This is a genomic window from Clostridium chromiireducens (assembly GCF_002029255.1).
In the GTDB taxonomy this organism is placed as follows: Bacteria; Bacillota; Clostridia; order Clostridiales; family Clostridiaceae; genus Clostridium; species Clostridium chromiireducens.
Map to the genome: position 1 here is coordinate 1 of NZ_MZGT01000018.1, position 57671 is coordinate 57671.

Consider the following 57671-nt stretch of genomic DNA (forward strand, 5'->3'; position numbering starts at 1 on the left):
ATTATATATACTGAAAACTTATTTTAATTAACTATAAACCTTCCCTATATTTAAAATATTATTATTATCAAATATCTTTTTTATACTTTTCATATATTCAATATTAATTTTTTCAGTAACTTTCTTATAATATTCACTTTTATTTAATCCTATACCATGTTCACCAGACGGTACTCCTCTAAGTTCATAGCTTTTTTTATATAATTCCTCTGCTAACGCATGAGATTTTTTCTTCCACTCAGTTTCTTCCAAGCCATTTCTTATTATACTAACATGAGTGTTTCCATCTCCAGCATGTCCAAAATAAATAACCTGAAGCCCATGTTTTTCACCACATTTATTTGTAAATTCAACAAACTCTGACGTCTTACTTATAGGCACTACTATATCTATTGGTACTTGTTCATTAAATTCCATAACAGAACTAGCTAGAGCGCCCCTTATTTGCCAAGTATCTATTGCTTCTGTATCACTTAATACTTTGTAATCTAATGCTCCACTGCTTAGCGCTGCTTTTTTTGCTTTTGTATAATTTGTAATTATTTCTGTTTCTTCTCCATCGAACGTAAGTATCAGATAAGCATTCCCTCTGTTTGAAGGCAATTTCAACCCTAAGAATCTTTCTGAATTCTCTACTATGTTTTTTTCCATAAATTCTATAGCAGTAGGATTGGCATCTGACTTTATTATGTTAATTACTGAATTTACTCCCTCTTCTAAATTATCAAATGATATAAGTATATTAACCGTATTCTTAGGCTTTGGTATAAGCTTTAACGTAGCTTTGGTTATAATACCTATAGTTCCTTCTGATCCTATAATTAAATCCTTTAAATCTAATCCAGAACTGTTCTTAATAGTTCTACTTCCAACTTTTATAAGCTCACCATTTCCTGTGACTACTTCTAATTCACGTACATAATCACGAGTCACTCCATATTTTACAGCTCTCATTCCCCCAGCATTTGTACTAATATTGCCACCAATTGTCGATGCTTTTTCACCTGGGTCGGGTGGGTAAAATAATCCTCTTTCCTCAACATAAGCTTGAATATCTTTTAATAATACTCCTGGTTCCACAGTAATATCAAAATTTTCTTCATCTAATTCTAGTACTTTATTCATTTTTGACACATCTAATATAATACCTCTGTTATTTGGTATTGTTGCTCCTGTAAGTCCAGTTCCTGCCCCTCTTGGTGTAATCGGAATTGATTTTTCGTTAGCAAATTTTATAATCTCAATAATTTCTGAAGTATTCTCTGCAAATACTAAGACATCTGCTTTTCCATACTCTAAATTTAACCCATCAGTTAAATATTCTTTTTCTATTTCATCTCCAAAAACAATTCTTGCTTCATCACCAATTATTTCTTTTAATTTTGTATATTCCATTGTTTTGCCCCCTTAATGTTTAAAATCTTAGAAAAATAACTAGATATAAGACAAATTTCATTAATAGAGTTTACCTCCTTTAAATCTCATTCGAACTTATATCTAGTACTTTCCTACATTTTAAGATACCTATAAAATATCTATCTTCTCGATAACTTAGTAGCCAGAGCATCTCCAATCAATTGAATAGCTTGCACTAAAATTAATAATATTAGAACTGTTACAATCATAACCCCAGTTTCATATCTATAGTATCCATATCTAATAGCTAGGTCACCTATACCTCCGCCACCAACTATTCCTGCCATAGCTGAATAGCCTATTAAACTTACTAAATTTACTGTGATGGCTCTTATTAAACTCGGAAATGCTTCTACTATTAGTACATCAAATAAAATGAGATATAAACTAGCACCAGATGAAATTGCTGCCTCAATTACTCCCTTATCAACTTCGCTAAATGCACCTTCGGATAACCTTGCAAAAAAAGCTATTGCTGCAATTGTTATAGGAACGGTTGCGGCTTCTGGACCAATATTTGTACCAACTATTATCTTAGTAAGCGGCAGTAATAATACTAGCAGTATAACAAAAGGAAGTGAACGTATTACATTAATAATAAATCCTGCAATTGAGTTTAATAATTTGTTTTTGAAAAACAAGTTGCTTGAAGTTAAATATAATATAAGACCTAAAGCCCCTCCAATTATTAATGAAATAATCATTGCTGTTCCAATCATCTTTCCAGAATCCAAGACAGCTTGACCAAGTTCATTTTTTAATATTTCAATTGTTGAATCCATAAATTAAATCACCTCCAGATATTCATTTACTATTCTTTCTGTCCTTATAACATTTTCTTTAATATACATCTTTGCTCTTGCTATTTCATCCTTATCTCCTGTTATATTGATAATTAATATCCCTATTGGTTTTCCGTCAATATAATCTATTTTTCCGTGAATAATGCTAATATCAACATCAAAATTCTTAGCCGCTTCTGAAATTATTGGTTTTAAGCTATTATCTCCCTTATAGTAAACCTTAATAATTTCACCTTTGCTTACAGAATCTAAAACTTCTTTTGGTAATACTAAATTGGAGTTTCTGTTAATTAATGATTTAGTCACTTCATGTTTAGGATCTGAGAAAATTGAATAAACGTCATTAACTTCTACTATTTCACCATTACTCATTACAGCAACTCTATTAAATAGTTTCTTTGCTACTTCCATTTCATGAGTTATAAATACTATTGTAATCCCTGTATTATCTTTTATATCTTTCAAAAGTTTTAATATTTCTTCTGTGTTTTCTAAATCCAAAGCTGAGGTTGCCTCATCGCAAAGCAGTATTTCCGGATTATTTGCAATAGCTCTTGCAATACCTACTCTTTGTTTCTGTCCTCCACTTAAATTGGAAGGAAATACATCAACTTTATCCTTTAAATTTACAAGTTCTAAAAGTTCATATATCCTATCTTTTCTTTTTTCTTTAGGATAATTATTAACTTTAAGAACAAATTCAATATTTTCATAAATTGTTTTACCACTTATTAAATTAAAATGTTGGAATATCATACCTATCTTAAGCCTTGTTTGTCTAAGCTCTGATCTTTTTAATGTAGTAATATCCTCTCCATTAATAAATACTTGTCCAGATGAAGGTTTTTGCAATAAATTTATCACTCTTACCAAAGTACTTTTGCCAGCCCCACTTAAACCAACAATTCCAAATACTTCACCCTTATTAATAGTTAAATTTACATCCTTTACCGCATGAATTAAACTTCCTTTTGACTTAAATTCAATATTTATATTTTTTAATTCAATCATTGTTTTCACCACCTCTATATTAACATTCAACTTAAAAGTATATAATTTCATGTGTTTATAGTCAGTATTATTTCCACCAGTCTGGTTTACTGAAATCTTTGAATTTACCATTTTCAATTGCATCTTTAAATTCTTTAGATTCTACAGCTTCTTTTAAATCTTTCCCAAGATCTTTATCTAAGTCTTCTGTTCTTACTGCAATTACATTTTTATAATTTTCAGCTAGTTTTTCAACAGTTAATGCTTTAGAATAGTCAAGTTTAGATGCAAATGCAAAATTACCTGGCACTACCGCTGCATCAACACTTTCTATACTTCTCGCAAGCTGTGCTCCCTCAATTGGTGTAAACTTAATATTTTTTGGATTTTCCGCAACATCTTTTTCAGTTGCTTTTGTTTCATCAATATTATCCTTTAATTTAATTACCCCATTTGCTTTTAATAGTCTTAATGCTCTAGCTAAATTAGACGCATCATTTGGTATTGCTATTTTAGCCCCATCTTTCAACTGGTCTAGCGAAGTTAATGTATTTGAAAATACACCCATACCTAAAGTTGGAACAACAATTACAGGTGAAATCTTCAGATTATTATCTGCACTAAATTTCTTTAAGTATTCAGTATGTTGAAATAGGTTTGCATCAATTTCCTTATTATCCAAAGCTTTATCTGGTTGAATATAATCACTAAATTCTTTAGTTGTAACTGTATATCCTTTAGGTTTCAATGCTGATGCTAACGCTTCTTTAACCATATCGCCATAAGGTCCTGGGCATACTCCGACTAGAATATTCTTATTTCCTTCTTTATTATCTGTTTTTGCTGTTTCTTTGCTACTGCTGCATCCAACTATGCTTGCTCCTATTGTTCCTAATACTATTAATGCCGCTAGTTTTTTAATAATTTTCATTTTTATTCCCCCTATATTTTACTGATATTATATTAAATTTCCAATGTAATTTTTGTTAGAATTTATCATTGGTTTAAATACTATATTAATTAATTAAAATTACATATTTTTCACTATCTATACTCTTTCAATTTCTCAAGTCTCTTAAGTGCTTCTTTTAATGTTTCTTCTTTCTTTGCAAAATGGAATCTTATATAATTACTTACATTTCCTCTAAAAAAGCTTGATCCTGGTACTGCTGCTACTCCTATTTCTTGTGCTAACCATTCACAAAATTTATAATCATCGTCATATCCAAATTCAGATATATCGACCATAACATAATAGGCTCCTTGAGGTTCATAATACTTAAGCCCTATTTCATCTAACCCATCTAAGAATAACTTTCTTTTTTTCTCATAAGTATTATTTAGTTCTTCATAATACTCATCTCTAAATTCTAAACCTTTAATGGCTGCTTCTTGAAGTGGTGATGCAGCTCCTACTGTTAAAAAATCATGTACCTTTTTACAATTCTCTATTACTTCTTTACTTGCAATTATGTATCCAAGCCTCCATCCTGTTATTGAATAAGTCTTTGACAATGAACTGCAAGAAATTGTTCTTTCAAACATACCTTCAAGTGCCGCTAAATAAGTATGTTTGTAAGGTTTAAATATTATGTGCTCATAAACCTCATCGGTAATAACAAAAGTATCATACTCTTTTGCCAGACTTCCTATATATAATAGCTCTTCTTTAGTAAAAACCTTCCCTGTAGGATTTGATGGATTACAAAGAATTAGCGCCTTTGGATTCTGCTTAAATGCACTTCTTAGTTCTTCTTTATCAAAATTAAAAGCTGGCGGTTTTAATTCAACATATATAGGCTCAGCTCCTGATAAAATAGTATCCGCAGTATAGTTTTCATAAAATGGTGAAAATACTATCACCTTGTCTCCTGGATTACAAACACTCATCATTGCACACATCATTGCTTCTGTACTTCCACATGTCACAAGGACGTTCTCATCTGGATTAATATGAATTCCCATAAACTTCTCTTGCTTTAAAGCAAGTTTTTCTCTAAAGTTTTGAGCACCCCAAGTTACTGAATATTGATGAGGTCCTTTATTTGCAACTTCCTTTAATCCTTCAAGTATTGCCTTTGGAGGATCAAAATCTGGGAACCCTTGAGAAAGATTTATTGATCCATATTTATTTGCTATTCTTGTCATTTTTCTAATTACAGATTCAGAAAACCAGTCTAATCTGTTACTTAATTTCGGCATGTCTTTAACCCCCTAATTTAACTTAGTATCTAAATAATTCTTATCAAAATACTCATATATATTATTAAAGAATAATTCTTTATCTTACATTTAATAATAAAATAAAGAATTATAAAAACTTACTTTAAAAAATAAAAGCACTAGAGATCAAACTCTAGTGCGTCATTGCATAAAAATTCTCCCTCTTATCTATCAGCTAAAGCTGCAGGAATTAGCACCGAATCTTCATAAAAATTTTATTAAATCGGTTGCTGGGTTTCACAGGGCCAGTCCCTCCACCACTCTTGATAAGTTATTTGTTTTTCCTTATTTCCTATAGGTGTAGTATACATTGGTTTTTTTGCATTGTCAATACTTTATTTTTATTTACTAATATTAATTTTCTAATGTTCTCATCAAGCAAAAATAGATATATGCTCTTCTACACTAGATATTTGTCATTCAAATATTTTTCAGCACTTCGTAGAGTTTTCAAATTAGAGAGTTCTAGTAATTTATTCTTAAGGTTTAAATTCCCATAGGCATATCTATTGCATAGAAATTTTAAATATGTTATCATAACTTCACGGCTGAAAAATATATACTTTTCTAATAATTTTCCTGCCAAATTATAAGTTAGTAATACCTTGTAACATCTTGGTTTGGACTAGCTTAAATCTGTACATGTGTTTATTATTTGTGCAGTTTAACCACCATGTATGGATTTATTAATTCTGAAATATTCGTTAAGCTCTTATTTTGAACCTACACTTAAACTACGGGAGCTCAATTATTTAGATGAGACAATGTACTTTCTTATGAGTCCTTGCACGGCATTGAAGGCGATTTAAACATCTGTGAGGGCACCCACCTATCGAAGGATAGGGATCAAAATTAGAGTACCGCTATTTTGGATAATATATAAGACATTCTATGCCAATGCTTAGTTATTAAGCATTGGTTTTCTTATATACAAAACATTACGTTTAAGCTGCTTAAATTATCTTACTCCCGTGTATTTCAGTTGCTCCTGTATATGCAAGAAGAAAATCTCTATTATCTGTATTAACACCCTTGCCAGGCATTATTGAGATTCTTCCATTGGCATAATTAATCAATTCTATTATAGTATCCTTTCCAGATATAGCATCTTCAGCACCACCTTTTGTAAGTATTCTATCTATTTTAAGATCTACTAATTCATCAATAGCAGTATACTTATCCTCTATTTCATCAAATGCCATATGAAAAGTTATACTTAGTGGTTTTGCTAGGCTAATCAACTCTTTTATAATATCCTTATCTATTTTTGATTCTTTAATTGCTCCAATTACAACTCCATGTACTCCAAGATCCTTACACATTTGTATATCATATTTCATTATTTCTATCTCGTCTTTTATATATGTAAAATTGCCTCCTCGTGGCCTTATAATCACCATTATAGGAATATCTAATTTTTCTAATGTTTTCCTAATTGTACCATAGCTTGGTGTCGTTCCCCCTTCCATCAAGTTATCACAAAGTTCAATTCTATCTGCTCCTCTTTTTGCAGCCGAAATCGCTTCTTCATAATTTCCAACACAAGCTTCAAATATAGCCATAATTATTACCTCCAGTATTTTTAAATTACAACTTCAACTTTAATTTAAGTACCTTGACTATGTTTAGGTTGATTTTTATTGTTATATTTAGCGTTTTAAACCTAAACAATTTAATTTTTATCTTTTACTTTATATAATCATATAATTTTTAAAAAGCAAAAGCCAGATAAAATTATATAAAATAATCTGACTTTCATTTTGTGTTTTAGTTTTTTAATATTTTGAATATACAAATATAGCTTCTATATCCGCATTTATTATATTTTCTCCAGCCTCAATTGGTGTAGAAGCATTTGAGCTTTTAAGAGTCATTACTGCAGGCATTATTTCCTCCTCGTTCTGTTCATTTATCTCTATCGGTATTATATCTAGATTTACATTAAGTTCATTTGCAATAACTCTAGCCTTATTTTGAGCATCTTCAACTGCTCTCCTTAAAGCCTCATAATATTGTGCTGTTTCATCTGAAATTGTAAAAATAATACCATTCACAGAATTAGCACCATTACTTACAGCTGTATCAATTATTTGACCCACGGAATTAATATCACTAATTGCAACTTCAAGGTTAGTGCTTACTTCATATACTCTGAATATCTGTTGACCATTAATATAATCATAATCAGGTCTAATGTTATAATTTCGAGTTTGTATATTCCTTTGGGGCACCCCTACAGCTCTTATACTATTGATAACTTGCTGCATAGTTTGAGCATTTTCCTGTTGTGCAACTTCCAATTGCTTATCTTCTGTTGTAACGCCAACTATAACCTCAGCTCCATCTGGTCTTACACTTACAGTCCCTTTACCAATGACTCTTAATTTATTGTTTCCCCTAGTACCATCTTGATTTCTTAAGCTATGATTATCATTATTTCTTATTTGATTCATAAGATTTATCCTTTAAAGTATTTATAACTATTCTATAATATGATATATTACGATAATTGTAGATAAGAATCAATCTTCAACATACAAGATTCCTCACAAATTTATTAATACTTTTTCATATTTGATAATCCTTTTGGGGATAAATAAATTCACTAATTCATAATAATTTTTTTAGTTAATACTACGTTTTTTCTCTTAGTGAATGTTAACTATTACGAACTAATTGTCAACCGATAATAATTTGGAAGGTTGACAATATTGCAAATAAATTATATACTAATTTTAAATTAATTTTACGTTAGATTTTTGGGGGAATGAAAATGAAGAAATTAGCTGATGAAATTATAGCTGGAAGACGATTAAATAGAAATGATAATTTAGATTTTTTATTGACTGCTGATTTAAAAGAACTTTGCGAAGGCTCTGATAAAATTCGTAAAGAATTATGTGGTGACAAAGTTGACCTTTGTACAATTATTAACGGACGTAGCGGCAGGTGCAGTGAAAATTGCAAGTTTTGTGCCCAATCAACCCACCATAAGGCAGAGGTTAAAGAGTATAATTTTTTAGATCCAGAAATAATTTTAGAAGATTGTAAAAAGAATGAGAAAAATGGCGTACATAGATACTCTATTGTTACAGCTGGAAGGGCATTGACCGGTGAAGATTTTCAAAAAGCCGTACAATCCTATGAAATGATGAATAAAGAGTGTTCAATTAATTTATGTGCATCTCATGGCTTTTTAACGGAAGAAGAGTTTATGAAATTAAAAGAAGCTGGAGTTTCAATGTATCATGCAAACATCGAGACTTCTAAAAATAACTTTCATAATATATGCACTACTCATTCATACGAAGATAAAATTAAAGAAATAAAACTTGCTCAAAAGGTAGGTTTAAAAGTTTGCTCAGGTGGAATTATAGGAATGGGCGAAACTTGGAAAGACAGAATTGATATGGCCATAAGTTTATCAGAACTTAATGTAATTTCAATACCGATAAACGTACTAATGCCTATTAAAGGCACACCATTTGAAAACTTAGAAAGAATTCCTGAAGAAGATATACTAAGAACAATCGCAATTTTTCGATACATAAATCCAACTGCTTATATTCGTATGGCGGCTGGTAGAACTTATTTTACAGATGGAGGTACAAAAATTTTCCGTTCAGGAGCCAATGCCACAATTACAGGAGATATGTTAACAACTGTAGGAAACAATACATTTCAAGATAAAATAATGCTTACAAATCTAGGCTTTGATATAAAAAGATAGAAATACACATTATTAAAATCATTAATAAACTATATACAAAGGAGATAATAAATATGGAAAATATAAACAAACCCAATACGCGTCAGCTAACTTTAATTGGAGTAATGAGTGCAGTTACTTGTATCCTAGGTCCACTTTCACTCCCTATTGGCCTTGTGCCAATTTCTTTAACTAATTTAGCAATCTATTTTTCAGTATACATATTGGGAAGGAGAAGAGGAACAATTAGTTATACGGTTTACCTTCTCTTAGGTCTTATTGGACTTCCAGTATTTTCAGGATTTTCTGGTGGATTGCCTAAATTAGCTGGTCCTACAGGTGGATACTTAATTGGATTCATTTTTATGGCATTTATTAGCGGGCTATTTATTGATAAATTTTCTAATAAAATTTATATGGGCTTTTTAGGAATGGTAATAGGTACTACTGTTACATACTTATTTGGAACAGCTTGGTTATCATATGTAGCGCATATGACATTCAACAAAGCTCTAGCAGTTGGCGTACTCCCTTTTATCCCTGGTGATTTAATAAAAATTATAATTGCATCACTTGTTGGACCGCAAATTAGAAAAAGGCTTATGAGTGCTGGATTGTATTAAATTATATAGATAAAGAGTTATATTATTTTAAATCTTAATATAACTCTTTATTTTTTATCTTTAATAATACCAGGATTTTAAAGTTCTTCTGCTATTATTCAACTTGTGATAAAAAAATTCAATTTTCCAACTCAACATTACCCAATATAATTATTTTATTGTAATTAGACTTTATGCAAAAAACAGCCAAATTAATGACTGTTTTTTATGATTTGATCAAAATATATGCATGTTTTAATATTCATCGAAATTATAAATTTTGTTACAATTATATTTTCCACATGTATTGTATCGTTGTTAGATTATTATCTGTATATTATCATTCCAGTGACATATCCTAATAACCCTGAACATGCAATTGCTAATATTTTTAATACTGGAATTTCAATTTTAATTTCCATAATTGTCAATCCTCTGTCTTTCTATATCTATAGTTTAATAATTTAATTATAGCATGTTCAATTATCATTTTCCACTAAGATGATTGCTTTCTTCACTAAAAACGAGCCATTTTGACTTTACATTTATATTATTAATAATTTATATCTAGTTAATTATTTTGACATAATACTGCCATAATTCTATTTTATAATGGTATTGTAAAGTAGTTAATGCATTATTATTTACCCCTTATTTAAATATATTTACAGTTTTAAAAAGCAACCTGTTCCCCTAAGCAGGTTGCTTTTTTCTTACATATGTCATTATAAACACACTGGATATATATTTTTTATCTATAAACCTTTATATAATAATCTTTAAAGTTTTCTTCCCATAATCACACCCATAGCGGACGCCATCATTAATCCTCTAGTCCAACCACTTGAATCCCCTAAACAATGCAATCCTTTTATATTGGTTTCGAAGTTTTCATCTAGCTTAATTCTATTACTATAGAATTTGATCTCTGGACCATATAATAATGTTTCTCTACTAGCAAAACCTGGAACAACCGTATCCATTGCTTGTATAAAGTTTAAAATGTTTGTCATTGTTCTATATGGCATAGCTGATGTTAAATCTCCTGCTTCTGCATCTGGTAACGTATGTCTAACATTAGATTCAAATAATTCTTTTTCCCATGTTCTCTTGCCATCTAGTATATCTCCATATCGTTGAACTAATATTTTGCCGTTTCCTAACATATTAACAAGCTCTGCAACCTTTTGACCATACTCAATTGGTTCATTAAAAGGAGCTGAAAAATTATGAGAACTTAATATTGCCAAATTTGTATTATCAGATTTTTTATCCTTATATGAATGACCATTAACTATTGCTAGATTATTATCATAATTTTCTTGACTCACAAAACCACCTGGATTTTGACAGAACGTTCTAACCTTATCTTTAAATGGTGCTGGATGACCTATAAGTTTAGATTCATAAAGTACATTATTTACACTTTCCATTACTTCATTTCTAAGCTCAACTCTTACACCGATATCAACTGGACCTGCACAGTGGTTTATCTTGTGCTCAATGCACATATCCTTTAACCAATCAGCTCCTTTTCTTCCTGTTGCTACAACTACTTTATTTGAACGTACTTCCTCATCTTTACTCTTAGTCAATGAATCTGATATTAAAACACCGTACACTTCAGAATCTTTTATCAAAAGATTTTTAACTGTTGTATCAAATTTAATATCAACACTATTTTCTAGTAGATGATTTTGAATTTTCAAATATATCTCTTGAGCTTTTTCAGTTCCTAAATGTCTTATTGGACAATCTACTAATTTTAATCCACCTTGAATAGCTTTTCTTCTTATTTCCTTAACAGCTTCGTTGTTCCCAACACCTTCAACCTTAGTATCTGCACCAAAGTCTAGGTAAATTGAATCTGCATAATTTATGTATTCTTGTACTAACTCAACACCTGCAAGTTCTGGTAAATCTCCACCTACTTCGTAGCTTAATGATAATTTCCCATCTGAAAATGCTCCTGCGCCTGAAAACCCTGTAGTAATATGACAGTAAGGTTTACATGACACACACTTTTTAGTTTTATCTTTGGGGCAATGCCTTTTATCAATACTTTTACCTGATTCAATCAAAAGTATTTTTGCTTGTGGCTTTTGTTTCTTTAACTCGTACGCAGTAAATATTCCTGCCGGACCAGCACCTACTATTATTACATCATAATTCATTCTTATCTCTCCTTGACATTAAATATAATTCTTTAGCAGACACTTATAGCCCTATAGCAATTTACGGCAGCTTGGTAGAAACACTCAACCCATATCGTTGAATTTATACAAGTGAATATTATTTAGTTTTTTTTATCAATAGTTCTTTTTACTAGGTAATTTTAGCTTATATATAAATAAAAATCAAGAAAAAAGTAAAAATAATCTTATTTTTTTTAACAAACACGAACATTAATCATATTTACTAGCGTGTTAAATACAAAAATCATTTTACGGCTTATATCTATAAATATTATGATTCTAATAAAAACAATCATCTTTTCCTTTGTTATATTACAATAATTGAGTTTATTATTCTTAAAATAATAAGAGGTACTTATATAAAAAGCACCTCTCCTATATAAATCTTATCTAATAAAATTTGTGAATATCTTGTTTTCTTTCTCTGGTTCTTTAACTTCTCCCTTCCCAAAATCAATTAGTTTCATAAGCCAAGCCATATTCTTTCCAAGGACTCTCATAATTTGTTTTCCCTCTTCATCCTCTTTAACATCACCTGGAGCTGTTCCATGAATTACATTCCAATAGTTTGAAGTTGGCATAAGCATTTCAGAATAATTAATATAATTATTTAGTTGTTCAAAAGTTGGAACTCCGCCTGAACGTCTGACAGCTACAACCGAAGCTCCAACCTTATGTCTTAACATAGAATTATTTACACTTGTAACATAAAATGCCCTATCTAAAAATGCCTTCATTGTAGCTCCTAATGATGAATAATGAACCGGAGAGCCCAATATTATACCATCAGCCTCTTTCATCTTCTGAATCCATTCATTTACTCCGTCATTAATTACACACTTTTCATTTTGATTTTTTACACAACCATTGCAAGCTAAACATCCTCTTATTATCTTATTACCAACATGAATAATTTCAACTTCTATACCTTCCTTTTTTAACTCTTCTGTAACCATTTTTATTCCGTGAAATGTATTCCCTTCTTTTTTAGGGCTTCCATTAAATGCAACTACTTTCATTTTCCCACCTAACCTTTTCATCTTATTTTGTTTCATAGCATGTACTATTGTCACTATGTACAGTATATTAGGAAGAATTGCTAGTAACAAGTAGGCACTTTAAAGTTAGAAGCTTACTTTAAAGTTAGAATTATGATTTTAACAACTATATATATTTTTTTGTTTAGTATTCTATTTTAAATTTCTTATATTTATAATATAATTGACTATAAAATATTTAATAATGTAGGTGATGATATTTTGATAGAACATAAAGGTAAGTCGTACATATGTGCGTTAGATTTGGGCTTCGAAACTATAAGGGGAAAATGGAAAGCTGTAATACTATGCCATTTATCTGATGGCCCTAAAAGATTTTTGGAATTACAAAGAATTACTTGCGGCGTCAGTCAAAAGGTATTAAATGAATCGTTAAAGCAACTTGAAAGTGATGAAATAATCTCTAAGCAAATATACGCTGAAATACCTCCAAAAGTTGAATACTTTCTTACCGAAAAGGGTAAGGAACTTGTTCCTGCCTTAAAAATAATTGAAAAATGGTCTAAAAACCAGTTTTCACACTTATTGAATGAATAAAATAACCATGAAAATCTACAATTAAGGTTTTCATGGTTTTCTATTTTATTCAATGTTATACTTTGGTTCTGAAAAATAATATCCTTGAGAATAATCTATATTTAATTCTTTTATTTTATTATATATCTCCTCATCAGATACAAACTCAGCAACAGTTTCTATTCCTAGTTCCTTAGCAAATGTAACAATGGTTTTTGTAACTAACTCTGCTGATTTATCTTTATGAATATTTTTTATTATAGAACCATCTATTTTTATATAATCTACATTTAGCTTCATAAGATAGCTAAAATTTGAATACCCTGTTCCAAAATCATCAATAGCAATCTTAGAACCATATTTTTTTATTTCCCTTATAAATTCTGTTACTTCGTTAAAATTCTCAATTCCTTCTGACTCCACTATTTCGAATACGACTTTTTTAGGGTCATTTGCTTTTTCAAGTTTGTCAATAATCAACGTTCTAATTTCACTATTTATGATATCTTGAAAAAGAAGATTTATAGATATTTCATAATTAGTTTTATTTAAAACCTCAAAGGTTTTTTCTAACATTATAACAGTCAACTCTTTATAAAGTCCTGATTTTTTAGCAATATCCAGGAAAAAATAAGGCGATATAATCTTCCCATTTTTTTTATCTATCATTCTTATTAAAGCTTCAAATTTTTCAATTGTTCCTGAGCTATTATTTACTATTGGTTGAAAAAATGGAACAATCCTATCCTCTGATATAGCATCCCTTATTCTTTTAGTCCATATTATATTTTCTTTAATCCCCTCATATATATTTAATTCTTCTTTATATTCTTGAAAAAAATTTCTGTTTTTCTTTGCATAATTTAATGCCATTTCAGCTTTTTCAAATAACGATTCTTCCTCTAAAGCAACCCCCATTGTAACGGTTATAAATATTTTAACTTCTTCGTAGAATAAGCACTTATTATTTATTATATGTTGCAATAACTTTATCTTTTCAATAAATTCTTCTTTTACTCCTTCATTATTTGCTATAGCGAATATATCTGAGTTTATTCTATATCCTTTAAGATTATTTTGAGTGCAATATAAATTAATTAATTCAGAAAATGATTTCAATACTTCATCTCCTATTGTGTTTCCATAAAAATCATTTATATCATTAAATGATTTTATATCAATTATTACAAGCTTATTATTTTTTCCCACTGATAAATCTTTAATTAATTTATTTCTATTTTCTAATCCAGTTAATGTATCTATAAAATATTGTTTTTCTAATTCTTCCGTCTTTTCTTTAATCTTTTCTTCAAGCTTTAAATTCAACTCATTTAGTTCTTCTCCTGCAGTTTTAATAAGATTATATAGTGCTGAATCTTCACTAGTATAATACCCATATTCATCATAAATTCCATTATCTATTTTAATTCTTGCATCCATATCTTCTGAAAGTATTAGTATTGTCATTGTTTCCGAACAGAAAATATTAGTATTATTTACTTTATTAAATTCACCGAAAGTGTAAAATCCACTTACTGATAAAATATCAGAACTAACTGGTACTATCTCCTTTGCACCCATTTCTTTAAGCAAGTTTTTCCTCGAGTCACAAGAGTATATAAATATAGCCTCTCCAGGACAATCTTTAATTTTTTCATACATATCTCTTGCCCCTTGTAATATTTCTCTATAATCACCATACCCCATTCTAACCTTTTCGCCTAGAGCTATTTTAGATGACATAATTATTTCTTCATCACCAACACATTTTAAAACATGTACACTAATGTATCTATTTTCTCTTTTTATCATCAATGGGAATTTAGCTCCCATTCGAGAAATTTCTTCGTTTATCCTTGTGCCTAAGTACGTACTATAGAAATCTTTTGCAGATCCATGATCTATTTTTTTTAGAATATTTTCTTGAACTGATGTTATTTCATGTTCTTTTCCTATAGGGATACAATTTGAACTACTCTTATTATTTACATATAAATTTTTATTTTCTAAAACTGCTGCCACAACTGTATTTTTTACCACACCATTTTCAGTAAAGATATATGTTTCATCATTAGAGTTACATTTTCCTGCAATTCCACCTGCAACTGTAACTTGTTCATTTACAGAGTTTATTCCTCTTAAAAAATCTCCACCATTAATATTAGTATCACCAAAAGATATTATGACTTTTGCATCAGGAAAGTTTAATTGACGAGATATTTCTATCCCTTTCTGATAATCCACTAATTTTTCATTTATTGAGATTGTTTTAATTAATGTTTTTTCAAATACAGTTATTGCAATTAGACATTCATTCTCAAATATATTACCATCAAGTATTTCTCCTGAGGAAGTAGCACCAATTATTTTGCATTTCGGAATTAGTAATTTTAGATTCTTGATTAAATCTTCTATAAATTCCTTCTTTCCTATTCCAGAAAACACTTGTACTAATATGTTATCATATTTTGCTATGGCGTTATCATCAATATAGGATTTTAGCGTTTCATAACCATTATATTTAGTATTAAATGTTTTCATATCTCACCTCAAGAGTTTTCTAAATATTTCTTACGTGTTCCTCCAATTATAACATTTTTTAAAAACTTAATCATTATTTTCTGCATAATTATATAAAAACTTCATTTATAAGCAAGAATATCGTAATATGATTCCCGATAAATATCTGAGTAATAATATATTCTTTTCACATTGTCTATAATTCTTATTTTTTGTATAAAAATAGTCACTAAAATCCACATTTTAAGATTTTAATGACCTATTATTTTAATATCATATTTTTTAGTATTTACTAAAATTTTATTGGTTCATGAGTTTATTTTTTCCTACAGGTAATAATAACCCTGACTTAGTTAATATTGGTTTTATAGCATTATAAATAATATTTACTAATATTATAGATATCACTGCATTAATAAAAGTAGCAAATACGCTAAACTTAGCCAATATAGCAGCAACTTGCTGAGGTTGTCCAAGAATATATTGCTTGTAGAAATATCCAACAATCGGATCAAAAACAACATTAAAAGCCAATCCTCCAATTGAGGCAATAATGGTCCACTTTGCCACATACTTTTTGTCATTACTTTCATCTATCTTGGCATATTTATGAGCAATTAATCCTGTTATCAAACCTATACATAATTTCAAAACAAAAGTTTTTGGTGCTCCAATAGCATATGTTGGATCTAGTAAGTCAGATATTGTCATACCTATAGCCCCCGCTAATCCTCCATACCATCCTCCAAGAAGTAAAGCCGCTAATACACAGAAAGCATTTCCAATGTGTAATGAAACTGCATCTCCACCAACCGGTATTTTTATAGAAAGAAAAGTAAATGATACAAAACACAGTGCTGCAAGTATCCCTGTTTGTATTAGTTTAACAATTCTAGAGTTCTTATTTTCCATACAATTCCCCCCTTTTGCATTATTTTGTTTTTATATGGAAATAATGTAATGATTATATCATCTTAAGATTATTATATCAATTGTATGGGTACATATAAAAAAACATCCAAAATTGAATGTTTCTTATACTTTACTATATATTAATCCAGAAGATAATTAGAGGTATTGATAGAAAATTTGTACATATCATATATTTTGAGTTATTTTTTCAAATAGCTCTTCTATTTTAATTTTATTGTAGTATTCTAAATAATTATTGTAGTTACCTATCTGATTCTCTTCGTTTTTATTTTGAAAGTGATTAATACTAAAGGCAACAAATCCATCAACGTAGCAATATACTTCAGACATTTGTTTAAGGATTTTTTTTAGATCTACTGGAATATTTCCTTTTTCTGTTGAATCAAATGTTTCTATATCTGCATAAAGAGTTATGCCTAAAGCATCTGTGGCCTGTTTAGTATAATAAAATAATGCTGAAACATTCTCAAAAGTATTATACCCTACACCTATGCTATCTTGTAGCGATACTATATCAATACTCGTATCCACTAAGACATTTTGTATTATTTTCTTCCACAATCCTACAGATCCAATTTTAAACCTGTTAGAGCTGAAAAAAGGTGCTATCATTATACTAAAGTTCTTGCTTTTGCTTTTAATTTCTTCTGTTATACTTTTATAAAATAAATTTAGATTCATCTGTTGTGATTTTGTCGTTATGAAGAACTCAGAAAATTCATAAGGTATGTACCATCCCCCAAACGCTTTATGGTCTCCGTATTTTTCAAATATTTCATTCACTATCTTTTTATTTATATCAGCTTCCTCACTCAACCATTTAAAATCATACCAACCTTTTTCCCACCAATCTTCACTTTCCCCAAGGCCAACTCTTACCTTAATCCCGATATACTCTGCTGCATCTAGTGCAGATTTAATCATGTCATTCTCACTTGAAACAAAACCTTCAAGCATAGTATTATAAACAGCCTCTTTATTTTTTGTATCTACAATACTTTGAAGTATTATCTCTTCAATTCCAACATTTTGCAACATTCTTAGTTCCTCTATCCATCTCTCTAAACTAAAGTCTTTTGCATACCATTTTTGAATAAATGAACTCTTAAATAATGGTTTATTATTATGTCTTGCACCTATGGTAACTTTAATTTCATCTTTTACTTTACGTCTAAATATCTTTTTGAGCATTGTAATAAGATTTACTATACAAATTACAAATATTATCAAAAACTTGTTCATAACTCCCTCACCAGCCTATATATTTAATATGATAATTTACTCGAAAGATAAAAGTATAAATCTTTTTTAAATTTCTTTCTCTTATCTTTAATAATATATTATCCAGAATAAAAGTTTAGTATAGTAATTATTTTATCATTAAATTAAGAATATATTACAACATAGAAATCAGTGAATAATGAGTTTCCTTTCTGATTATGAGTACTATCCAGAAGGGGTATAAATTACCACGTTAATTAATATTGCACCCATACAATGAATATGTTATTATAACTTCACGGCAACAAATTAGCTGCCATGAACAAGAAGTTATCGTGCTAGATGGGGAGCCAGCGGTGCCCTGTAACCTGCAATCCGCTATAGCAGGATTGAATTCTCACTTTAGACTTTAATCTGTTTGGTCTGACTGATTAAAGTGGTACTGAGAATTGGGTCCCATGCAACAGAAACTCATGAACTCCGTCAGATCCGGAAGGAAGCAGCGGTAAGTGATAATTTCTGAGTGCCGTGGATAAACCTAGTTTGAGCTACTAGATCTGTAGCGCAAGTAGATTAATTGTCAACATTGAGTGCACGATTATATTTGATTTTAAATTCTGAGATACTCGTTAAGCTCTTATTTTGAACCTACATTTATTTTTTTGGAGTTCAGTATTTAGATGAAGAAATATACCTACAAATGAGTCCCTTGTTGGGTTTTGAAGGCGATTGAGGCATCTGTGAGGACACCCACCTATCTGGAGATAGGCGTCAAAATCAGAGTACCGATATTTCGGATTTTTATTTGAAATTATATGCCAATGCTTAGTATTATAGCATTGGCATTTATTTATAACAAACTATAATTTTTTATTATTCCAACAAACAAAGTTGACTTTCATTTAAACAATATATACTTCCTTTTGCTAATCCAGTTTTAAGCAATACGCAAGTCATTTCATTCTCATAACTATCTATTTTTCCTAAATCTCCAACTTGAATTGCTCTGCTTTCATCAATAGTATCGATTGATATAACTTTAACTGTTTTTCCTTCATCTTCTTTTGTCATATTCCTACGAACCTCCTTAGAATTAATTTCTAAATATTAAGTAGAAATTTAATCTATTGGTATATATCATTGAAACATAGTTAAAATCGCTTACATTATAATCTATGTAATGGTTAATAATGTTGTGCATTTTTTGAAACATATTATCTTATAATAAAAAGAGTCCTTTAATAATAAATTTTAATAATGTAAAGTCATAAAATCATTTTTTGAATATAAAACATCCCTTAGTATCATCTTCTATTCTCAAAATCAAAAAAGGTGATTCTTATTTCTATTCAAGAATCACCATATAATCGAACATACAATTTAAAAATACTTTTTTTAAAGTATTTTTTAGCAAATAATGCAAGCACTAAATTTATTTACTTAATAATTTAAGAAGTTATACTACCTTTTGCCATCTGATATAATTGCCGCCATTATTAAGGCTAAATCATTCTTCTGCTCATTATCTCTTATAAAATTCAACTCTTCATCATTAACTATAATTATAGTTATAAATTCCTTATTCTCTTCATTTTTCACCTTAAAATTTTTTATATCTTCTCTTGGTATTTTATTTGTATATAATACTTCAGGCAACCCTCCCCAAGCCGCATATTCAATAGCTTGGATATATAAATTATCAGGAGTAAGGCTTAATTTAAAATCATTCACTACTCCACCTGCTATCCCTCCTGTAATCACATTTGTAAGAATATTTCCCATCTTTGTAGCAATCTTAATATTCCTATAAGAATTAATCGAACATAATACTTCCTCATCATTTAATATACTTGCCATAATTATATCCTCCCAATGATATATAAATCTAAAGTCCTCAATTTTATTTATCAACTTAATTAATAATCTACTTATTAATTATAGCATATATTTCCAAACGTAATTCTTAATAATTTTTAAGAATTTTTACTATGCTACAATTCCTCTAGAAGTTGTCTAATAAAAATAATTCTAATTATCTATTTCTACCTCTGATATAGTTTTGTTTATATTAAATACTGCTCCTGTCTCATTAACATAAATCTCCTTTCCTATCTTAGCTTTTTTTGAAGCTGCTCCAGTTAAACAAATTGAACCATTCTTAGGTAATTTAATATTGATATCCCCAATCTTTCCGTCAATATCATATTTATAGCTATTTTCAAGCTGCATTAAATTCATTTTAACTTCCCCAGTAATAGAGTCAACACTTCCTTCTTTTAATATTCCCTTATATGAAAAATCTCCAATGTTTGAGTGAACTTTTAAAGTATTATAATCTCCTTCTAAACTAACATCTCCAACACTACTTATTATTTCTAGAGATGTAATACTTTCAGGAATATTTATAATGGTTTCAACAAAATTTGAGTTTATAATTGATGAGTCATCTTTGATAGGACCAATTTGTATAGTATTATTCTCATAGGAACACTGAATATCATTTAATGCCTCTTGTAATTTATCTTCGTTTTTTCCACCAACAATTTTTTTCATACTTATTTTAATTTCACTAGTATTACTTTTTTTTATATTTAAATTATTACTTTTACTATTAATTGATAGTTTATCATTTGTTATTTTATAGTTGTACTCATTATTCTCCTCTTTACTGTATGGAGTTGTTTCCTCAAAAAATTTGATATTATTCTCATGGCTATATGGATCAGTTACATTATTGCATGAAGTCAATGTAAAAGAAGTTATAATAATTATGATAATTGCTGAGATTGACTTATTACTCACGATTTTTCTCCTTTATTCATTGGATTTACAAAACAATTATACCACAATTTGTAAGTTTAATTAATATGATTTTTAAATACTATTCTTAGACACATCATTCCTATTACTTAATACTTTCTCTTTTATACATCAAAAAAGTATCACAATTATCTAATATTCCTAATCTATTTTATCCACTATTTAAAATAGATAAGCAAAAAAGATAGTCATGTCATTATAACTATCTTTTTCATTAAATCTTTATTAATTGTAAATGCACCAAGTATTTACTCAGTGCATCTACTTTTATTTATTTTCTAAAGTCCTTGTTCGTAGCTTTCAATCATCCTTTTTACCATTTCTCCACCAACGCTACCATTTTGTCTTGAAGATAGGTTTCCTTTATCTGCGCTTTCATAGTTACTTAATCCTATTTCTGAAGCAACCTCAGTTTTTAATCTGTTTAATCCTTGCTTTGCTTCTGGTACTAATGTTCTGTTTCTTCCACTATTTCTTGAAGCCATATCAATCTACCTCCTTTAATAATTTATTTTGCCTAGCAGTAATATATTAACCACTATACAAAATTATAATCTATAAATTTGTTAACAAATGTAGTACATATATCTTGCATTATTAAATTTTACCGTATATCAATAATGAATAATTTGCAGTAAATATAAATATTATTAATTAGGTTCTATTAATTAAGGTAATTGACTACTCTTATAAATAGTATGTTTAATAATGCACATTTCACAATTATTTATACAAATAATAACAATAAAATAAAATTGATTTATTTTAGGAATATTTTAAATAAAAAAATTATTATGGTATGATTTCGGGGGGATACAATGCAAAAAAATATGCAAGCAGAAAAGATTTTTAATGATATAAATTATGATAATTATATTGTTCAGTACCAAGGTGATATCCTATCAGAAGTTTCTAAGATCCCAGATTATTATGTAACAATAATCAATGAAAGTTTTGCTCTTGTATCTGTAAAAAAAGATGTCGAAATAAATATGGGTGATGAACCTTATATTCAATCTATATCTTATGTTGTTCCAGCCGAGTTTTATACCCTACAGCAAGTTTCGCCTTTCGAAGCATCTCAGGCTGGTTTTTTGCAGGCAGGTTCTCCGCTAAACTTAACTGGTACAGGAGTTAATGTAGCAATAATTGATTCAGGCATAGATTATTTAAACGAAGAATTTATGGATACAAATGGCTTGACAAGAATTGAAAGCATTTGGGATCAAACTTTAATAACCACAAACCCAATTCCAAATGATCCTGTACCTTTTGGAATTGTTTATGATAGAAATCAGATAAATGATGCTATAAGAGCATCTAGAGAAGGAAGTTCCCCTTATAATATTGTTCCTAGTCAAGATGAAATCGGTCATGGAACAAATATGGCTGGAATCATAGGTTCAGCAGGGAAAAATCCAAATCTAAGAGGTGTATCTCCTGATTGTAATTTTGTAATAGTTAAGTTAATAAGAGATTATTCATTTGAATTGCAATTTCCTGATACTACTGTTCCAGTATATAATATAACAGCCATAATCGCAGCTTTTCAATATTTATATGAATATTCACTTACTTCAAATAAGCCGTTAGTTATATATTTCCCACTAGGTAGCACCTTAGGTAATCATAAAGGCGAAGGTGTCTTAGAAGATTTTATTGCATTTATTTCTAGTAATGGCGGCATAGCTGTTGTTACTGGAACCGGCAATCAAAGAGATGCAGGAGGCCATGCCTCTGGTACAATAGTTCCAATTGCTGGAGTTCAAGGACTTGGTGCTGGAGTTATTGAACTTGAAGTATCACCAGAGCAAAAAAATTTATGGGGCGTTCAAATTTGGGCAAGTTTACCCGATGTAGTCTCACTAGAGATAGTATCACCTTCAGGTGAAAGCACAGGCACTATACCTCTTATATTAAATTATACAACTGATCATACTTTTATTTTTGAGAAAACCAATATTAGAGTTAACTACTATTTTCCTGAAGAAATTACAGGTGATGAGTTAATTAGAATTAGATTTTATAACCTACAACCTGGAATATGGCGTCTTAGAGTTCAAGCAAACTATTTATTAAGAGGCAGATTTGATGCTTGGTTGCCTCAGCGAGGTATAACTGTTGGAAGCACCCAATTTAGCTTTCCTGATCCCTTTGGCACCATAACTAATCCTGGCAATTCAATTTATGCAATAACTATAGCGGCCTATAATCAAAATAACAATAATCTTGTTGATTATTCGGGTATGTCTTTTTTAGAATCCTATATTGATAGAATAGATGTTGCAGCAGGTGGGGTAAACGCATTAACAGTAGCGCCTGGAAATAAGACTGCCATTGTTAATGGCACTAGTGTAGCTGCTGCGGTTGTTTCTGGAGTTTGTGCTATGCTGTTTCAATGGGGAATAGTAAATGGAAATGAACCAAATATGTATGCACAAACCATTAAATCTTACCTAGCTAGAGGTGCAATAGCTAGAAGTGGAGACATTACACCAAATCCATTTTGGGGGTATGGAATTTTAAATGTTCCAAAGATATTTGAAAGTATGTCTTAATCAAATTCATCATATAACTTTAAATAGTAAAATAGGTCGAATAATAAATTTACTTATTATAAAATAAAACATCTATCCTAAAATAGATGTTTTTTCCTTGCATTTATATATTTATACTCTTAAAATATATTTTTAATCCTAGTCTTGCTCTTTTCATTACGTGTAAATATCGGAAAATTCAATATTAATATTTTCCACATTAGATTGATTTGTAGAATCGCTTTTAGCTTTTACTTCATAATTCTCAGAAATAACTTTAGCTGGAAGAGAAATTATAAACTCTGTGCCTTCCCCATACTTACTTTTTACCTCAATTGTTCCTTCATGCATCTCAACTAAGGCTTTTACTATTGATAATCCTATCCCGCTTCCTTCATGGCTTCTATTTAACAATGGGTCTATTTGTTTAAATCTTTGGAAAAGTTGTGATAATTTCTCTTCCTTAATTCCTCGTCCTGTGTCTTTTACTGAAATGATAACATGGTCATTTTCATCGTAAATGGCAACAATAATTTCATCTCCCGATTTAGTAAATTTAGTAGCATTAGAAATTAAATTTAACAAAATTCTCTCAAGCTTTTCCGCATCAAAAGCCATAATTTTTTCTTCTTCATCTGTATCGAATATAATCGTTCTTGACATTGATCGTACATATTCAGCAGTTGATTGAGTTATTTCTTCAGCAACTTCTACTATATTTTCATTTCTTAACTCTAGTTTCATAAAACCTGAATCTATCTTTGTCATATCAATTAAATTATTTACTAATCTTAATAATCTATAGCAGTTCTGTTTTATGCTACTTGTATAATTTCTTATTTTTTCAGTATTTAGATCTTCACCTTTACTTGTAAATACATTAAATAATTGAGCAGTAGAAAAGATAATATTCAAAGGGGTTCTTAATTCATGAGACATATTAGCAATAAATTCTGTTTTTAACTTATCATATTGCAATGTTTCTTCTAAAAGCCTTTGATTTTCTGACAACATATTATTAAAACTATTTGCAAGTATTCCTATTTCATCCCTGCTATCTATGTCACATCGAACTGTCAAATCACCTTTTCCAACCCTCTCCATACAAGATTTCAACTTATTGATTGGACTAACTAATGTATTTGTCAAAAATAACGCAATGATTCCTCCAAAAAGAATTATTATTAAAGCAGTAATTATTGTTGTTGTCAAAATCGACTTGGATGCTGAATTTAATTCATCATAGTCAGCTGTAGTAACTATATACCAATGCCAGGCTTCGAAATATTTATAATAGCCAACCTTCTTAACTCCATTATAAGTATATTCAATTGCTCCCTCCTTTGCATCATGCATCTTTTTGACAAAATCATAATCACTTACATTCTTTCCGCCTTCATATGGATGAATTATTACATTACCTTCAGAATCTAATATATACGCATATCCGGTCTTCCCCAATTTAATGCTACTAAGCGTTTTCTCTAAGTAATCATTAATAATTTTATTTCCTAAACCTATTGCCCCTATTATTTTCTTATCTTTATCTAACAAAGGCTTCATTCTTGTCACATATCCTGTATCTTCTATTACAATATCACCAGTATATTCCTCACCACTAATTATCTTTTTATAAGCCGTTGAATCACTTGTAATGTATGTCCCTATCACTCTTTTGTTACCCTTGAAAATTGTACTAGAAACCCGTATAAGTTTATTATCATGTAACAAAAAAATAGTTGTAGCTGTTCCCGTTGACTGTTTAAGTTTATCAACTATCGTATTATCTAAAGATAATCTTTGTTTTCCAGAATATAAAACCGGTAAATTAAACTCTCCAACTTTTATATTTTCATTATAATTCACCCTTAAATCTGTTAAATCATTTAACATTGTTTCTGCAAAGTTTAAATCACCATAGGATTTTTCTGTGAGCAGATCATTTCTAACACTCAAAGTTGTAATAATTGATTCTGTTAAGCGTTGACTTTTTTCATTAACTTCATTTAAGATGGCCTTGTTCGATTTCTGCGCAATTAAAGATCCAATCACACTTACCGAAAAAACAATTAAAATCAAATAGCTTATCATAAGCTTATATTTTATTCTCATTTTAAAACACTTCTCCTTTGTCAATGATATCCTTGATATTTTATATTAATGACATCATTAACATTTTAACCCATATCTTTTATTTAGTACATATTCGACTAATTATACCATAATAACGATATTTTTTCATTGTTTATATTAAATTAAGTAAAGAAGATTTAATTTGTTTATTATAAAAATAAATCTAAGCTATGAACTCTTGATTGCAAATAAATAAGTGAAAGCGTTAATCAATATATTTGAATTAACACTTTCATCTAGCCAATTCCATCCTCTTATATATTAGATTCTACTTGACTTCTTCCCCAATTATATAGTTCATATAGCAATGGCAATAAACTTTTTCCTTTATTAGTCAACTCATATTCAACTCTTAATGGCATCTCATTATACTGATTTCTAATAATTAATTGATCTTTCTCAAGTTCACGTAGGGAATTAGAAAGCATTGTATTTGTTATTCCTGGAATTTCCCTCTTTAATTCATTGAAGCGTACTACATCATTTTTTAACAATTTCACTAATATGCGTAACTTCCACTTTCCTCCTATAACTTCAAGGGTATATTTTACTGGACATTCTGTGTTCCCTTCATAGTTTTCATTATTGCACGATCTAAGTTCGTCTAAATACTGTTCTAATTCTTGCTTCGTCGCCATTTCAATTCCTCCATGGTATGAAAAATAATACTTAATCATTAAATTCTGAGTACTTGCCCCACAAAAAATAAGTAAGTATAATAATTATACCAAGTTTAATAATTTGAGTAAATGCTTATGAAAAGGAGATTTTAACAATGGAATTAATGAAAGCTATTGCGATGCGTAAATCTACAAGAAGTTATAAACCTGAACAAATAAGTGATGAATCTTTAGATATAATACTAAAGGCTGGTTGTGCTGCCCCAGTGGGAATGGGTGCCTATAATTCAATGCATATGACTGTGATACAAAATTCTGATTTATTAGAAAAGTTTACTAATGAAGCAAGAAAAACATTCAAAAATCCTAATATGAATCCATTTTATGGTGCACCTACCCTTGTCGTTGTTTCTGGAAAACAAAATGAAAAAGCTCCTGCTGTTGAAGTTGCTAATGCAGCATGCATAGTTGAAAACATGGCACTAGCCGCTACTGATTTTGGTCTTGGTAGTGTATATTTACTAGGATTTTTATTTGCTATTTCTGCTAATACTGAATTATTAAAGAAACTTAATCTGCCAGATGGTTTTGTACCTGCTGCCGCTCTAGCAATTGGCTATCCTACTGAACCATTAACAAAAGTAAAAGAATTAAAACAAACAATTGAAGTTAATGTAATTAAATAATTATAGATTTCACATTGAAATAAAATTACACACATGTCTTATATTTTTAGGCAAATTATATGTTTAAATAAATAACTGATTAAAAAATATGATAATTTATTTATTACATGTTAAAACAATCAGACTTTCTATGAATGGCATTAAACTATTTTTTAGAAAGTCTTTAATTATTTTATCTCTTCATTCCACTTGAATATAATCCAGCAGTAAAACTACTTAAAAATAGATGAAAAGCCTCTTTTATAATTTTAGCACTTTCTAAATCATTAGTTAACTTTAACACCTCAATTGCAGCTTCAATAGTGCATAAGTTTCCATCTTCTATGCCTCTTCGCAAAGTATACTCTGATTTATAATTAGGATTTAAAGTAATCTTAGGAATATCTTTTATGTAATCACTTTTCCTTAATATTTTTTTAGCTTCTTTCCATGTACCATCAAGAATAATAAACGCTGGAGTCCTATTAGAAATTCTACATTCAAAGTTTTCATTTTGTATATTTTCATTTTCTTCCGGAAAAACAAGATATACATCATAAAGTTCATCCTCTATGTTTTTAATTAACTCTGTAGGACTTATTGTTCTTTCCCATAGAATTATCTCCGTAGATTCCGGGTTAACTAATTTTAAAATTCTAGCAGTATTCGAAGGCCTATAGAACTCCTTCTCTGTTGAAAGTATCCATATTTTAGCTTTTGTTTTAACTTCAGGGACTATATTGCAAACACAATTTATTTTAGGAAGCCCGCATTTATTGCAGCTTTCATGCAATTTTGTTACTTGTTTCACTTTATAATTAGAATTCATCTTTCCTCCTATAACATTTTGTCAATTATTATATACTTTTTATAAACTAAGATTTATTTAGTATGTAGCTATTTTAATCAAACAATATTATAGCAACTCTAGCAAATCCTTTCAATTAATAAAAATGCAATAGATTACCATCTCCTTGTTATTATGACTCGTTTTTACTATTCAAAACAAACATATACTACCTGGTTTAGCCAAGTTTCTTATCAGCCGTTATTTACCAGCTATAAAAGATATTCAATAAAGATTCACTTTATTTTTTAAATTTCGAATAATATTATTTTTTTTTAGAATATAAAGAAAGCTAGACAGTAACAATATAAGTAGTATGAATAATAATCTATTTAAAAAAGGAGGATTTTATTATATGGTTAAACCATTATTTTTAGCTCATGGTTCTCCAATGATGGCGATTGAAGAAGATGATTATACTGAATTTTTAAATAAACTTGGAACTAAATTTAATCCAAAAGCTATTGTTATCTTTACTTCACATTGGGACAATGAAACACTTACTATTTCATCAATTGATTCTGTTTACGATACAATGTACGACTTCTATGGATTTCCAGAGGAACTTTATCAAATTAAATATCCTGCAAAAGGATCTACTGAGATCGCATCAAAAGTTGAAGAAAAATTGACTAATCAAGGAATAAAAGTTAATAAAGATATATCTAGAGGATTGGATCATGGCGCTTGGACTATTTTAAAGCATCTTTATCCTAAAGCTGATGTTCCTATTGTTCAAGTTTCAATAAATTCTAATTTATCAATTCAGGAACAAATTAAAATTGGGGATGCTCTTAAAACTTTCGGTAATGATGATATTTTAGTTATTGGAAGTGGAAATACAGTTCATAATTTAAGATTGGTTGATTTTGATGCAGTAAGCATTGATTCCTGGGCTGAAGAATTTGATGATTGGTTAATTAATAGAATAAAAGAAAATGATTTTATTTCACTTTATAACTATAGCGATAATGCTCCTTATGCAAATTTAGCTGTTCCAACTCCGGATCATTTAGTTCCATTATTTATAGCATTAGGGAGCAGTTCACTATTAATTCCGAGAGTTATCTTTAGAAGTTACGAATTAGGAAATTTAAGCTATCTTTGCTTTGAATTTTAGAGTTTTAAAAAATTGCTATTAATTTTGTTTATGCAAGGGTTCCATACTGATAACAATACACATCCGTAATTTCAATTTAGAGATATAAGTGGTTTTTAAATTTCATAAGTTTGAATCTCATTTAGGAACCCTTGTATAGATATCCCAACTAAAAGTTTGATTTATACTTTGAAATAAATACCATACCAGAAAGTTGACACATTTTTATGCAGCAGGCATTTGAAAATGAGCTGTTAAAAGAGCTTAATTGTAGGTTGTTCCATTAATGCTTGTCACAATGAAATTGGGAGCAAGCATTAGTGGTACAACCTGCAATTTAGCTCTTTCAGCGAGATTTTCATAGTCCTGCGAAACAATAATGTGTCTGCTTTCGGTGGATTATTTCATAAGTCTAAATTGTAGTTGGGTTAACTATATTACGATATTTTGATTTATTTTTCAACTTTATAATTTTATAATTCCCTATTCTCTAAATTTATAATTAGTTACAATAAATTAATAACATTATATTGTAATTAATTCGTATTCCTTATGTCCAAGACCCATTTTTACTGCATAATCAATAGCAACTTTCCAATCTGTTTCAGGGCTAACATCAGTAAAATGATCATGATGTTTACATCCGTTCTTTTCTAGCAAACTTCCTGCCATAACAGGTTGTCTATTCACAGCATCTGCACAAGCAATATCTAGCGCAACTGGATCAAAAGATGCAAACATACCTACATCAGGTACTATAGGCACATCGTTTTCTGCATGACAATCACAATATGGAGAAACATCGATTACTAAGCTAATGTGAAAATTAGGACGTCCATTTAATACAGCCCAAGAATATTCCGCTATTTTTTTGTTTAAAATGTCATTCGATTCATCAGATGCCGGCATAACCGCGTCCATTGGACAAACACCTATGCATCTCCCACATCCAACACATTTATTGTGATCAATGAATGCTTTTTTATCAGTTATACTAATGGCAGTATGAGCACATATCTTAGCGCACATACTACAACCAACACAGTTATCTTTATAAACATGAGGTTTTCCACTACTATGCATCTCCATTTTTCCTGCTCTAGAGCCACAGCCCATTCCTATATTTTTGAGTGCTCCACCAAATCCTGTTGCCTCATGACCTTTAAAATGGTTAAGAGAAATAAATATATCAGCATCCATAATAGCATGTCCTATTTTAGCTTCTTTCACATATTCTCCTCCAACAACAGGAACTAAAACTTCATCTGTTCCTTTTAGTCCATCACCAATCAATATATGACATCCCGTTGAGAAAGGACTAAATCCATTTGTATAAGCTGAATTAAGATGATCTAGCGCATTCTTTCTTCCACCAACATATAAAGTATTGCAGTCTGTTAGAAAAGGATTTCCACCTAATTCTTTAACAACGTCTGCTACTACTTTAGCATAATTTGGTCTCAAATATGCTAAGTTACCTGGTTCACCAAAATGAATTTTAATAGCTGCATATTTTTTCTCAAAATCAATTTGATTAATTCCTGCTGTCTTGATTAGACGATTTAATTTCTGCAATAAATTTTCTTTAGCTGTTGTCTGCATATTTGTAAAATATACTTTTGATTTTTCCATTTTTAAATACCTCCATAATCACTTTACTTTCATCTAAAGTTTATTCGTTTTCATTATAAATCTTAAAGTTAACTCTAAGTCAAGATATAAAATGAAAAAGTTTCCTAAAAAGAAAAACTAAATTCGTGATTGCAAGAGTAAATTCATCTTACACGAAGTTAGTCTTGCACTATATTTTGATACTATGGATATAATTTATTTGAAAGTGGGTTCCTCTAAATTTATTGGAGGTAATTATATTGAACAAGAATTATGATCATAAACATCTTATTCAAATTTATATTATAAATAATTTCTAATTAATATAACTATGATATAATTTTTATATTCGTCTATATAGTTTATCAGATTTTTTACAAATAGCTTAGCAATTATATGACTACATAATTAATCAAAGTTATAAAAGTTAAGAACTTTTAATAATTTATCGCTATCGTTCGCTTATAAAGATCTTAGTAAGTCAAATAAAATTATGACAAATAGTTTAAAAGGAGATGATTTAACTGAATAACAAAAGACTACGAGCTAATTTACTATTGCTTCTTACTGCAGCTATTTGGGGATTTGCATTTGTTGCTCAAAGAGTTGGTTCTCAATTTGTAGGTACCTTTACCTTTAACGGAATAAGATTTGCCCTTGGAAGTCTTTCTTTGATCCCTTTGATAATTTATCTAGATAAAAAAAAGAAGGATACTATTAATATTAAAATGTCTATTAGCGAAAATCCTAAAGATAATAATGGTACAAATAACTCAAAAATAATATTACCCGGAATAATAGTCGGCACGATTCTTTATGCTGGATCAAGTATTCAGCAAACTGGACTTATTTATACAACTGCCGGAAAAGCAAGTTTCATTACAGGGCTTTATGTAGTTATCGTTCCTATTATAGGATTATTTCTAAAACATAAAATCGGAAAAAATTCATGGATTGGAGTTGGACTTGCTGTTATAGGTCTTTATCTTTTAAGTATTAATGAAAATTTCAGTATAAGTTATGGAGATTTACTTGAAGTTATAGGTTCACTTTTTTGGGCTATTCATATTTTAGCAATAGATCATTTTTCTAATAAAATAGATCCTTTAAAATTATCATGTACTCAGTTTGCAACAAGTTCTATGTTAAGTTTAATCACAGCATTATTTGTTGAGAATATCACCCTAGCTGGAATATCAGCCGCTTTAATTCCCATACTTTATGGTGGACTTTTATCAGCAGGTGTAGCCTATACCTTGCAAGTGGTAGCTCAGAAGCATGCTAAACCATCCCATGCAGCGATTATTCTAAGCATGGAATCAGTGTTTGGCGCATTAGGCGGTGCACTTATACTTAATGAAGTTATGAGTTATAGAGGATATGTAGGCTGCATTCTTATCCTTAGCGGAATAGTTATTTCACAACTTAGATTTCCATCTAACAGTCGTAAAAATCAGAGAAAATCATCTGCTAATATATAATTCACATAAATGCAAATAATTAAATCATACAAATAAATCTAAGAGATTATTACTAAATCGTGCATATCTCTTAGATTTATTATTTATTCTATTTTATTTATATTAGAATATTTCCTACCTTTGCATTAAACTGGCTCATCACATTATATAGATATCCAAATTAATTATTAATTCAGCTTTTGTTAAGATTCCTAAAATATAATGATATCAAAAGTTGGATTCTCGCATTCTAATTTTATATTATTTATGAGAAAGGATAAAGTGTAATCGCAAATTAATCTTAACATTTTAGAAAGTTTTGTAACAAAAATGTAACTTTACAGCTTTATAATAAATTTTATTTGGAATCAATTGGAGATGATTTTATGAAAGATATTTTATATCTTGTAATCCCTTGTTATAACGAAGAAGAGGTTTTACATGTAACGGCTAAAAAACTATTAGTAAAAATTAACAATATGGTAGAAGATGAACTTATTTCTAAGGATAGCAAGATATTATTTGTTAATGATGGTTCGAAAGATAATACTTGGAGTATTATAAAAGAACTTCATAAGCAAAATGATATTTTCTCTGGTATTAATCTTTCAAGAAATAGAGGTCATCAAAATGCTTTACTAGCTGGCTTAATGACAGCTAAGGAAATTGCTGATGTCACTATATCATTAGATGCAGATTTACAAGATGACGTAGATGTTATAGATAAATTTGTGGAACAATATTATAGCGGAAGTGATGTAGTCTATGGAGTAAGATCTTCTAGAGAAACAGATACATTTTTTAAAAGAACAACTGCCTTGACATTTTATAAATTAATGAGTACTCTTGGAGTAGATATGGTTTATAATCATGCAGACTATCGTCTTATGAGTAAACGTGCTTTAGAGGGATTAAGTGAATTTAAAGAAGTTAATTTATTCTTAAGAGGAATAGTTCCTTTGGTTGGATATAAATCTTCAATAGTTGAATATGAACGCCACGAAAGATTTGCTGGCGAATCTAAATATCCCTTAAAAAAAATGATTACTTTTGCTTTAGATGGAATTACATCACTTAGCATTAAGCCTATAAGAATAATCACTGGACTTGGTTTTCTCATTTTCTTCTTCAGTTTTATAGCTTTAGCTTACACTTTTTTGGTTAAATTTTTCGGAAAGACTGTAACTGGTTGGACTTCTCTTACGCTTTCTATTTGGCTTATTGGTGGAATTCAGCTTTTATCTCTTGGAGTAATTGGCGAATATATTGGGAAGATATATAATGAAACTAAACAAAGACCAAGATTCATTATTTCTGATAAATTAATTTCAAAAGAGAATAGTAATTTGTAGGAGGTATTATGGATAATACTGTTCAAAAATTTAAAAATACTTTCTTTACAAAAGAATTTATTACTTTTTTAATCATAGGTGTTGTAAATACCTTTAATGGAACTATCTTTTCTTGTATATATGCAAGTTTCTTAAATGAAAATATTGCATTTATAGTTGGGTATATTTCTGGATTGTTTATATCCTATCTCTTAAATAGTCTAATAACATTTAAGGAAAAATTGAATTTTAGTAAATTTATAAAGTTTGCTATATCATATATCCCAAATTTCATAATTCAAAATATAGTTGTAGTTATAGTATTTAATATATTTGGATTAAACAAACTCATTGCTTTCTTGCTAGCTGCAATTATAGGTGTTCCAATAACTTTTATACTAATGAAATTTTTCGCATTCAAAAAAAATGAAAACTAAGTACAACTTTTTAAATTGTAATTTAGATTTTTAGCTTTTATCTGTTAAATAACCAAGGCAATTGTACATCTTAAATTTAATGAAAGAGGTATTTCAAATGGTTTCTTATTTTGAAATACCTCTTTTATTAATTATTTAAGCGGATTCCAAAATACTTATCAAGAGTTTCACGTATTTCATTTTCATCCTGAAGATCAACTCTTTTAGTTACTTTTGCATTCTCATAGAACTTTAATGTATCTCCTACAAGGTTGATATTTACTGAATCAGTAAATATTGAGATCTTTCTAATATTCACAAAAGGAGAATCTGGATGTTTTTCACAAAAGAAAGATGGCATTATGTAATCTATATCTTGTTGAGGTTCATCAGTAAAACCATAAACCTTTTTCCAACTCTTTCCCCGTTCCTTTTGCCAGAGAATATGACCATAAAAATCATCTTCCTCAAACTTATATTCACTTACACCATCGTTTTGTATTAAACCATGTACTTGTTTTAAAGCAATTCTTGGAGATTCGCTTCTCACTCCTACATCACATATGTATATTCCATCATTTGTTTTAACCTTAAGTATCCTATGTCTTCGCATTTGAATTGAAGTGTCATCATCAATAAAACGTCCAGCTAAATTAGTCACATCAAATCCAAGGCTCTTTAAGAGATTACTATATAGACCGTTTAATTCGAAGCAATACCCTCCTCTACTACTTAAAATCAACTTTTTAAACAAAGCCTCAGGAGTAAGATATATTGGTACACCATTTAAAATATCTAGATTTTCATATGGAATATTCTTCAAATGCGAAATTTGTAATTGTTCAAGTGTTTTTCCGTTCAATTCAATCTTATGCTTGTACTTAATTTTACTTAAGTAAATATCAATTTGTTCCTGCGTAAATATCATAATAATTGCCCCCTATCTACTTCTTTTATTGGTTATTATTACTATAATATACTTAATATATATAAATCAATATATTATAAACTAACATTAAATTATACTCCCATTAATCATATAACTTAATCAGAAATAGATCTTATGTGACTCTTATCTTTTCTATACTATTTTTTTCTGAAAGGTCAAAAAGCCCTGACGTGTTGCAATTGAATTTTTTAATTCAACATATTTATTATTCAACTATAATATATCTGAAAATTCGATATTTACCTTTTCAATTGAGCTTTTACCTATTTGATTTACTGAAGTAATTTTCTTACAATATATGCTTTCAACTAGTTCGCATGGAAGATGTAGAATAAATTCGGTCCCTTGTGATTCTTTGCTTTTTACAAATATTTTTCCTCCATGTTGTTCAACTAAGGATTTAACAATAGAAAGACCTATTCCACTACCTTCATGACTTCTATTAAGAGATTTATCTACTTGTACAAAACGATCAAATATAGATTCTAATTTATCCTCTGGAATTCCACTTCCAGTATCTTTTATCTTTATACAAACATTATCTTTGTGATCCTGTATTTTTACACTTATACTACCGCCTGATGGTGTAAACTTCACTGAATTTGATAACAAATTTAATATAATTCTCTCTATTTTTTCTGGATCTAATGCAATAATTTTTTCTTCTACATCAGTATCAAATATAATTGAAATGTCCTTATTCTCAATATAACCCGCTACAGAAGATACCACTTCTTCAATTAAACTAATAATATCATGATTACTCCTATTTAATGAATAATAACCATTTTCAAATTTTGTTATATCAATTAAATTTTCAATTAATCTTAAAAGTCGATAACAATTTTGTTTCATCATTTTTACATATTTAAAATTGTCCTCAGAAGCACTGTCGCTTAAATAGCTCTTCAACATAATTTCTTCCATCTGAGTAGCTGAAAAAATAACATTTATTGGCGTTCTTAATTCATGGGATATGTTTACAAAAAATTCGGTTTTAATGCGATCTGCCTCTTTTAGTTCATTTACTCTTTTTCTTTTTTCTTCTATCCTTTTTTGTAACTCTTCTTTCTTACTTATCCCCGTAATATCTCTGCTTACCCCTATACTTCCTAAAATGTTTCCTTGAGAATCATAATATGGAGTTTTTAATGTATTACAAAGAACTTGTCTTCCATTCGGATATTTAACCCATTCTTCATATATAAAATGCTCTTCTTTATGAATCATTTTCAAGTCCATTTTCCTAAAAGAATCTGCAATTTCTCTTTCAAAAATATCATAATCAGTACATCCAATAATATCTTCTTGATTCATGCCTACAAAATTTTCCAACGCTTTATTACATCCTAAATATACACCATTTATATCCTTATAATAAATCATATCTGGAATTGAGTTAATTAGCGAAACTAAAAGGGCTTCTTTTTCCTGAAACTCCATATAAAGCTTTTTGTATCTTTCTTCACTCTTCTTTAGTTCGCTAATGTCGTGAATAGTACCCGAAAGAATCTTTGGTATACTATGTTCGTCAAAATAAACTTTTCCTTTTACTTCTATCCATAGTTCTATTTCCTCATTTTGACGTGCTATTCTATATTCTTTATTAAAATCTTTCCCAGTATTAATTATTTCTTCAAAATACAAATGAAATTCTTCTCTCTGACTTAAGTGAACAATATTTAACCAATCTCTTTTATTTCTCATATACTCATTGCTAATACCAAGCAATTCGCAAGTAATATCTGAGATAGTCATAACATCATTTTTTATATCATAATTGAAAATTCCAACTTTTCCCACTCGTTGCAACTCATCAATCAGGAAATTATTATTAAACTCCATAATTTATCATCCCATTCCACAAATTACTATTAACAAAACAAATTTGTAAATCAATCGACATTTATACACATTATATATCTATTTTTCTATTTTTTCTATATTTCTATTATAATTATTTTGATTTTTTCGACAGTTACATATACATCTATTATCTTCAGGTAGTATTTGCCAAGCTATATATTTAGTATCTTCATATATAGTTCATAATGCTCACGAAAGATAATTTCCATCTATCTAAGGGGTATTCACTTATGTAGTAATAGTAATATAAAAATGAGATTTTTTATTAATTCTCCATAAATTACATTGGTAAAAACCTCAAAAGTAATTAGACTTCTTGATTTTAATCTGTATAATCAATATTAGGCATGTTTATTAAATATAAAACACAGTTGCCTTAAGTAATCTTTTAAAAAATGGAGGTACTTAATGAATAAGATAAAAAAATATTATATTATATTTCCAATAATCACTGCGACAATATCACTAATTTTCATAATAATGACATCGTTTAATGATAAAGTGGTTAATAAAAGTTATTCTATATTTAAAGAAGATTTAAATTCCGATAAAATATCTACAGTAATAATGGATAAGTCTCCAAAAATGAAAATAATACTTAGTGATGGGGATGAATATTCCACGGATAATCCTTATACTGATACTATAAAGGAAACCTTATTATTAAAAGGAGTAGAAATTAAGGATGAGTCCACACCACCACTATCAAAGTCTATTCCTTCAGTTGTTTTTGCAATATCACTTATTTCAATATTGGCTATCGTTGTATTAAAGGCTAGAAACAATTCATCCATAACATCAATGGACATGGAGGATTTTAGCAAGAATAAAAAAGCTGCTTTAGACTTTGATGCAGTGGCTGGAAATGAAGAAGCTAAAGAAAGTTTAATGGATATTGTAGATTTTCTTATAAATCCTGAGAAATATCAAAAGTATGGTGCGAGAATGCCAAAAGGAGTTATTCTTTATGGGGATCCTGGTACAGGTAAAACATTGCTTGCTAAAGCTGTTGCTGGTGAAGCAGGTGTTCCCTTTTATGCACTTAGTGGTTCTGACTTCGTACAAGTTTACGTTGGTGTTGGTGCCGCAAGGGTAAGAAATTTATTTAAAAAAGCAAAATCTCATGGAAAAGCTGTTATCTTCATAGATGAGATTGACGCAATAGGTAAAGCTAGAAGTAATGATAAAAATGGTTCTAGTAATGGTGAAAGAGATCAAACTCTAAATGCTCTACTAACTGAAATGTCTGGTTTTGGACAAGAAGAAGGTATTGTAGTAATTGCTGCTACAAATAGATTGGACATGCTGGATAAAGCACTTTTAAGGCCTGGCAGATTTGATAGACATATAGAAGTATCATTGCCAGATGTTAATGCTAGAGAAAAAATTATATCTTTACATTTAAAAAATAAACCTCATGCGAATCTTGATGTAAAAGATATTGCAAAGAAAACTACTTACTTCTCTGGTGCAAAATTAGAAAGCTTAGTGAACGAAAGTGCAATTTTAGCCGCAAAAGATAATAGCAATTGTATCACCTCAGCTCATATTGAATCAGCATATTCAATAACTTTAGCTGGTCATGAAAAAAAAGAAAGAAGCTATTTAAAGGAAGAAGACAAGCTACTTACTTCATACCATGAAGCAGGGCATGGAATAGTTAGCTTACTGCTGCTTCCAAACGATAAAGTTTCAAAAATAACAATAATTCCAACTACCAAAGGCGCTGGTGGGTATACTCTAACTATTCCTGAAGATAGAAGCTATCATAGAGTTGATTACCTAAAAAACAAAATTAAGGTTTCACTTGGTGGTAGAGCTGCCGAAGAAATAATATTTGGTAAGGACAAAATCTCTACTGGAGCAGAAGGTGATATTTCCCAAACCACTGATATTGCTTTAAAAATGATTACCGAGTATGGTATGGGCGAAACCCTAGGTCTAATAAAACTTTCAAGTGTTGGTTCTCTTTATAGTAGTTACGGAAATCCTGTTATTGAAGAATGTAAAATGCTTGTAAATACACTATATGATGAAACCTTGGAACTCTTAAGAGAAAATAGACATCTACTTGATAAGATAGCCCTAAATTTATTGGAAAAAGAGACTTTATATGAAGATGACATTAAAGAATTAACTATTTAGCAACGCCGCATAAATATTACATCGATAATGGACTTCAAAAATAGTACTCTGTAGATTCAGAGTACTATTTTTTATCGTTTATATTTTTATATATTGATGCTTATAACATATGTTTTAAAATAAAAAACAATATGCAACCAATCGATTACATCTTTTATTATATTTAAGAAGAATAATGAAAAAATTTTTTTTACAATCATTATTATACTCACTTAATCTTAACATTATCTGAATACAACTATAAAAAGCAGCCAAATTAATGACTGCCTAATAAAAAAAGATTATGAGGATACCAACTTAAAGGGATATGTTAATATCATTTACAGAACAATTATAACATATTACGACAAAATAATCTATAATTTACTTTTATATTTTTCACTAAAAACTTTTCTTCCCTTACTTACTGCCTCCACTCTATTTTTCACTCCTAATTTGGAGTATATATTTATTATATGAGTTTTTACTGTTGAAATAGATATAAATAACCTCTCTCCGATTTCCTTATTACTTAATCCATTTATCAAAGCTTCAAGAACTTCCATCTCTCTTGAACTTAAAACTTCATTTTTATCTTTTATTCCTATTAAATCACAAAGTTTACTTACAAATTTGTTATTATCATTATCTTTCAGCAATTCTTGGTAAAACCTTTGTATAACTTCTTTTAAATATTTTCTATTTACGTAAAAAGGAAAAAATATCTCTTCCTCTCTTGAATAAAAAATAACTTCTTTTAATATATTTAAACACTCTCTCGTATTATCAGATTTAAATTTATTTATTAGTATTAGTTTCCACGTTAAAGAGTATACAAGAGAATATCCTACACCATTCTTTCTGCTAATAAATACAATTTTATTAAATTCATTTAAACTCTCCTCATATTTACCAATCTCAAAAAGTACTACCCCATAAGCTATTCGTATAGTATCTAAGTAAAATGAATTCTTGTACTTTTTTTCATATATATTAATAAACTCATCATACTCTAGTTTCTTTACCCTTTCTTCTGACGATAATAATCTAATCTTTAATGCTAACATTTGAATATATGCATAGCTTTCCTTGTCTTGTTTATGAAAATCACTTAATATTTTTTCACATTCATCAATTTTACCTTGAATATATTTAATTTCTGCTAGATTATAATCGATTCCAATAGCTAAATTCTCCAAAACTGCACTCCCACTAAAATCCTTTAGCATTGCTTGTGCTTCATTTATTAATTCTTCTGCTTCTTTATCCATAAGCTTCTTTATATAGACGCCTGGCAATCCTACAGTCCTAAAAATGGTAAAACAAGATTTATAATTTTTATTTCTTATACTTTCATTTAACTCCTTATAACCAGTTAAGCTCTCATTTAACTTACCCATAACCTCTAATAAAGAAACTCTATTATAATCATATATTAAATTCACATAACTATTACTTAACTCTTTATTCGCTTTTTTTATTAATTCCATCATCTCTAATGCTTTTGTACATTCGCTAGCAAATCCTAATGCCCAAGAGGCAAAAATATAATAAATAGTTTTAGTAAGTATATTTAGATTTTCATCAATTTCTTTTGGCAATTCAAAATAACAATCATCTACAAATGAATTGTTTAATACTAGTGAAAATATCTTAATACAATTTAACATTTCATTATTTATACTATTATCTATTGAATCTACTATAAGTATACATCTTTCATAATCCAAATTTAGATAGCTATAAAACAAAGATATATACGCTAGATCTACACTTTTGCTACAGTATTCTAACGGGAATTCGTTAAGAACTTTAGTAGCCACAATATTGTGGGCATTTTTTTCGATTATCTTTAATGCATATTCGTATTTTTTATAATTTATCAGAATGCTTAGTGCATCATCATAATTTTTATCATCTATTAATGAAGATGTTAGTTTTCCTATTATTTCATTCTTAGTACTTTCATCATAATTATCAAAAATCTCCATTAAATACTGTCTTAAAATATTATGATATCTATATATATTTTTTTCTTCATCTATGGTAATAATGAGCATGTTCTTTTTAATTAAATTTTCTATTATTTCAGTAGCATCTTTATTATCTACATTCTTATAAATACTATGATTGAAATAACTTAATGGCGAAGTTTTGACTAAAAACTCTATTTCATCTTGTGATAAACTATTGATAATCTCTCTATTCATATATTCTATAAACAGTTTATTTCCTTTTGGTATATTTTTAATTGTCTTATTATTATTTAATACCGTTAATAGGAGTTTAATTGCTCCTATCCACCCTTCTGTATTTCTATATATTTCTTTAATAATCTTACTATCAATAATTTTATTAGTAGTTTTTCTTATAAACTCTTCGGTTTCTTCTAAAGTAAGATTGAAATCCCCTGAGTTTATATTAACTATTCCGCCTTTCATAAGGATATTTCCCAAATATAACTTAATATCATGTCTTGAAATCAAAATATAGTGTACATTATCTGATGAATTGACTATAAAATATTCAATTGTTTCCATAAGAAATTTATCCTCTATATAATGAAAATCATCTAATACTATAAATAATTCTTCTTCGATTATAAGCTCGTTTATTAAAGACAGTATTAATTCAAAAATATCTTCTCTATTTACTAACGGATTTATCATATCGATATAGAAATTTAAATCTACAATATTTCCTTTTAACCCATGCAAGATATAAGTCCAAAAATATGATAAATCATCACTTTTTTCATCTAATGAAAGCCACATATAATTTTTCTTTTCTCCAACATAATCCGAAATAAGGGTACTTTTACCAACAGCAGCACCACCTTTAACTACTGTTAATTTATTTTCTGTTATTGCATTAAGTTTATTTTGTATATTTTGATTTCTTCGGAATATATTATCAATTTTACTTTTGGGTCTTATTAATCTTGTATAAAGAATATTCTTCATCTCATCACCCTTAATAGTTTATCTAATGTGTATATTTTACCATATTGTTTAAATAAAGCTATATCTTCTCATCTTATATTTTATTATTAAGAATGAACTTACTATCATAACTATTGAAACCAAAATAACACTTGCTATATCAGTATAATTGCTAAACTTCCCATTCTCTAAGGAAATTGTATACTCTAAAATATGCTTTTGAGGCATAATGCTGCCGAATAAACTCACTAATTTGTTGTTAGATATAGTGAAAAAACTTCCTGAAAGTAATGTCGTTATAACATTTATCATCATTCCTAACATGCTGGCACTCTGCATTTGCTTTGTAACTGTAGACATAAACAAACCGAAGGCTGAAGAAAAAAGTGATAAGACAAATATTATTAATATGAGTTCTACGCTTGTTACTCTTGTATCTAAATCAAGTATTACCCTAGATAATATAGTTATTGTGACCGTAGGAACAAAAATCATTAAAAACACCGAAATAAAGTGGCTTAGTATATATTGTACATAAGTTATATTTGTGCTTATTATCCTTCTTGAAATTCCTTTTTTGTCATCAAAGAAAAATCTATAGAGTAACACTCCTAGTGCAATTATAAACATGGTTATAAATCCAACTATATTAGATACTACGCCCCTCTTCTCACTATCTTCATTAGTAATTCTTTCTCCATTTGCCAATCGCTCTATCTTACTTTTAAAATTATCACCTTTTATTGTATCAACTATCACTTTTCCATTTTCAAAAGATATTACTGCCTCATACTTATTTTTCACTAAATCTGAAAGAGGTACTTTATTTTCAAGTCTTGTAATATTTACCTCATCACTATTAAAATTAGCGCTGTAATCTCCGATGACTCCTATATTATATTTGGCAACAAAACTGCTTGAAAAATATATTGCAATTGCAATAATTATTGGTGTTATTACAATGGGCATTACCAGGTATGATTTATTATTTATCATTCTATATAAAATTCCTTTTATAATATTTATCATTTATTTTCTCTCCTCTCGATATATAAAATAACTTTTCAATATATAAAGTTTAGAGCACTTAATCCTTCTCTCTCAAATCCAGATTCTATTTCCAATATAGAATTTAGGCCTATATATAGTCCTCTGGTTTATAGTTTACATGCATAACTATAATGCTTATTATTGATAATAAGATTAATCCCCAAATTATAATTGTGTAATTTTCAAAACTCTTATCATAAATCACATTGAAAGCTGAATTTAAAATCCACTTCATTGGAGATAAATTCGATAAATCACTAACAACTTTCCCTAAACTATCTACTGGAAAAAATATACCTGATAGCAGTGCCAATATACTTGCTACATTAGAAAGAACCATATTGGTTAACTCCTCGGTTTTAAGAATCACACAAACCGCTCCGCCAACTGTGACTGTAAAAAAAAGAAACACCATGAATAACACTAGTATATATATAAAGTTACTACCACCAAAATTAACAATATTAAAATAATTCATTATCAGCATATGAATTGAAAAGCTAATCCCCATAAATAGATATGAACTTATTATCTTAGACATATATATTGATATCCTTGATACTGGAGCATAAGCTATTCTAATATTTCCTTGTCTTAATTTATTCTCCATAAAAGTATTCGGAGTGACTGTAACTGATGAAATGATTAAATACATCATCATGGTTACCCCATAAAAGTCATAAGACGTAACACCGTCTCCTCCATATAAACTAGAAAAAATAAAACCAAATAAGCCAATCAATAGCCATGGATATATTACGCAAACAGTTACAATAACCGGTGTTGTAATTAGATTTCTGAAATCTTGTTTAATAAGTCTTAATAAAATCATCTTTTTCGCCCCTAATCCCTTAATTTTTTTCCTGTTAATTTAAGAAATATCATCTCTAAGTTTCCTTCTTCACTTGTTATATGGCTTATTTTAAGATTTCTATCTACTAGACTTAAAATTATTTTATCTAGATTTTCTATTTCTTTTATAGTTGTTATACTAAAACAATTATCCGTAAATACTACTTTTTGAATTCCTTCAATCTCATAAAAAAAGTCGTACTTAAATTTATTTCTATCCATATATTGAAAAGATGTTGAATCGATATATATCTTATACAGTCTTGTATTCCTATAACTTTCCATAAGTTCAGCTAGAGTTCCCTCTGCTATCTTAGTTCCGCTATCCATTATTACTACTCTATCAGCTATTTCTTCAACTTCTTCCATATAATGAGTTGTATATATAATAGTTGTTCCACCTTCTCTTAACTTTTTAATTGATTGTAGGATATGATTTCTTGATTGAGGATCAATTCCCACAGTAGGTTCGTCTAATATTAAAATTTGCGGCTTATGAGCTATTGCACAAGCTATATTAAGTCTTCGTTTCATACCACCAGAAAAAGTTATTGGTTTAATGTCCTTTTTATCTTCTAACCCTACCATACTTAATGCTTCTAAAACTGCTTTTCTTAGTACTTTACCACTTAATCCATATAAAGATGTAAAGAATTCAACATTCTTATATGCAGGGATATCTTCAAATATAGCTAGTTCTTGTGGTACAATACCAAGCTGTGATTTAATCCACTTTCTATTTTCTAGTATATCTCGTCCAAAGAATTTAATTTCTCCTTCATCATGTTTTAGTATTGTAGAAAGAATATTTATAGTAGTACTTTTTCCAGCACCATTCGGTCCTAATAAACCTAATATTTCTCCCTCATATAAATCAAAACTTAATCCATTAACAGCTTTATTTTCTTTATAATACTTCTTTAAATTTTTAACTTTTAAAATTGCTTCCATAATTTTCACCTCTGAGAATATAATACTCTTTAATCCTATGTGTTGTAATCAACCATAAGGTTGATTTAATGGTTGATTAAATTGAACCAACTTAGTTAAAGAAAAACAAAAAAGCATCCTCTTGATGATTTCAAAAAAATTGATCCAGAACTAAAATCTGAAATATTATGAATTATTTAAATATAAATTTTGTAAAAAACTTAAAAATAAATTGGAAAAATTTAATGATAATTTAAGATTATATTAAGATATGGCATTAAATGTTATGGTAAGATAAAACCCATGATACTTATTTAACAAATGTGTCATTTATTATTAGGGGGGAAAATTAAATGAAAAAAAGTGTAAAAAAAATTATTGCAATAGCTCTTATAGTCAGCGCCTTTAGTGCCGTTGTACCTGTGACAAGCTTAAATTTAATGACTACAAAAGCTTATGCATCAACAGGTGATTTGACAAGTGTTAAATTAAAAACCTCTTCTGGAAGTAATACAATAAAAACTTATAGTGACGATGATTATAAAAGTAAACATGAAATAGATGATAATGATTTCGTTTCAGGTGATACTTATTATGCTAAGACTTCATCAAAGAAAGTTAAGATAAGCGCAGATGGTGTTAATTCAAGTCTTATTAGAGTATTTAAAGGAACATCAAGTTCTTCTAAAGGAATAAAAATAAGTAGTTCTATTGATTTATCATCAAATTCAACAACACTTACAATTAGAACATACAGCGAAGATCCAGGCTCAAATATAAAATATAGTGATACATCAAAAAAAGTTAGTGAATATAAAATTAAAGTTAAATGTACATCAAGTTCATCTTCAGATGATGACGACGATAATGATAATGTATATCTAAAAAGTATTTCTTTAAGTGATGGAACTTTAAATTTTTCAAAAAGTACTACAACTTATAATGTAAATGTCTCTGATTCAGTGAAAGAAATCAAAATAACAGCAAAGCCAGATTGTGATAGTGATGAATATGATGATTACGATGTTAAAATAGATGGAACTACAGTTGATGAGGATGATAAATTTAAAAAGTCAGTAAGTTTAAATAAGGGCAAAAATGAAATAAAAATAACGATTGAAGATAATGAAAATAATAAAAAAACATACACCTTAAATATAACTAGAGCTAACTCTAGTACAAACAACACTAATACGAATGCAAATTCCGGAAATACTAATACACCAATGCCAACAATAACGGTAAAAACAAATCAGTGGGTCTTATTAAACGGAAGATGGCAATATAATGATTCTATAGGCATACCATTAAAGAGTCAGTGGTTCTTCGATAGAAATCTTTCAAAATGGTACCATCTCGGATCGGATGGAAATATGCAGACTGGATGGATACTAGATGGTGGAAAATATTATTATTTATATTCTGATGGTTCAATGGCGACTAATACCAAAATTGGTAGTTATAGTGTAGGATCTAATGGCGCTTGGATTAAATAATGGAGATTTTTACTATAATTTAGTTTAGACTTAAATTAATATTTATAAAATAATTTTTCTGTATAGTTCATATTCAATAGAAGTTGGATATGAACTATACTTATTTTTATTATTCATCATATGGAATTATTGTTTATGCTTATATTAGTCTCATATATTATAACTTTGTGTTCTTTTTTAGTTTTCCTTCTTGCCAGATTTTTGATTTTCCCTTCCTGGTATATCAGATTTTTTATCTACAGGATTTACATTGAACTTTATTTCCTTACCATCTGAAGTTGCTATTATCGTTCCTTGTAAATCTGTTCTAAACACATTAATGTTTTTTCCTTTAAGTCTATCTATTGTTTCTTTATGAGGATGACCATAATCATTTCCTTTTTCACAACTTATAATTGCATACTTTGGATTAACTTGATCAAGAAATGCTTGTGTAGTTGATGAATTACTCCCATGATGTCCAACTTTTAAAACGTCTGCTCTGATATCTAATTGCTTTCCTAATATCTCTTTTTCTGAGACATCCTCTGCATCCCCCATAAATATAAAGTTTTTATTACCATATTTTAATTTAATAACAATAGAATAATTATTCATATCTTCGTATTTACTGCTATTAGGCGCTAAAAATGTTAAAGTAGCTTTTCCTACATTAAGCTCATCCCCAACTTTAGGTACATTTATTTTTAAATTCTTTGACTTTAACGCCTTTACCATATTTTCATAGGTTTTAGTAGTCGCTGTGACCTTTGGAGCGTAAAATGTTCTAACGTTGCAATTGTTAATAACATTGTCCATACTTCCAATATGATCTTCATGAGGATGGGTTGCTATAACATAGTCTAATGAAGTAATTCCAATTGATTTTAGGTAATTTAAAGCTTTTTTATCACTCGTACCTGCATCAATTAAAATATTCTTTCCATCAATCTGTATTAATTCTGAATCACCTTGTCCAACGTCAATATAATGTATCTTTAAATTTTCTTCTTCAACAAGCTTACTATTATTTCCACATGAGACTAAAAATAATGTACACAGAAACGCTAGTAATAAACATAAAATTTTTTTATTTTTTCTCATTTAAATTTCCACCTCACATACTACTAATTGTATATATATACATTCTTTTGTCAATAATTCAAGTGAAACATAACCTTCCCCATTAAAAGAATTGTTCCACTTAAGTTATATTTAACTCCTTTAAGTTAATTGGTAATTTCTAAAGATAGATGGCTTAAGCCATCTATTTTTGGGCTTGTTTTTATCTATAGTATTTTGTTAATTTACAAAATTAATTTTAGCCATTCAATTTATATATTTTATCAACTATAATTCAAAAAAGATAGCATTATACCAGGATATAACCCATTAATGCTATCTTTTTCTATTTATTATATTATTATTTTAATCAACCATAAACAACATATTTATTTATTTTTTAATGGAAAATATAATTCTGCTGTATCTTCAGTAATAGTTTTAAATTCATATCCACTATTTTTATAGAATTTTATTATTTTGGGAAGTGCTTGGCATGTATTTCTGTTCATATCTGTGCAATGCATCAATAAAATAATATTATTCATCTTATCGCTTCCCTTTATAGCTTTTCTGTATAAGTTATATGGAGAATCCTGCGGGTTTAATCCATCACAATTATCCAAATCCCAGTCATATACCCTAAAATCATTCTCGTGTAATTTATTTAAATAACTTTTACTTAAATGCTTACAGCTTCCACCCGGAAATCTAATAATATTTGGTGAAATTCCAACTACCTTCTGTATTTCACTTCGACAATCAATCATCTCTTGAATAAATTTATCTTCATCACAATAAATTCTTCTGAAATTATGAGTATAAGTATGAAGTCCTATACTATTTCCCTCATCATATATCCTTTTTACTACGTCTTCCTTGCCTTCAATTTGATTGCCAATTAAAAAGAAAGTTGCATTTACTTCATTATCTTTTAATATATCCAATACTTTATTAGTAACCTTATAGCTAGGTCCATCATCAAATGTTAGATATATTATTTTTTTATTTTCATCAACACTACAATCATTTTCCGAGCAAGGCTTATTCTCTGCCGCAAAAATACAATTGTTATTCTCATTAATTATTGAAGTAATTAACAAGCTAAAAAAAATAAATATAATACACTTTAGTTTACTTTTCACTTTTTTCCTCCTATGTACATTAGTTTTTTATAGTAGAAGTTCTTAGTTCATATTGTTTGCATTTTTACTTTTTTTATTTATAGAATTAATCATATACCTTCTAATAAAAAATGCAGCCATAAAAAATATGACTGCATTTTTTAGAATATTTACATGTTCTCTACCTTCATGGCTCTCATAGCATTTAATACTGCAAGTAGTGCTACTCCAACATCTCCAAATACTGCTTCCCACATAGTTCCAAGTCCAAAGGCTACAAGAACTAATATTATAACCTTAACACCTAAAGCAAAAACTATATTTTGCATTACTATGCTTCTTGTTTTCTTTGCTATCTTTATAGCTGAAGCAATTTTTGAAGGTTCATCTGTCATTATAACAACATCAGCCGCTTCAATTGCAGCATCTGAACCAACACCACCCATCGCTATTCCAATATCAGCTCTAGCTAAAACTGGCGCATCATTTATTCCATCTCCTACAAATACTATCTTACCTTTAGGTGATTTTTCTTTAAATAAAGCTTCAAGTCTTTCTACTTTTTGGTCTGGTAATAATTCAGCATGAACTTCATCTAATCCTAATTCTTTAGCAATTTTAGTTCCAACAGTTTTATTATCACCTGTGAGCATAACTGTCTTCTTAACTCCAATATCTTTTAATGCTTTTATTGCTTTTACTGAATCTTCTTTTACCTCATCAGAAATAACTATATATCCTGCATATTTTTTATCTATAGCAACATGCACCACAGTACCAATAGTTTCTACTTGCTTATAAGCTATATTTTCTTTATTCATTAATTTATAATTACCAGCCAGTACTTCTTTACCGTCCAGAATAACTTTAACTCCATGACCTGATATTTCTTCATAGTCTTTTATTTTATCTCTGATTATTTCGCTTCCATAAGCTCTTAATATAGAAGTTGCTATTGGATGGTTAGAATAATTTTCTGCATAAGCCGCACAAGCTACAAGTTCATCTTCTGAAATATTATTTTCTGGTTTTATTTCTGTCACTTTAAATATACCTTTAGTAAGTGTTCCAGTTTTATCAAATACAACCATTTCAACATCATTTAAAGCTTCAAGATAATTTCCACCCTTAACTAATATTCCATTTTTTGACGCTCCGCCTATTCCTCCAAAGAAACCAAGAGGTATAGATACAACTAAAGCACAAGGACAAGATACTACTAAAAATGCTAATGCTCTATAAACCCATTCAGAAAATGTTGCGCCATCAATTACAAGTGGTGGAATTGCTGCTAGTGCCAAAGCTGCAAAAACAACAGCTGGAGTATAATATCTTGCAAACTTTGTTATAAAGTTTTCTGTTGGAGCTTTTTTACTGCTTGCATTTTGAACTAAATCTAGTATCTTTGCAACTGTAGAATCTCCAAATTCTTTTTCTACTTCTATTGTTAAAAGTCCGTTTTTATTAATAACTCCACTTAAAATACTATCTCCAACTCCTACTTTTCTAGGAACTGACTCACCTGTTAATGCAGCAGTATCAACCATAGAATTTCCTTCAATTACTTTACCATCTAAAGGAACTTTCTCACCTGGTTTAACTATTATAACATCACCTATCTTAACTTCTTCTGGATCTACATTTTTAATCTCATCATTTATTTTCAAGTTAGCGAAGTCTGGTCTAATATCCATCAGAGCTGAAATAGATTTTCTTGAACGATTAACCGCCATATCTTGGAACATTTCTCCTATTTGATAGAAAAGCATAACAGCAACACCCTCTGGATATTCACCTATTGCAAATGCACCAATTGTTGCTATACTCATTAAGAAATTTTCATCAAACACTTGACCTCTGCGTATATTTCTTAAAGCGCCTAAAACTACTTCTCCTCCTATGAGTACATAACTTATCAAATACAATACTAGTTCTATTACACTTGGAAACTTCATAGCAGTTGCTACTCCAAAAATCAAAGCACCAATAGCAAATCTAATTATTTCACTCTTATTATTCTCTTCTTCTGCTTCTTCCTCTTTGTTTTTTAATGAATTATTTTTATCGTCAATAACAACTACTTTTACATCAGGTTCAATTCTTTTAACTAAACCTTTAATATTATCTATAATAGCATTTTGTTTTGAAGAATCTTCTATTTCTATGATTAGTTTTGTTGATATAAAATCTACTAATGCTGATTTCACACCATCTATAGTATTTGATTCTCTTTCAATTTTAGCAGCACAGTTGCCACAACATAATCCTTCAAGTAAAATCTCTTTTCTTAAAGATTTTTCTATCACTTTTTCTTTTACTTTAACATGGGATTCAATACTTGTTACAATATTAGTAACAACTTTTATTAATTCTTCTATCCCTGTAATTTCTTTTATCTCTAATGTTAAAGTTTTAGTAAGAAAATTTACATTGGCGGAATTAATTCCTTCTAATTCATTTACTTTTTGCTCTATTTTAGCTGCGCAGTTTGCACATCCAAGTCCTTCTAAAATAAATTCTTTTTTTATTTTTCGTACATTATTTTTATTCGATAATTGAGCTTTAACAGGACTGCTAGCTATTTTTATATTACTTGCCATAATTTATTCCCCCAATCAAACTATTTTTTCTCTGATATATGAATCAACCCCTGATCAAAAATACTCTTAACATGTTCATCATCTAATGAATAATAGACTACTTTACCATTCTTTTTGTATTTTACGAGTCTTGCTTGTTTCAAAACTCTTAGCTGATGTGAAATAGCTGATTGAGTCATTCCAAAAAGTGCTGCTATATCACAAACGCACATTTCCGCTTCAAATAGTGCACATAATATTTTTATTCTTGTTGAATCACCAAGAACTTTAAATAAATCAGCTAAATCATAGAGAGTCTCCTCTTCAGGTATGGATTGCTTAACTTTATTAACTATATCTTCATGAATTATCGTGCAATTACAAATTTCAATATTATTATTTTCCACGCTCGTCACCTCTTCGCTTGAACATATGAATATCTATTCATACGTTTATTATATGCAAAGTTCATTTACTTTGTCAATAGAATTGATAATTATTTTCAGTTTTGCCAAAAGAAAAATTTAATCTGATTAAATATGATATACATTAGTTACCCTTGATTCTCTAAAATTATTTAAATTCATAACTATTTTCCCCTTATATTTAATTCTAAACAATTAATAATAGAATTTCTTTCGAAGCCATCATTCTATGTGGCTTACCTATTATAAAATGTGAACTCAAAGGACTGATATAATATATACAATTGAATAGTATCAAAAAGAAGTAGGACAAACCTATATATAGTATTTCGTCATTTTATCAACACAAGATATTGTGTTTTTGGTTTAAATATATTAAAATAATAGTATCTTTTTTATTTGCAGATATTATAACTAGAAATAATAATAGGATACATAAGTAATTTTTAGGACCTTATACAGCAAAACTGGAGGAATATATATGAATGTAATATTATCAGAAGCATTTTTAAACAAATATAGTGAAGCAAAAAATAATCCCTTAAGCAATATAGGTGAATTTGTTTATTTAAGAACTTACTCAAGATATTTAGAAGATAAAAAAAGAAGAGAAAATTGGTTTGAAACTGTTCTTAGGACAACAGAATATAATATTGAACTTGGCATAAATTTCAAAAAGAAAAATGGATTAAACATAAACTGGCAAGATGAAGTAAGGGAGGCTGAACTTCTATTTGATAATTTGTTTAATTTAAGAACTTTTACTTCTGGAAGAACTCTTTATATGGGAGGAACAGATATTGTAAAAGAATATCCGCTTTCAAACTATAACTGCTCCTTCACAATGATTGAAAAATTTCATGATTTTGTTGATGTATTTTACCTTCTTATGGTTGGCTCAGGTGTAGGTGTTAGAATTGACAAAGAATTAATTTCTAATATGCCTATAATAAGAAAAGTATCTCTAGGAGGCGAGTATTCCAAGGATGTTCATAAATATATGCCTAAAGAATACATGGAGAATACTAAGCTTATTTTGGATAAAAATGATTCTTCCCGTGCAACTATAAAAATTGGCGATAGTAAAGAAGGCTGGTGTAATGCATTAGAAACTTATTTTAATTTAGTTACATCTAAAGAATATATAAATATCAAAAAAATAATACTTGATTATAGCTATGTTAGACCTGAAGGTGAGCGACTAAAAAGATTTGGCGGAAGAGCTTCTGGCCACAAATCGCTTAAGAGAATGTTTGAAAAGATTAACAAAGTTTTTGATAGACTTACAGATGGCAGCTTAAAATCAATAGATGTCCTTGATATATCAACTATAATTAGTGAAAATGTGGTTTCTGGCGGTGTTAGACGAAGTGCGATGATGATTATTTGCGATGAAGATGATAATGATGTTATCAATGCTAAAAGCAACCTTTATAAAATAGTTGATGGAAATTGGATTGAGAACTTAGAAGTTTCTCATCGAAAAATGAGTAATAATTCTGTTTTATATAAAGAAAAACCATCTTTAGATAAGATAAAAGAAATATTAAATTCAATAAAAATAAACGGCGAACCAGGATTTATTAATGCAAGTGAGGCTAAAAAGAGAAAAGCTACGTTTAAAGGGTGTAACCCATGCGGCGAAATCCTCCTTAATTCTCATCAATGTTGTAACTTATCTACAAATAACTTAGTAACTTTTGTGGATGAGAATAATAGATTAGATATTAAACATTTAGAAGAAATAATAAAATTATCTACAAGAGTGGCTATTAGAATGACTTTAGTTGATGTTGAATTACCAGACTGGAATGAAGTAATGCAATCAGATAGAATTATCGGAATTTCATTGACTGGTATGATGGATATGGTTAACAAACTTAACATGAATTATGACGAACTAGGTCCGTTACTTAATAATTTAAGAAATGTAGTTAGAAGTGAAGGTATAAGATATTGTACAGAACTTGGAATTTCGACACCTGAGCTTATGACTACAATAAAGCCTGAGGGATCCCTTTCTACTCTACCATGTGTAAGTTCTGGTATACACTATTCCCACTCAAATTATTATATTAGAAGAGTTAGAATTTCTACATCTGATCCTCTATATAAAATGATAGATAAACTAAAATGTTACCCTATTTTTAATGAGAATGGTCAACCTGATGAGAATTGTACAACAAAAGTTATAGAGTTCCCAATAAAAGCTCCTGAAGGTAAAACAAAATATGATGTTGGAGCTATAGAACAACTCGAACTATATAAATTATCAATGTTAAATTGGACCGATCATAATACGTCAATTACTGTACATGTAAAAGATGATGAATGGGACGCTGTTGCAAATTGGTTGTATGAGAACTTTGAGTATGTAGTTGGAATAACGTTCTTACCATTAATGGATGAAACCTACCCTCTTCTACCTTATGAATCTACAACAAAAGAAGATTATGACGCGCGTATAAAAAATATTAAACCAATCGACTATGAATTATTAGCAGAACTTGATGATGATGAAGAACATGAAATAATTGATAAGGAATGTGCAAATGGAGTTTGCCCAATACGATAATGTATAAAATTTTGTTGTAAAAAACTAATAATATATTTAAATACAATAATAAAAAGTTTTAGCCTGCCTCTTAATACTAAGATACTGGCTAAAACTTTTAATCATTTTATAATTTTAATGATTCAATATAATCCAACATTTTCAAGATATACTAAATAATTAAATTTTCTACTCAAGAATTATATTTTAACGTATATGTATTTCAACTCACAATATTACTCCACTAAGTAAATTGTAGTCTTTTTTCTTCCGAATTTTACTGCTTCTTCATAAGTTGATACCCACACATCTATTACGTATGTACCATCTTTCTTAATTTTAATTGCTCCACCTCTATCTTCAACATCAAACATACCATCGGCTTTATAATTTTTTAACTCTGGAATATAAATTTTACTTCCAAGAGGTATTTTTGATGGAGCCGCTATAACACCTATTCTCGTTTTAGTCTGCATCGCTGTTTGTGATTCCCATTGTCCTGAACATCTAGGATCATTTGAGTATGCAGTTAATTCGGCTTTAATAGGTTTACCTAAAGTTTTTTGAGTTTCTTGAGATTTTTCTGACAACATTTGAACCTTTTCAGGCTCTTTTAATGCTTTATCTATATTATTATTTGATACCGTCTCAGTATATTTTTCTGCTGGATTCTGATTCTCATTAATATCAGAATTATCTATCTTAGAACTTTCTTCGTATTTGCCTGCAGCAAATTTATTTATTACAATGTTTTTTGTCCCCATATTGAAATAATCTGTTCCAAGACTCATTAAACATATTGCTAATACTATGTGTACAATTAATATGTTTCATCTTAATTTATTAAACACCTACAACCACTCCTTGTGTTTTATTTGTAGCCTCTATTGGTTTGATATTTATACTACATTAGTCACCGATATGGTATTTGATTATTGTAGACTATGAATTATATAATTGCAAAAGTAATTTCTGTTATAACTTGATAAACTTTTCAGAATTTCATATAAAACGGCTATTTATAACAGTTATCTACATATATTATGGTAATAAAGTCATAAATTAATTAGCTACAAATAAATGAAATGCTGTTGAATATTCTAATAAAGCATCCATTTTTTAGTGTCATATAATTATAAATATAGCTTGTACTTAATTTATAATTAAGTACAAGCTATTAATTCCAAACTTTAAAATCCACATATACCTTTATTTTATAAAATAAACTTTTCTATTTCTAAAGCTACTCCATCATTTTGTACCGTATCTGTAATTTTCTTAGCATAACTCTTAACATAATCTTCGGCATTGCCCATTGCTATTCCACATCCAACAGAAGATAACATTTCAATATCATTTTTTCCATCACCAAATGCATAACTATTCTGTACTGGGATATCTAAGTAATCAAGTACTTTTATAATTCCTGAAGCTTTTGTATTTGATTTTGAATACAATTCAAAAGATCCTTCTTTCACATTATGAATATAATCATAATCTCCTTTACCTAATGATAAGCAGTAATCTACTCCGCTTTTATCACTACATAACATTTCAATTTTATATATATCAACATCTCCAATATTATAATTCCCCTCTAAATATTTCTTAGATATGCTAAAGGAATCATAAAATGAATGCAGCTCTTTATACTCATCTTTAATATAAGAATATAATTCTCCTTGCAATATATGTTGAATATTCAACTTTTCAAAATTGCACACCATCTCTTTAATAGAATCCTTACTAATACTTTCTTTATATATACATTTTTCCTTAACCTTTACATATGCTCCATTTGTAAGAACAAAACCATCAAAACCAAAATCGCATATAACTTCATTCAAAAAAGCATATGGTCTACCCGTCGCAATAAACACATAATCCCCATTTGATTGCAATGAACGTATAGCTTTTTTTACTCTAGGAGTAATATCTATTATTCCATTTAAGCAGTCTAATATAGTTCCGTCTATATCAAAAAATATTGCTCTTTTCATATTTGCATCCTCCTTTTATAACAATTCGTTCTCACTTAGTCTGTTTTGTTGTAGTTTAATATCATTTTATCTCATTCGTTCTCATTTGTCAATTGATCTAATTGCATTCTAATACATATATTGTTAAAATAGAAATAAACAATAACAAATTGGAGGAAACTATGTTTATCGAAGAAAGACACAAACATATTTTAGATATATTACAAAAAGAGGGAAAAGTATTAGTTAAAGATTTAAGCACACAATTTCAGGTTAGTGAAAGTATGATCAGAAAAGATCTTCAGGTTCTAGAAAAGGATAATTTACTTCAACGTACTTATGGAGGTGCTATTAATATGAAGCGCACCATAGCACATAATGAGAGTTTATTTAAAAGAGTTGAAATTGATACAGATTTAAAAGAAATTATTGCAAAAAAAGCATATGAACTGATAAATGAAGGAGATACAGTATTTTTAGATGCATCAAGCATATCATATTTTCTTACAAAATTACTTATAGAAAATAATAAAAATATTACTTTAATCACAAACATGGTTGAAATATCATCAATGATTCAATTACATTCGAAGATGCATGTCATTTTTATAGGCGGAGATTATAATCCTCTTGTGGGCGGAAATATAGGTTCTCATTCTATCGAACAAATTAAATTATATAGATGTAACAAGGCATTTATTGGATGTAATGGGATTGACCTTAGAGATGGCAGTATTAGTACTGGGCTTTCTGAAGATGCAGGAACGAAAAAAGCTATTATGAACATATCAAAGGAATTATATCTAATGGCACCGAGTGAACGATTCAACTTAGATGGAATTATTAATTTTTCAAATATAACAGATTTTTATAGCATTATTACAGAATCTCCACTAAGTAATACAATAATGGCTTTGCTCGAGCAATATAATGTAAGATTAAAATAACTTTGAAAATTTATGTATAATGAGGGTTGAATATTATGAACTATACTTCAAGCTACTAGTTTGAAGTATCTTATTCAATTTCACAATCATTTTATGTTAATCTCATTTTTGTTGACATGCAGTAGAATTTTAATTATAATAATTTAAGTAATTTATAGTGCTCGTATAACGAATTGGGGAGAGCCTGCAACACACGCAGCGCCGAAGGTGAAGTCGCAACAAACTCTCAGGCAAAAGGACCGAATTCTGACGAAACTCTGGAAAGTCTAATGACACCCAAGAAGCAATCTTTTGATTTGAAATACAGAATAAAATAAAGAAGCGTACAGCTAGTTATTTTTTGAATGTAAAAGTTATAAAGAGAATCTTTCAGGTACAATAACAGAGGCGAATTGTTTTATCCAATTCGCCTCTTTTATTGTGCGTAAAATACAAATTGGAAGGAATGATTTATTTATGTATGATATAGCCCTACTAGAATATCTAGGTATCTTTGCCTTTGCAGCATCTGGTGCTTATGTTGCAATAGATGAAAAATTTGATTTATTCGGTATATATATGTTAGCCACCATAACAGCCATGGGAGGTGGTGTTCTTCGTGATATTGTTACAAACGTTGGGATTCCTTTGTTTTTTTCAAATTACACGACCATCCCTTTTATTATATTGGGGGCAACAATTCCTATTATACTTCGTGGTAAAGTGAAATATAATACTTTATTCGTCATAATAGATGCAATAGGACTCTCTGCTTTTTTTGTTTCTTCTGGAATTAAAGCGATTGAAAGAGGACACAATCTTATGTTATTCCTATTTGCTGCAAGTATAACCGGCGTTGGCGGCGGACTGCTTCGAGATATAATTACAAACAGAAAACCTGAAATATTTAAAACTGATATTTATTGTGTCGCTGGCATTTTAGGTTCACTCTTATTATGGTTCTTGTATCCTGTCATGGGTACTCATGTTGCACAACATATATCATTAATTACTATCTTTTCTATCCGAATGATTTGCTATATGAAAAAATTAAACCTTCCAGTCATTACAAAACTTTAGATTTAATCTTTATGTCCTAAAACAGATTA

Annotated in this window: 46 protein-coding genes, 1 other RNA gene and 3 riboswitches; of the genes, 15 read left to right on the forward strand and 32 right to left on the reverse strand. The window is 28.9% G+C overall.

The window, feature by feature from the left end; translation table 11 throughout:
* Positions 1 to 27 precede the first annotated feature (27 nt).
* The 7 genes from CLCHR_RS08090 to CLCHR_RS08120 all read right to left on the reverse strand — a co-directional run bounded on the left by CLCHR_RS08090 (position 28) and on the right by CLCHR_RS08120 (position 7885).
* Positions 28 to 1395: an FAD-binding oxidoreductase gene (locus CLCHR_RS08090; RefSeq protein WP_079439198.1), complete on the reverse strand. Its 1368-nt coding sequence runs from the start codon at positions 1393 to 1395 to the stop codon at positions 28 to 30.
* A 140-nt stretch (positions 1396 to 1535) separates the two neighbouring features.
* The gene (locus CLCHR_RS08095; protein ID WP_079439199.1) at positions 1536 to 2198 is read right to left on the reverse strand and encodes a methionine ABC transporter permease; all 663 of its coding nucleotides are present in this window, start codon (positions 2196 to 2198) and stop codon (positions 1536 to 1538) included.
* Positions 2199 to 2201: 3 nt separating this feature from the next.
* Positions 2202 to 3230, reverse strand: a complete 1029-nt coding sequence (locus CLCHR_RS08100; RefSeq protein WP_079439264.1) for a methionine ABC transporter ATP-binding protein — start codon at positions 3228 to 3230, stop codon at positions 2202 to 2204.
* A gap of 67 nt (positions 3231 to 3297) precedes the next feature.
* Complete coding sequence (locus CLCHR_RS08105) at positions 3298 to 4140, reverse strand: MetQ/NlpA family ABC transporter substrate-binding protein (RefSeq protein ID WP_079439200.1); 843 nt, start codon at positions 4138 to 4140, stop codon at positions 3298 to 3300.
* 113 nt (positions 4141 to 4253) lie between these two features.
* A complete protein-coding gene (locus tag CLCHR_RS08110) occupies positions 4254 to 5411 on the reverse strand; it encodes a pyridoxal phosphate-dependent aminotransferase (protein ID WP_079439201.1) in 1158 nt (385 codons plus the stop codon).
* Between the two features lie 182 nt (positions 5412 to 5593).
* Positions 5594 to 5705: riboswitch (SAM riboswitch) on the reverse strand.
* Between the two features lie 680 nt (positions 5706 to 6385).
* Positions 6386 to 6994: a copper homeostasis protein CutC gene (locus tag CLCHR_RS08115; RefSeq protein ID WP_079439202.1), complete on the reverse strand. Its 609-nt coding sequence runs from the start codon at positions 6992 to 6994 to the stop codon at positions 6386 to 6388.
* A gap of 213 nt (positions 6995 to 7207) precedes the next feature.
* Positions 7208 to 7885, reverse strand: coding sequence for an SIMPL domain-containing protein (locus CLCHR_RS08120; RefSeq protein ID WP_079439203.1), 678 nt, complete (start codon positions 7883 to 7885; stop codon positions 7208 to 7210).
* A gap of 320 nt (positions 7886 to 8205) precedes the next feature.
* Here CLCHR_RS08120 and bioB point away from each other — a divergent pair, with 320 nt between their 5' ends.
* Together bioB and CLCHR_RS08130 are read left to right on the forward strand one after the other, a co-directional pair.
* Complete coding sequence (bioB, locus tag CLCHR_RS08125) at positions 8206 to 9162, forward strand: biotin synthase BioB (protein ID WP_079439204.1); 957 nt, start codon at positions 8206 to 8208, stop codon at positions 9160 to 9162.
* A gap of 53 nt (positions 9163 to 9215) precedes the next feature.
* Positions 9216 to 9764, forward strand: a complete 549-nt coding sequence (locus CLCHR_RS08130) for a biotin transporter BioY (protein WP_079439205.1) — start codon at positions 9216 to 9218, stop codon at positions 9762 to 9764.
* Positions 9765 to 10522: 758 nt separating this feature from the next.
* Here the strand turns inward: CLCHR_RS08130 and CLCHR_RS08135 are convergent.
* Together CLCHR_RS08135 and CLCHR_RS08140 are read right to left on the reverse strand one after the other, a co-directional pair.
* On the reverse strand, positions 10523 to 11917 hold the full coding sequence (locus CLCHR_RS08135) for an NAD(P)/FAD-dependent oxidoreductase (RefSeq protein ID WP_079439206.1): 1395 nt from the start codon (positions 11915 to 11917) through the stop codon (positions 10523 to 10525).
* 26 nt (positions 11918 to 11943) lie between these two features.
* A riboswitch (purine riboswitch) is annotated at positions 11944 to 12048 on the reverse strand.
* A 276-nt stretch (positions 12049 to 12324) separates the two neighbouring features.
* Positions 12325 to 12957 (reverse strand): flavodoxin family protein, encoded by a 633-nt coding sequence (locus CLCHR_RS08140; protein WP_079439207.1) that lies wholly within the window; start codon positions 12955 to 12957, stop codon positions 12325 to 12327.
* A 240-nt stretch (positions 12958 to 13197) separates the two neighbouring features.
* On the opposite strand from CLCHR_RS08140, the gene CLCHR_RS08145 reads away from it, so the two are divergent.
* Complete coding sequence (locus CLCHR_RS08145; protein WP_079439208.1) at positions 13198 to 13533, forward strand: winged helix-turn-helix transcriptional regulator; 336 nt, start codon at positions 13198 to 13200, stop codon at positions 13531 to 13533.
* A gap of 45 nt (positions 13534 to 13578) precedes the next feature.
* On the opposite strand, the gene CLCHR_RS08150 is transcribed toward CLCHR_RS08145, so the two are convergent.
* The 3 genes from CLCHR_RS08150 to CLCHR_RS08160 form a co-directional block, all read right to left on the reverse strand.
* The gene (locus CLCHR_RS08150; protein ID WP_079439209.1) at positions 13579 to 16053 is read right to left on the reverse strand and encodes a bifunctional diguanylate cyclase/phosphodiesterase; all 2475 of its coding nucleotides are present in this window, start codon (positions 16051 to 16053) and stop codon (positions 13579 to 13581) included.
* 279 nt (positions 16054 to 16332) lie between these two features.
* Complete coding sequence (locus CLCHR_RS08155; RefSeq protein ID WP_079439210.1) at positions 16333 to 16944, reverse strand: ECF transporter S component; 612 nt, start codon at positions 16942 to 16944, stop codon at positions 16333 to 16335.
* A gap of 186 nt (positions 16945 to 17130) precedes the next feature.
* Positions 17131 to 18207 (reverse strand): DUF4434 domain-containing protein, encoded by a 1077-nt coding sequence (locus tag CLCHR_RS08160; protein ID WP_079439211.1) that lies wholly within the window; start codon positions 18205 to 18207, stop codon positions 17131 to 17133.
* 312 nt (positions 18208 to 18519) lie between these two features.
* Between CLCHR_RS08160 and ffs the strand changes: the two genes are divergently transcribed.
* Positions 18520 to 18784, forward strand: an RNA gene (gene ffs, locus CLCHR_RS08165) — signal recognition particle sRNA large type.
* Between the two features lie 275 nt (positions 18785 to 19059).
* Here the strand turns inward: ffs and CLCHR_RS08170 are convergent.
* The 4 genes from CLCHR_RS08170 to CLCHR_RS08185 all read right to left on the reverse strand — a co-directional run bounded on the left by CLCHR_RS08170 (position 19060) and on the right by CLCHR_RS08185 (position 21491).
* Positions 19060 to 19257: a hypothetical protein gene (locus CLCHR_RS08170; RefSeq protein ID WP_079439212.1), complete on the reverse strand. Its 198-nt coding sequence runs from the start codon at positions 19255 to 19257 to the stop codon at positions 19060 to 19062.
* A 390-nt stretch (positions 19258 to 19647) separates the two neighbouring features.
* Positions 19648 to 20043: a hypothetical protein gene (locus tag CLCHR_RS08175; RefSeq protein ID WP_079439213.1), complete on the reverse strand. Its 396-nt coding sequence runs from the start codon at positions 20041 to 20043 to the stop codon at positions 19648 to 19650.
* 171 nt (positions 20044 to 20214) lie between these two features.
* Positions 20215 to 20988 (reverse strand): DUF4097 family beta strand repeat-containing protein, encoded by a 774-nt coding sequence (locus CLCHR_RS08180; protein WP_079439214.1) that lies wholly within the window; start codon positions 20986 to 20988, stop codon positions 20215 to 20217.
* A gap of 296 nt (positions 20989 to 21284) precedes the next feature.
* Positions 21285 to 21491, reverse strand: coding sequence for an alpha/beta-type small acid-soluble spore protein (locus CLCHR_RS08185; protein ID WP_079439215.1), 207 nt, complete (start codon positions 21489 to 21491; stop codon positions 21285 to 21287).
* A gap of 333 nt (positions 21492 to 21824) precedes the next feature.
* On the opposite strand from CLCHR_RS08185, the gene CLCHR_RS08190 reads away from it, so the two are divergent.
* The gene (locus tag CLCHR_RS08190; RefSeq protein ID WP_079439216.1) at positions 21825 to 23564 is read left to right on the forward strand and encodes a S8 family peptidase; all 1740 of its coding nucleotides are present in this window, start codon (positions 21825 to 21827) and stop codon (positions 23562 to 23564) included.
* Between the two features lie 156 nt (positions 23565 to 23720).
* Here the strand turns inward: CLCHR_RS08190 and CLCHR_RS08195 are convergent, their stop codons facing one another.
* Entirely contained in the window at positions 23721 to 25655 is a 1935-nt protein-coding gene (locus CLCHR_RS08195; RefSeq protein ID WP_079439217.1) for a Cache 3/Cache 2 fusion domain-containing protein, read from the reverse strand.
* 275 nt (positions 25656 to 25930) lie between these two features.
* Complete coding sequence (locus CLCHR_RS08200) at positions 25931 to 26314, reverse strand: winged helix-turn-helix transcriptional regulator (RefSeq protein WP_079439218.1); 384 nt, start codon at positions 26312 to 26314, stop codon at positions 25931 to 25933.
* A gap of 137 nt (positions 26315 to 26451) precedes the next feature.
* Between CLCHR_RS08200 and CLCHR_RS08205 the strand changes: the two genes are divergently transcribed.
* Complete coding sequence (locus CLCHR_RS08205; protein WP_079439219.1) at positions 26452 to 26982, forward strand: nitroreductase family protein; 531 nt, start codon at positions 26452 to 26454, stop codon at positions 26980 to 26982.
* A 172-nt stretch (positions 26983 to 27154) separates the two neighbouring features.
* Here CLCHR_RS08205 and CLCHR_RS08210 read toward each other — a convergent pair whose 3' ends face one another.
* Positions 27155 to 27790 (reverse strand): tRNA-uridine aminocarboxypropyltransferase, encoded by a 636-nt coding sequence (locus tag CLCHR_RS08210; protein ID WP_079439220.1) that lies wholly within the window; start codon positions 27788 to 27790, stop codon positions 27155 to 27157.
* A 373-nt stretch (positions 27791 to 28163) separates the two neighbouring features.
* Here CLCHR_RS08210 and CLCHR_RS08215 point away from each other — a divergent pair, with 373 nt between their 5' ends.
* A complete protein-coding gene (locus CLCHR_RS08215) occupies positions 28164 to 28928 on the forward strand; it encodes a DODA-type extradiol aromatic ring-opening family dioxygenase (RefSeq protein WP_079439221.1) in 765 nt (254 codons plus the stop codon).
* Between the two features lie 504 nt (positions 28929 to 29432).
* On the opposite strand, the gene CLCHR_RS08220 is transcribed toward CLCHR_RS08215, so the two are convergent.
* On the reverse strand, positions 29433 to 30539 hold the full coding sequence (locus tag CLCHR_RS08220; protein ID WP_079439222.1) for a DUF362 domain-containing protein: 1107 nt from the start codon (positions 30537 to 30539) through the stop codon (positions 29433 to 29435).
* A 503-nt stretch (positions 30540 to 31042) separates the two neighbouring features.
* On the opposite strand from CLCHR_RS08220, the gene CLCHR_RS08225 reads away from it, so the two are divergent.
* The 3 genes from CLCHR_RS08225 to CLCHR_RS08235 all read left to right on the forward strand — a co-directional run bounded on the left by CLCHR_RS08225 (position 31043) and on the right by CLCHR_RS08235 (position 33746).
* Positions 31043 to 31999, forward strand: a complete 957-nt coding sequence (locus tag CLCHR_RS08225; RefSeq protein WP_079439223.1) for a DMT family transporter — start codon at positions 31043 to 31045, stop codon at positions 31997 to 31999.
* Positions 32000 to 32364: 365 nt separating this feature from the next.
* Positions 32365 to 33330 carry a glycosyltransferase family 2 protein gene (locus CLCHR_RS08230; RefSeq protein WP_079439224.1) on the forward strand — a complete coding sequence of 322 codons (966 nt, stop codon included), beginning with the start codon at positions 32365 to 32367 and terminating at the stop codon, positions 33328 to 33330.
* An 8-nt stretch (positions 33331 to 33338) separates the two neighbouring features.
* The gene (locus tag CLCHR_RS08235) at positions 33339 to 33746 is read left to right on the forward strand and encodes a GtrA family protein (protein WP_079439225.1); all 408 of its coding nucleotides are present in this window, start codon (positions 33339 to 33341) and stop codon (positions 33744 to 33746) included.
* 127 nt (positions 33747 to 33873) lie between these two features.
* Here CLCHR_RS08235 and CLCHR_RS08240 read toward each other — a convergent pair whose 3' ends face one another.
* Positions 33874 to 34653, reverse strand: coding sequence for an arylamine N-acetyltransferase family protein (locus tag CLCHR_RS08240; RefSeq protein WP_079439226.1), 780 nt, complete (start codon positions 34651 to 34653; stop codon positions 33874 to 33876).
* Positions 34654 to 34887: 234 nt separating this feature from the next.
* Positions 34888 to 36519, reverse strand: a complete 1632-nt coding sequence (locus tag CLCHR_RS08245; RefSeq protein WP_079439227.1) for a sensor histidine kinase — start codon at positions 36517 to 36519, stop codon at positions 34888 to 34890.
* A 429-nt stretch (positions 36520 to 36948) separates the two neighbouring features.
* Here CLCHR_RS08245 and CLCHR_RS08250 point away from each other — a divergent pair, with 429 nt between their 5' ends.
* Complete coding sequence (locus CLCHR_RS08250; protein WP_079439228.1) at positions 36949 to 38685, forward strand: ATP-dependent metallopeptidase FtsH/Yme1/Tma family protein; 1737 nt, start codon at positions 36949 to 36951, stop codon at positions 38683 to 38685.
* A 356-nt stretch (positions 38686 to 39041) separates the two neighbouring features.
* On the opposite strand, the gene CLCHR_RS08255 is transcribed toward CLCHR_RS08250, so the two are convergent.
* The 4 genes from CLCHR_RS08255 to CLCHR_RS08270 form a co-directional block, all read right to left on the reverse strand.
* Positions 39042 to 41627: a LuxR C-terminal-related transcriptional regulator gene (locus CLCHR_RS08255; RefSeq protein ID WP_079439229.1), complete on the reverse strand. Its 2586-nt coding sequence runs from the start codon at positions 41625 to 41627 to the stop codon at positions 39042 to 39044.
* A 48-nt stretch (positions 41628 to 41675) separates the two neighbouring features.
* Entirely contained in the window at positions 41676 to 42635 is a 960-nt protein-coding gene (locus CLCHR_RS08260) for an ABC transporter permease (protein ID WP_079439230.1), read from the reverse strand.
* A 109-nt stretch (positions 42636 to 42744) separates the two neighbouring features.
* Positions 42745 to 43488: an ABC transporter permease gene (locus CLCHR_RS08265; protein ID WP_079439231.1), complete on the reverse strand. Its 744-nt coding sequence runs from the start codon at positions 43486 to 43488 to the stop codon at positions 42745 to 42747.
* 11 nt (positions 43489 to 43499) lie between these two features.
* Complete coding sequence (locus CLCHR_RS08270; protein WP_079439232.1) at positions 43500 to 44459, reverse strand: ABC transporter ATP-binding protein; 960 nt, start codon at positions 44457 to 44459, stop codon at positions 43500 to 43502.
* A gap of 332 nt (positions 44460 to 44791) precedes the next feature.
* On the opposite strand from CLCHR_RS08270, the gene CLCHR_RS08275 reads away from it, so the two are divergent.
* The gene (locus CLCHR_RS08275; protein WP_079439233.1) at positions 44792 to 45934 is read left to right on the forward strand and encodes a cadherin-like beta sandwich domain-containing protein; all 1143 of its coding nucleotides are present in this window, start codon (positions 44792 to 44794) and stop codon (positions 45932 to 45934) included.
* 177 nt (positions 45935 to 46111) lie between these two features.
* Here the strand turns inward: CLCHR_RS08275 and CLCHR_RS08280 are convergent, their stop codons facing one another.
* From CLCHR_RS08280 to CLCHR_RS08295, 4 genes are all read right to left on the reverse strand, one after another.
* Entirely contained in the window at positions 46112 to 47017 is a 906-nt protein-coding gene (locus tag CLCHR_RS08280; protein ID WP_079439234.1) for a ComEC/Rec2 family competence protein, read from the reverse strand.
* A gap of 347 nt (positions 47018 to 47364) precedes the next feature.
* On the reverse strand, positions 47365 to 48039 hold the full coding sequence (locus CLCHR_RS08285; protein WP_376747038.1) for a polysaccharide deacetylase family protein: 675 nt from the start codon (positions 48037 to 48039) through the stop codon (positions 47365 to 47367).
* Between the two features lie 230 nt (positions 48040 to 48269).
* Positions 48270 to 50699, reverse strand: a complete 2430-nt coding sequence (locus CLCHR_RS08290; RefSeq protein ID WP_079439236.1) for a heavy metal translocating P-type ATPase — start codon at positions 50697 to 50699, stop codon at positions 48270 to 48272.
* Positions 50700 to 50719: 20 nt separating this feature from the next.
* On the reverse strand, positions 50720 to 51085 hold the full coding sequence (locus tag CLCHR_RS08295) for an ArsR/SmtB family transcription factor (RefSeq protein WP_079439237.1): 366 nt from the start codon (positions 51083 to 51085) through the stop codon (positions 50720 to 50722).
* A gap of 499 nt (positions 51086 to 51584) precedes the next feature.
* Between CLCHR_RS08295 and nrdJ the strand changes: the two genes are divergently transcribed.
* Positions 51585 to 53678, forward strand: coding sequence for a ribonucleoside-triphosphate reductase, adenosylcobalamin-dependent (nrdJ, locus tag CLCHR_RS08300; protein ID WP_079439238.1), 2094 nt, complete (start codon positions 51585 to 51587; stop codon positions 53676 to 53678).
* Between the two features lie 215 nt (positions 53679 to 53893).
* Here the strand turns inward: nrdJ and CLCHR_RS08305 are convergent, their stop codons facing one another.
* Together CLCHR_RS08305 and CLCHR_RS08310 are read right to left on the reverse strand one after the other, a co-directional pair.
* Positions 53894 to 54421, reverse strand: coding sequence for a 3D domain-containing protein (locus CLCHR_RS08305; protein WP_242966003.1), 528 nt, complete (start codon positions 54419 to 54421; stop codon positions 53894 to 53896).
* Between the two features lie 450 nt (positions 54422 to 54871).
* Positions 54872 to 55657, reverse strand: coding sequence for a Cof-type HAD-IIB family hydrolase (locus CLCHR_RS08310; RefSeq protein WP_079439240.1), 786 nt, complete (start codon positions 55655 to 55657; stop codon positions 54872 to 54874).
* A 161-nt stretch (positions 55658 to 55818) separates the two neighbouring features.
* Here CLCHR_RS08310 and CLCHR_RS08315 point away from each other — a divergent pair, with 161 nt between their 5' ends.
* Positions 55819 to 56583 (forward strand): DeoR/GlpR family DNA-binding transcription regulator, encoded by a 765-nt coding sequence (locus CLCHR_RS08315; protein WP_079439241.1) that lies wholly within the window; start codon positions 55819 to 55821, stop codon positions 56581 to 56583.
* Positions 56584 to 56748: 165 nt separating this feature from the next.
* Positions 56749 to 56835: riboswitch (glycine riboswitch) on the forward strand.
* A 168-nt stretch (positions 56836 to 57003) separates the two neighbouring features.
* Positions 57004 to 57642: a trimeric intracellular cation channel family protein gene (locus CLCHR_RS08320; RefSeq protein ID WP_242966004.1), complete on the forward strand. Its 639-nt coding sequence runs from the start codon at positions 57004 to 57006 to the stop codon at positions 57640 to 57642.
* The last annotated feature ends 29 nt before the right edge of the window (positions 57643 to 57671 follow it).

Excerpts from the sequence above, each read along its gene's own strand:
- CLCHR_RS08150 (WP_079439209.1), bottom strand. The coding sequence starts at position 16,053 with ATGAAAACATTTAATACTAAATATAATGGTTATGAAACGCTAAAATCC.
- CLCHR_RS08260 (WP_079439230.1), bottom strand. The coding sequence starts at position 42,635 with ATGATAAATATTATAAAAGGAATTTTATATAGAATGATAAATAATAAA.
- CLCHR_RS08270 (WP_079439232.1), bottom strand. The coding sequence starts at position 44,459 with ATGGAAGCAATTTTAAAAGTTAAAAATTTAAAGAAGTATTATAAAGAA.
- CLCHR_RS08310 (WP_079439240.1), bottom strand. The coding sequence starts at position 55,657 with ATGAAAAGAGCAATATTTTTTGATATAGACGGAACTATATTAGACTGC.
- CLCHR_RS08120 (WP_079439203.1), bottom strand. The coding sequence starts at position 7,885 with ATGAATCAAATAAGAAATAATGATAATCATAGCTTAAGAAATCAAGAT.
- CLCHR_RS08235 (WP_079439225.1), top strand. The coding sequence starts at position 33,339 with ATGGATAATACTGTTCAAAAATTTAAAAATACTTTCTTTACAAAAGAA.
- CLCHR_RS08315 (WP_079439241.1), top strand. The coding sequence starts at position 55,819 with ATGTTTATCGAAGAAAGACACAAACATATTTTAGATATATTACAAAAA.
- CLCHR_RS08195 (WP_079439217.1), bottom strand. The coding sequence starts at position 25,655 with ATGAGAATAAAATATAAGCTTATGATAAGCTATTTGATTTTAATTGTT.
- bioB (WP_079439204.1), top strand. The coding sequence starts at position 8,206 with ATGAAGAAATTAGCTGATGAAATTATAGCTGGAAGACGATTAAATAGA.
- CLCHR_RS08140 (WP_079439207.1), bottom strand. The coding sequence starts at position 12,957 with ATGAAAGTAGTTGCATTTAATGGAAGCCCTAAAAAAGAAGGGAATACA.
- CLCHR_RS08175 (WP_079439213.1), bottom strand. The coding sequence starts at position 20,043 with ATGGCAAGTATATTAAATGATGAGGAAGTATTATGTTCGATTAATTCT.
- CLCHR_RS08190 (WP_079439216.1), top strand. The coding sequence starts at position 21,825 with ATGCAAAAAAATATGCAAGCAGAAAAGATTTTTAATGATATAAATTAT.
- CLCHR_RS08230 (WP_079439224.1), top strand. The coding sequence starts at position 32,365 with ATGAAAGATATTTTATATCTTGTAATCCCTTGTTATAACGAAGAAGAG.
- CLCHR_RS08250 (WP_079439228.1), top strand. The coding sequence starts at position 36,949 with ATGAATAAGATAAAAAAATATTATATTATATTTCCAATAATCACTGCG.
- CLCHR_RS08185 (WP_079439215.1), bottom strand. The coding sequence starts at position 21,491 with ATGGCTTCAAGAAATAGTGGAAGAAACAGAACATTAGTACCAGAAGCA.
- CLCHR_RS08130 (WP_079439205.1), top strand. The coding sequence starts at position 9,216 with ATGGAAAATATAAACAAACCCAATACGCGTCAGCTAACTTTAATTGGA.
- CLCHR_RS08240 (WP_079439226.1), bottom strand. The coding sequence starts at position 34,653 with ATGATATTTACGCAGGAACAAATTGATATTTACTTAAGTAAAATTAAG.
- CLCHR_RS08305 (WP_242966003.1), bottom strand. The coding sequence starts at position 54,421 with ATGGGGACAAAAAACATTGTAATAAATAAATTTGCTGCAGGCAAATAC.
- CLCHR_RS08255 (WP_079439229.1), bottom strand. The coding sequence starts at position 41,627 with ATGAAGAATATTCTTTATACAAGATTAATAAGACCCAAAAGTAAAATT.
- CLCHR_RS08220 (WP_079439222.1), bottom strand. The coding sequence starts at position 30,539 with ATGGAAAAATCAAAAGTATATTTTACAAATATGCAGACAACAGCTAAA.
- CLCHR_RS08210 (WP_079439220.1), bottom strand. The coding sequence starts at position 27,790 with ATGAATTCTAATTATAAAGTGAAACAAGTAACAAAATTGCATGAAAGC.
- CLCHR_RS08160 (WP_079439211.1), bottom strand. The coding sequence starts at position 18,207 with ATGAACAAGTTTTTGATAATATTTGTAATTTGTATAGTAAATCTTATT.
- CLCHR_RS08170 (WP_079439212.1), bottom strand. The coding sequence starts at position 19,257 with ATGACAAAAGAAGATGAAGGAAAAACAGTTAAAGTTATATCAATCGAT.
- CLCHR_RS08095 (WP_079439199.1), bottom strand. The coding sequence starts at position 2,198 with ATGGATTCAACAATTGAAATATTAAAAAATGAACTTGGTCAAGCTGTC.
- CLCHR_RS08280 (WP_079439234.1), bottom strand. The coding sequence starts at position 47,017 with ATGAGAAAAAATAAAAAAATTTTATGTTTATTACTAGCGTTTCTGTGT.
- CLCHR_RS08115 (WP_079439202.1), bottom strand. The coding sequence starts at position 6,994 with ATGGCTATATTTGAAGCTTGTGTTGGAAATTATGAAGAAGCGATTTCG.
- CLCHR_RS08215 (WP_079439221.1), top strand. The coding sequence starts at position 28,164 with ATGGTTAAACCATTATTTTTAGCTCATGGTTCTCCAATGATGGCGATT.
- CLCHR_RS08090 (WP_079439198.1), bottom strand. The coding sequence starts at position 1,395 with ATGGAATATACAAAATTAAAAGAAATAATTGGTGATGAAGCAAGAATT.
- CLCHR_RS08110 (WP_079439201.1), bottom strand. The coding sequence starts at position 5,411 with ATGCCGAAATTAAGTAACAGATTAGACTGGTTTTCTGAATCTGTAATT.
- CLCHR_RS08100 (WP_079439264.1), bottom strand. The coding sequence starts at position 3,230 with ATGATTGAATTAAAAAATATAAATATTGAATTTAAGTCAAAAGGAAGT.
- CLCHR_RS08245 (WP_079439227.1), bottom strand. The coding sequence starts at position 36,519 with ATGGAGTTTAATAATAATTTCCTGATTGATGAGTTGCAACGAGTGGGA.
- CLCHR_RS08105 (WP_079439200.1), bottom strand. The coding sequence starts at position 4,140 with ATGAAAATTATTAAAAAACTAGCGGCATTAATAGTATTAGGAACAATA.
- CLCHR_RS08155 (WP_079439210.1), bottom strand. The coding sequence starts at position 16,944 with ATGGAAAATAAGAACTCTAGAATTGTTAAACTAATACAAACAGGGATA.
- CLCHR_RS08205 (WP_079439219.1), top strand. The coding sequence starts at position 26,452 with ATGGAATTAATGAAAGCTATTGCGATGCGTAAATCTACAAGAAGTTAT.
- CLCHR_RS08290 (WP_079439236.1), bottom strand. The coding sequence starts at position 50,699 with ATGGCAAGTAATATAAAAATAGCTAGCAGTCCTGTTAAAGCTCAATTA.
- CLCHR_RS08200 (WP_079439218.1), bottom strand. The coding sequence starts at position 26,314 with ATGGCGACGAAGCAAGAATTAGAACAGTATTTAGACGAACTTAGATCG.
- CLCHR_RS08265 (WP_079439231.1), bottom strand. The coding sequence starts at position 43,488 with ATGATTTTATTAAGACTTATTAAACAAGATTTCAGAAATCTAATTACA.
- nrdJ (WP_079439238.1), top strand. The coding sequence starts at position 51,585 with ATGAATGTAATATTATCAGAAGCATTTTTAAACAAATATAGTGAAGCA.
- CLCHR_RS08275 (WP_079439233.1), top strand. The coding sequence starts at position 44,792 with ATGAAAAAAAGTGTAAAAAAAATTATTGCAATAGCTCTTATAGTCAGC.
- CLCHR_RS08135 (WP_079439206.1), bottom strand. The coding sequence starts at position 11,917 with ATGAATTATGATGTAATAATAGTAGGTGCTGGTCCGGCAGGAATATTT.